The sequence below is a fragment of the Curtobacterium subtropicum genome (genome assembly GCF_030362975.1).
In the GTDB taxonomy this organism is placed as follows: domain Bacteria; phylum Actinomycetota; class Actinomycetes; order Actinomycetales; family Microbacteriaceae; genus Curtobacterium; species Curtobacterium subtropicum.
In genome coordinates this window covers 1-57671 of sequence record NZ_JAUCMM010000011.1, presented here as the reverse complement: position 1 = coordinate 57671, position 57671 = coordinate 1, and the positions used below count along the sequence as shown (strand labels likewise).

The following is a 57671-nucleotide window of genomic DNA, read 5'->3' as shown; positions in this document are numbered from 1 at the left end:
GCCGAGCTGGAGGGCCTCCGCGCCGCCGGACGGTTCGTCGCCGACGTGCTCGACGAGCTGCTCGAGACCGTCGACGTGGGCGTGAACCTGCTCGACCTCGACCGCGTCGCCGCGAGGATGATCGCCGACCGCGGCGCGGTGAGCTGCTACGTCGACTACCACCCCTCGTTCGGCAACTCGCCCTTCGGCAAGAACCTGTGCACGTCGGTCAACGACGCCGCCCTGCACGGCCTGCCCCACGACCGCGTGCTCGTCGACGGCGACCTCGTGAGCCTCGACTTCGCCGCGAGCGTCGACGGCTGGGTTGCGGACTCCGCCGTCACCGTGCAGGTGGGCACCGCCCGGGACGAGGACCAGCGGCTCGTCGAGACGGTCGAGCGCGCACTGGTCGCCGGCATCGAGCAGTTCCGGCCGGGCGGCAAGCTCGGCGACGTCTCGTACGCCATCGGCCGGGTCGCGAAGGACGCCGGCTTCACCGTCAACACGCAGTTCGGTGGACACGGTGTCGGACGCACCATGCACGGCGAGCCGCACGTCCCGAACGACGGCCGCCCGGGGCGCGGGCTGAAGCTCCGGCCCGGCCTGGTCGTCGCGATCGAGCCGTGGCTCATGCAGGGCACCGACGAACTTGTGCAGGACGAGGACGGCTGGACCTTGAAGAGCGTCGACGGATCACGCGCCGCGCACGTCGAGCACACGGTCGCGGTCACCGAGGACGGTCCCGAGGTCCTCACCCTGCGCCGCGCCCAGCGCGCCGACGCGACCGCCTGACGGACGGGAGGCGCGGCGCACCCCCGCCCCGCGCCTCCCGTCCGCGCACATCCGCGAAAGCGACAGATCGCCTCGAACGGTCAACGGCAGCCTGTCGCTTTCGCGGTACGGACCGACAGCCGGACAGCCGGCAGCGGACAGCCAGCAGCCGGACAGCCGGACAGCCAGCAGCGGGCAGGCGCTACGCGTCGGGCAACAGGTCCGGACGGACCCGGCGGGTCCGCTCCACCTGCTGCTCGTGCCGCCAGGTGGCGACACGGGCGTGGTGTCCGCTGAGCAGCACGTCCGGTACCTCGAGATCCCGCCAGACGGCGGGCTTCGTGTACGAGGGGTACTCGAGCAGGCCGTCCTCGTGCGACTCCTCGACCAGGGACTCGGGGTTGCCGACGACGCCGGGGACGAGTCGACCGACCGCCTCGATCATCGCCATCGCCGCGACCTCGCCGCCGTTGAGCACGTAGTCACCGAGGGACAGCTCGACCACGGAGCAGCGCGAGGCCGCCCAGGCGAACACCCGGGCGTCGATGCCCTCGTACCGCCCACAGGCGAAGACGAGGTGGTCGTGCTCGGCGGCCAGCGAGCGGGCGATCGACTGGCGGAACGGGGTCCCGGCCGGAGTCGGCACGACGAGCGTCGACGACCCGTCCTCGCGCAGGATCGACGACAGTGCCTGCGCCCACGGCTCGGGCTTCATCACCATGCCGGCACCACCGCCGTACGGGGTGTCGTCGACCGTGCGGTGCCGGTCCGTCGTCCAGTGCCGCAGGTCGTGCACGTGCACGTCGAGCAGCCCGTCGATGCGGGCCTTGCCGAGCAGCGAGACGTCGAGGACGGAGAAGAACTCCGGGAAGATCGTGACGATGTCGATCCGCACGGTCAGCCTTCCGGGTCGGTCGGCGTGACGGTCTCGGGCCGCGAGGTGTCCTCGGGGTCCTCGAACAGCCCCATCGGGGGCGTCACCGTGACCGTGCCGCCCGCGATGTCGACCGTCGGCACGATCGCCGAGACGAACGGCACCAGCACCTCGCCGCGCGAGGGGGTGTCGATCGCGAGCAGGTCCTGTGCGGGCAGGTGGTCCACACGGGCGACCGTCCCGACCTCGACGCCGTCGCGGAGCACGCGGAGGCCGACGAGCTGGTGGTCGTACCAGGCGTCGTCCTCGCCGGTCTCGGCATCGGCGTCCTGCTCCACCCAGAGGATCGCCCGCGCGAGTGACTCAGCAGCGGTGCGGTCCGACACGCCCTCGAAGAAGGCGACCGGGTGGCCGTTGTACCAGCGGAGCTCGTCGATGGTCAGCGTCCTGCCCGACCAGGGCGAGTCCGAGGGGACCTGGAGCGTGAACTCCGCCCCCGGCGTGAACCGACGATCCGGGTCGTCTGTGTAGAGCTCGAGCTTGATGCCGCCCTTGAGCCCGTGCGCCTTCGTGATGCGACCCACCCGCAGCTGGGTCGTCTCCCTAGGAATCGGTGTCGACCACGTCGACCCGCACCCGCTTGCCGTCGGCGAGAGCCGAGACGAGGGTGCGGAGCGCCTTTGCGGTCCGTCCGGCGCGACCGATCACGCGACCGAGGTCCTCGGGGTGCACACGCACCTCGAGGACCTCGCCACGCGCAGAGGTGGAACTGGCGACGCGGACGTCGTCCGGGTGATCGACGATCCCCTTGACGAGGTGCGTCAGCGCAGAGTCGAGCAAGGAATCAGGCCTCGGTCGTCTCGGCGGCGTCGTCGGCCGACTCGGCCGGAGCAGCGGCGGGGGCCGTCTTCTCCGACTTCGGCTTCAGCACGGCCTTCTTGGCGGTGTCCGCGACGAAGGCCTGCTTCGGCTCGGCGACCTTGACGGTGGACTCGGTGTTGCCCTCGCCCTTGAACTTGCCCCAGTCGCCGGTCAGCTTGAGGAGCGCCGCGACCTGCTCGGTCGGCTGCGCGCCGACGCCGAGCCAGTACTGGGCACGGTCCGAGTTGATCTCGATGACCGAGGGCTCCTCGGTGGGGTGGTACTTGCCGATCTCCTCGATCACGCGACCGTCGCGCTTGGTGCGCGAGTCGGCGACGACGACACGGTAGTACGGCGCACGGATCTTACCGAGACGCTTGAGACGGATCTTGACAGCCACAATTGCTCCTGTTGCGTGTTGTTGTGGTTGAACCGGAACCGCGGGCGTGGGGGCACGCGCGGTGGAAGCTCGAAGGGAGTCGCGACCTGCTGGATAGAGGGTCGAGCAGACGCGATTCGACCGTTCATTCTTGCAGGTTTCGGCCCGAGAAGCGAGTCGGGACGCGCCGACGCCGTGCCGGGATCAGGGGGCGAGCACCCGGACGGCGTCGATCGCCTCGCTCGTGGCCCGGACCGCGTCCACGCTCCGGGCGTCGCGGGCACCACCGACGACGGCGTGCGGCACCCCGGCGGCGGCCAGACCAGCGGCGAGTCCCGCCTGCGCGACGGCGGCCGCGTCGTCCGCGCCCGCGTCGACCGCGCCCGCGTCGACCTCCGGCGAGCGCTCCTGCCCGGCGCACACGACGACGTGGTCGGCCGGCACCGCGGTGTCCCGACCGTCCTCGTCCCGGATCCACAGCGTGCCCGGCTCGATGCGCAGGTACTCCTGCACGCCGCCGATCATCCGCACGCCGGCGTCACGGAGCCGTCCGACGGCCACCCAGCGCGACGTGATGCCGATGCCCTGCCCGAACTTCCCGGACCGTCGGAGCACCGTCACGTCGCTCCCGGGCCGGAGCGTCCGTCCGGCCGCGGGCTGCCGCTGCGGGAGGTCCCCGACCAGGTCGTCGGCCACGGTGACGCCCCAGCGGGCGGCGAACTCCGCAGCTCGGACGGACTCGTCGGGCGACTCGACCAGGAACGCCGCGGTGTCGACGCCGATGCCGCCGCCGCCGATCACCGCCACGGTCCCCGGCGGGACCCCGTCGCGCAGGGCGTCCTCGTAGGTCACCACGTGCGGCAGCTCGGCGCCCGGCACGGCGATCCGGCGCGGGACCACACCGGGTGCGAGCACCACGGCGTCGCTGTCCAGCAGGTCCGCCGTGGTGGCCGCGCGCCCGAGGTGCACGGTGACCCCTCGGTCCTCGAGTTCGGCGCGGGCAGCCTGGACCGTCGCGGCGTAGTCCTCCTTGCCCGGGACGACCGCGGCCAGCGCGAACTGCCCGCCGAGCGTCTCCGAGGCCTCCCAGAGCGTCACGACGTGTCCCCGCCGTGCGGCGTCCACGGCGGCGGCGAGCCCCGCGGGACCACCGCCGACGACGTCGACGCGCTTCGGGTCGGTCGTGGGGCGCAGCGGCAGGGCGAGTTCCCGCCCGGCCCGCGGGTTCACGAGGCACGACACCGGCTGGCCGACGATCGACCGGTCGAGACACGCCTGGTTGCAGCCGATGCAGGTGTTCACGAGGTCGAAGCGGCCGTCGAGCGACCGGCGGACGATGTCCGGGTCGGCGAGGAACGGACGGGCGAGCGCCACGGCGTCGACCCGTCGGTCGCGGAGCACCGACTCCCCGTCGCGCAGGTCGGTCATCCGGTTCGAGGCGATCACCTGCACCTCGGGGTGTGCCGATGCCCGCACCACGGCCGCCACACGCTCGGCGTACCCGAGCCAGGCCCCGTGCGGCACCGAGGCCTGCACGGTCGGCGTGCGGGACTCGTGCCAGCCGATGCCGACCGACACCGCGTCGAGGCCGAGCGGCAGCAGGTCGTGCACGAGCGCGTCGACCTCGTCGTCGGTGGTCGAGCCGGGCATCAGGTCGGCGCCGGACAGCCGGATCGTCACCGCGAGGTCGGGGACGGCGGCACGGACGGCTCGGACGACCTCGACCGCGAAGCGACGGCGTCGGACCGCGTCCCCGCCCCACTCGTCGTCGCGGAGGTTCGTCAGCGGCGACTGGAACTGGTTGACCAGGTACCCCTCGGACGCCATGATCTCCACGCCGTCGAAGCCGATCGCCGCAGCGGACCGGGCGGCCGCGGCGAAGTCGTCGATCGTGCGGCGCACCTCGGCGTCGGTGAGCGCGACGGGCTGGACCCCGCGCGCAGCGGCCCACGGCAGCGCGCTCGGCGCCACGACCCGCTGCGGTCGGCCGTTCCGGTCGACCATGCCGTTCGCCAGTGCGTAGCGGCCCGCGTGGAAGAGCTGGGCGAGCACCGCACCGCCCTCGTCGTGCACCGCGTCGACGGCGACCCGGAACCGCTCGTCCGCTCCCCCGACGCCGAACACCGCGAAGTCCGGACCGCCGCGGGCCTCGTCGCTGACGGCGATCCCCCCGGTGACGATGCAGCCGACGCCACCCGCCGCGCGCTCGCGGTAGAACGCCGCCATGGCTGCTCCACCGTCGTCGAGCACCTCGAGCCCGGTGTGCATCGACCCCATGACGACCCGGTTCCGCAACCGGAGCGGCCCGAGGGTCCACGGCGACGAGAGGACGGCGAGGTCGGTGACGGCAACGCTGCTCATGACGACCACTCTGCCGGACGACGTGCCCGGGACGGAGTTCCTTGTACCGACCCTCCAACCCGACGGGCAGGATGGCCCCATGGACATCCGCTTCACCGAGTCCCGCCCGTCGACGATCGGCGTCGAGTGGGAGCTCCCGCTGGTCGACCGCGGCACCGGCGACCTCGCGCCCCGCGCCCCCGCCGTGATCGCCGCCGTGCAGGAGCGGCTCGGCGACCACGACCGGGTGACCGAGGAGCTCCTGACGAACACCGTCGAGGTGGTCACGGGCGTGCACGAGACCGTGGGTGGGGCGACGAGCGAGCTCGCGGGCATCATCGGCGAGGTGATCGACGCCGCCGAACCGCTCGACGCGCAGGTGATGTGCTCCGGCACCCACCCGTTCGCGCTGTGGGACCAGCAGGAGATCACCGCGGACAGCGAGCACTACAACACGCTCATCGACCGCACGCGGTGGTGGGGCCGGCAGATGCTCATCTGGGGCGTCCACGTGCACGTCGGCATCGACGACCGCGACAAGGCGGTGCCGATCATGAACGCGATGCTCGCCTACGTGCCGCACCTGCAGGCGTTCACCGCGTCGAGCCCGTTCTGGGGCGGGACCGACACCGGGTACGCGTCGAACCGCGCGCTGATGTTCCAGCAGCTCCCCACCGGCGGGCTGCCACCGGGCATCGACGATTGGCGCGGCTTCGAGACCGTCGTCGACGACCTGACGAAGACCGGCGTGATCGACGGGTTCAAGGACCTGCGCTGGGACATCCGCCCCTCGCCGGGGTGGGGCACGCTCGAGAACCGCGTGTCCGACGGGGTCTCGACGCTGCACGAGGTCGGCGCGGTCACCGCGTTCGTCCAGTGCCTCGTCACGGCGCTGTCCGACCGACTCGACCGCGGCGAGGACCTGCCGTCGATGCAGCCGTGGTTCATCCGCGAGAACAAGTGGCGTGCTGCCCGCTACGGCATGGAGGCGGAGATCATCACGAACGCCGCCGGCGACGAGCGCCTGGTCACCGACGAGGTGCACGACCTGGTCGGACGGCTCGATCCGATCGCGGAGCGTCTCGGGTGCCAGCAGGAGCTGCACCACCTCGACACGATGATCGCCGAGGGCGCCTCGTACCAGCGGCAGCTGCGCGTGGCGCAGGAGAACGGCGGGGACCTCCGCGCGGTGGTCCGCCACCTGGTCACCGAGCTGCGCGAGTCGCTCTAGACGCGACCCACGAACGGACAGGAGGCCCGTGGCGGGATCGCCACGGGCCTCCTGTCCGTCGTCCGGTCGCGACTAGCGACCCAGGAACTTCTGCAGGCTGGCCAGCTCTTCCTCGGTCGGCGCCTTGCCGCCCTTGCCGCCGCCGAAGCCGAAGCCCGAGCCGGTCGGCGCCTGCTGCTGCGGCTGCGCCGCCGCACCCGACGCGAGCGCCGCGCGCTTGGCGGGGTTGCCGACCTTCTTCTTCTTCGCGCCGCCCTGCTGCTGCTTCTTCTTGCCGCCGTGCATGCCGGGGATCGGCCCCATGCCGGGCATCTGCGGGACGCCACCGCGCGCGACGGTCTTCATCATCTTCGCGGCCTGCTCGAAGCGGTTCACGAGCGCGTTGACCTCGGTCACCGTGGTGCCGGAACCCTTCGCGATGCGGAGCCGACGGGAGCCGTTGAGGAGCTTCGGCAGCTCGCGCTCCTGCTTCGTCATCGACTGGATGATCGCCTCGGTCCGGACGATCTCGCTCTCGTCGAAGTTGTCGAGCGCCTCGCGCATGCCCTTCGCGCCGGGGAGCATGCCGAGCATGCCCTTGATGGAGCCTGCCTTGCGCAGCTGCTGCATCTGCGCGAGGAAGTCGTTCAGCGTGAAGGAGTCGGTCGCGATCTTCTCGGCGACCTTGCGGGCCTCGTCCTCGTCGAACGCGGACTGCGCCTGCTCGATGAGCGACAGGATGTCGCCGAGGTCGAGGATGCGGCTCGCCATCCGGTCCGGGTGGAACGGCTCGAAGTCGTCGAGCCCCTCGCCCGTGGACGCGAACATGATCGGGCGACCGGTGACGCTGGCGACCGACAGGGCCGCACCACCGCGGGCGTCGCCGTCGAGCTTCGACAGCACGACGCCGGTGAAGTCGACGCCCTCCTGGAAGGCACGCGCGGTCGCGACGGCGTCCTGACCGATCATCGCGTCGATGACGAAGAGGACCTCGTCCGGGTCGACGGCCTTGCGGATGTTCGCCGCCTGCTTCATGAGCTCGGCGTCGACACCGAGTCGACCGGCGGTGTCCACGATGACGGTGTCGTACTGCTGGTCGACGGCGGCCTTGATGGCGTTCTTCGCGACCTTGACCGGGTCGCCGACGCCGTTGCCGGGCTCGGGGGCGAACACGTGCACGCCGGCCTGCTCGCCCACGACCTGGAGCTGCTGCACGGCGTTCGGACGCTGGAGGTCCGCCGCGACGAGCATCGGGGTGTGGCCGTCCTTCTTGAGCCACTTGCCGAGCTTGCCCGCCAGCGTGGTCTTGCCGGCGCCCTGGAGGCCGGCGAGCATGATCACCGTCGGCGGCCGCTTCGCGAACTCGAGCCGGCGCTGCTGCCCGCCGAGGATGCCGACGAGTTCCTCGTTGACGATCTGGACGACCTGCTGCGCGGGGTTGAGCGCCTTGTTGACCTCGTCCGAGAGCGCGCGTTCCCGCACGGAGGCGGTGAAGGCCTTGACGACCTCGAGCGCGACGTCCGCGTCGAGCAGGGCCCGGCGGATCTCGCGGACGGTGCCGTCGACGTCGGACGGGGACAGACGACCCTTGCTCCGCAGGTTGCGGAAGGTCTCGGTCAGCCGATCGGAGAGTGAGCCGAATTGTGCCATGGTCCGACGATTCTACAGGCCCGCCTCCGACCACCCCGGACCGCCGATGGACAGGTTGTTGGACTGCGTCCAGGAACCGGGGTAGCGTGCTCGACGTGCCCCAGCTCGAGATCATCCGCTGGCCCGGCCTCCTCGACTACGAGGAGGGCCTCACCGTCCAGCGGGCCTACCACGCCGACGTCGTCGCCGGTCGCTCCCCCGGCGTCGTCGTGCTCTGCGAGCACCCGGGCGTCTACACGGCCGGGCGACGGACCGAGTCCACGGACCTGCCGACCGACGGCTCTCCGGTGGTCGAGGTCGACCGGGGCGGGCGGATCACCTGGCACGGCCCGGGACAGCTCGTGGCCTACCCGATCGTCCGGCTCGCCGACCCGCTCGACGTCGTCGCGTGGGTCCGCGACCTCGAGCAGGTCGTCCTCGACGCCGCAGCGTCGGTGGGGGTCACCGCCGAGCGGGTCGCCGGGCGCAGCGGCGTCTGGGTGCCCCGACCGGGCGGTGGCCCGCACGACAAGGTCGGTGCGATCGGCCTGCACGTCGCCGAGCACGTCTCGAGCCACGGCATCGCGGTCAACTGCGACAACGACCTCGCCCCCTACGGCGCGATCGTGCCCTGCGGCATCGCCGACGCGGGCGTCACCACCCTGAGCCGCGCAGCAGGAAGGCCCGTCACCGTCGACGAGGTCGCCGCCCTCGTCGGGCCGCGCATCCAACAGGCCGTCGACGGGATGCACGCCGGTCGTCGGATCAGCGCCACCAGCACCACGCGACAGGAGGTCGCCGCATGACCCTCGCCCCCGAAGGCCGCCGCATGCTCCGCGTCGAGGCCCGCAACGCCGCGACACCCATCGAGACGAAGCCCGCCTGGATCAAGACCCGCGCGACGCAGGGCCCGGAGTTCCGGGACCTCTCCGCACTGGTCCGGGACAAGCAGCTGCACACCGTCTGCCAGGAGGCCGGCTGCCCGAACATCTTCGAGTGCTGGGAGGACCGCGAGGCGACCTTCCTGATCGGCGGCTCGCAGTGCACCCGCCGCTGCGACTTCTGCCAGATCGACACCGGCAAGCCCAGTCCGCTCGACCGGGGCGAACCCCGGCGCGTGGCGGACTCCGTCGTGTCGATGGGCCTCAAGTACGCGACCGTGACCGGGGTGGCGCGCGACGACCTCGACGACGGTGGCGCCTGGCTCTACGCGGAGACCATCCGGCAGATCCACGAGCACTCCCCCGGTACCGGTGTCGAGATCCTCGTGCCGGACTTCAACGGCCGCCCCGACCAGCTCGGGCAGGTGTTCGACGCCCGCCCGGAGGTCTTCGCGCACAACGTCGAGACGGTGCCGCGCATCTTCAAGCGCATCCGCCCTGCCTTCCGCTTCGAGCGTTCCCTCGACGTCATCACCCAGGGCCGTGACGCGGGACTCGTGACGAAGTCGAACCTCATCCTCGGGATGGGCGAGGAACGCCACGAGGTCATCGATGCGCTCGAGCAGCTGCACGAGGCCGGCACCGACATCATCACGCTGACGCAGTACCTCCGGCCGTCGCCGCGGCACCTGCCCGTCGCGCGCTGGGTGCAGCCGGAGGAGTTCGTCGACCTGCGCGAGATCGCCGAGGACATCGGCTTCTCCGGCGTGCTCGCCGGACCGCTCGTCCGGTCGTCCTACCGGGCCGGCCGGCTGTGGGCGCGTGCGACGGTCGCACGCGGGGGGACGGTCCCTCCGCACCTCGCCCACCTGCTCGAGGCGGCGCCGGGTCGCCAGGCCGTCTGAGGCGCGAGCGGGGCGCGGGACGCGGGACGCGGGACGCGGGACAAGCCGAGACTCGGCTCCGCAGACAGTTTCGCGACGATCCGACGGCAGAACTGTCCGCCCAGCCGAGACTCGGGTCGCGACCACAGAACGGACGGGAGGCGCGGTGCCAGCTGGCACCGCGCCTCCCGTCCGTCCGTCAGCGGGTCGCGTCGCGGCTACGCGCGACCGCGGATGCTCCGGAGGAGCCAGCCGATGACCGCCAGCAGGATGAGCACGATGCCCACCCAGAGCAGGAACTTCAGCGCACCGACGAAGATGCCGCTGAAGAGCAGGACGAGGCCGACGATGATCGCGATGATCAGCAGTGCGGGCATGAGGGTCTCCAATCCCTGGAACGAGACCGAGCGGATGCCCGGACCGACGAGGACGCTACTCGCCCGGCGGTCGTCGCGTTCGCTCCTTGCGACGGTCAGCCGACGAGGTTCTGGACGAAGACGTGCGGCGTGAAGCCGGTGAGGTCGTTGATGCCCTCACCCTGACCGATGAGCTTGATCGGGATGCCGGTCTTCTCCTGCACGCTGAGCACGAACCCGGCCTTCGCCGATCCGTCGAGCTTCGTGATGACGAGTCCCGTGACCCCGGCACCCTCGATGAAGGCCTGCGCCTGGGCCAGGCCGTTCTGCCCGGTGGTGGCGTCCAGCACGAGCAGGACCTCGGCGATCTCGGTCTGCTTCTCGACGACGCGCTTGATCTTGCCGAGCTCGTCCATCAGCCCGGCCTTGGTGTGCAGGCGGCCTGCGGTGTCGATCACGACGATCTCGGTGCCGTCGCGCATGGCCTTCTCGACCGTCTGGTACGCCACCGACGCGGGGTCCTGACCGGGCTGCGCGGGCCGCACGACCTCGACCCCTGCGCGCTGCGCCCAGGTGGCGACCTGCTCGACCGCTGCCGCACGGAAGGTGTCCGCCGCGCCCACGACCACGGTGCGGTCGTAGGTCTTGAGGAACTTCGCGAACTTGCCGATCGTCGTGGTCTTGCCGACGCCGTTCACGCCGACGACGAGCACGACCGCCGGGCGGTTGCTGAGCTTCAGCGTGGTGTCGAGCTTCGACAGGCGTTCCTCGAGCACCTCGCGGAGCATGCGCTGCAGGTCGGCGGGGTCCGTCGTGCCGTACCGGTCGACCCGGGCGTGCAGGTCCTCGATGACCTCGTCCGCGATGTCCGGGCCGAAATCCGCACCGATCAACGCGGTCTCGAGGTCGTCCCACGTGGTCTCGTCGATGGTCTTCCGCTGGAACAGGCCGCGGAGACGGGAGGACAGTGACCAGGAACTCGCCATGCTCCCAGCTTAGGGCGCACCGAGTGGGAGCCGTGCCCGGTATCCTCGGTTCCTGAAGGGGAGTACTCCCGCGCGGCGCACCCGTCAGTACGGTCTGGGACGATCCAGACCCGGGACGCCGGTCGTGTCCGACCACCAGGTCGACACGGCGGAGGAGACCTTCAGGCATCGGCGTACCCGCTCGGCGGGACGCCCCGAACCTGAAGGAAACAGATGGACGTCCCTCTCTACGTCTGGCTCATCACCATCGCCGGCATCCTCGCGCTGCTGGTGTTCGACTTCTACTCGCACGTGCGCACGCCGCACGTCCCGCACATCAAGGAGTCCGCTTTCTGGTCGGCGTTCTACGTCGGGCTCGCGATCCTGTTCGGTGTCGGCATCCTGGTCTTCGGCGGCGGGCAGGCCGGCGGTGAGTACTTCGCCGGGTGGTTGACCGAGAAGGCCCTGTCCGTCGACAACCTCTTCGTCTTCCTCATCATCATGTCGAGCTTCGCGGTGCCGAAGGAGTTCCAGCAGAAGGTCCTGCTGGTCGGCGTCGCGATCGCCCTCGTCGCCCGAGGCGTGTTCATCGCACTCGGCGTCACGATCATCGAGAACTTCTCGTGGGTCTTCTACCTGTTCGGCGCACTGCTGTTCTGGCTCGCCTGGTCGCAGGCCAAGGGCGGCGGCCACGACGAGACCGAGGGCGACTCGAAGCTGATCCGCGCCCTGCGCCGGGTCATCCCGACGACCGACGACTACCACGGCGACAAGCTCACGGCCCGTGTCGACGGCAAGCGCCTGTTCACCCCGATGCTGCTCGTCATGGTCGCGATCGGTCTGACGGACGTGCTGTTCGCCCTCGACTCGATCCCCGCGATCTTCGGTCTGACCCAGGACGCCTTCATCGTGTTCACCGCGAACGCGTTCTCACTCCTCGGTCTGCGCCAGCTGTACTTCCTCATCGCTGGCCTGCTCGAGCGCCTCATCTACCTCGGTCAGGGCCTGGCGGTCATCCTCGCCTTCATCGGCGTGAAGCTCGTCTTCCACGCGATGCACGTCAACGAGGTGCCCTTCATCAACAACGGTGAGCCGATCCTCTGGGCCCCCGAGATCCCGATCTGGTTCTCGCTGAGCTTCATCGCGCTGACGATCGCCGTGGCCACCGCCGCGTCGCTCATCGTGTCGAAGAAGCGCCAGGAGCGCGGCCTGACCCCGACGGGACAGCCGAAGGAGGCCGTGGAGGCCGACGCGAAGTAGTCGCCACCACCTGACGGACGGGAGGCGCGGTGCCAGCTGGCACCGTGCCTCCCGTCCGTCCGCGGCGGACCCCGGTGCTCGAGACTCGCGCTGAGCGACGGTCCTCGGGCTCAGGAGCGCGAGAACCGTCGCTGAGGCCGAGACTCGGACCGCGCGAGCCGGCCGGACCGCGCGAGCCGGCCGAGCCGGGCGCTACGCGACAGCATCCGCGGGCTCGCGCCGCTGCACGCGCTGGCCGACCACGGCGGAGACGCCGTCCTGGCGCATCGAGACGCCGTACAGCGCATCGGCGATCTCCATCGTGCGCTTCTGGTGCGTGATCACGATGAGCTGCGACGACTCCCGCAGCCGCTCGAACACGGTCAGCAGCCGCCCGAGGTTGGCGTCGTCGAGCGCCGCCTCGACCTCGTCCATGATGTAGAACGGCGACGGCCGGGCGGTGAAGATCGCCACGAGCAGCGCCACCGCCGCCAGGGACCGCTCGCCGCCGGACAGCAGCGTCAGCCGATCGATCTTCTTGCCCGCGGGCTTCACCTGGACGTCGAGCCCGGTCGTGAGCAGGTCGTCCGGGTTCGTCAGCGTGATCGACCCCGTCCCGCCCGGGAACAGGATCGGGAAGATCACGTCGAACGCGGCCTTCGTGTCCTCGAACGCCGCCTCGAAGATCGTCTGCATCTTCGTGTCGAGCTCCTCGATGATGGTCAGGAGGTCGGTGCGGGTCTTCTGCAGGTCGTCGAGCTGCTCGGCGAGGAACGCGTGCCGCTGCTCGAGCGCCTGGAACTCCTCGAGCGCGAGAGGGTTGACCTTGCCGAGCCGACCGAGGTCCCGCTCCGCCGCCGCGAGCCGCTGCTCCTGCTCGGCGCGGACGTACGGCACCGTCTCGACGTCGGCCGGGTCGACCTCGTCGGTGGCGTCCAGCTCGGGCAGCGCCGGGCCACCGGGCAGGGTCGACTCGGCGTCGACGAGCTCCGGCACCTCGCCGTCAGCGGCGGCGGAGTCGACGTCGACGTCGACGACGGCGTCGGCTGCGCCGGCCGACACGGCGCCGGTGCCGTCCGGGCCCACGACCGCCGCCTCCCCCGACGCCGCAGCCCGGGCCCGCTCGGCCTCGCGGTGCCGCCGGGCGAGCACCCGCGGATCCACCAGGACGTCGACCGGCACCGGGACGTCGGGCCCGTACTCCGCGACGAGCACGGCCTCGTTCAGCCCGAGGTCGCTCTGCGCCCGGTCGAGCACGCCGGACACGTGCAGCTTCTTCTCGTAGATCTCCATCTCGAGCGAGTGCACGCCGTCGGTGACGGTCTGCAACCGCTCGCGGAGCTCGCGTTCCTCGTTCCGGACGACCTGGAGCTCGGTGTTGCGCTTCGTGCGCTCGGCCTCCTCCGTCGCGAGCCGCACCCGCGCCTCGGCGAGCGAGCGGTCGACCGCCCCGAGCACGCCCGGCAGGTCCGCGAGGACGCCCTCCGCCACCGCGATCTGCCCGCGACGGATCACCGCGAGCCGTGCTGCCTCCTCCGCAGCCGCACGCTCGGCCTCGAGCTGCCGCTGCAGCCCCGCCGCACGGTTCCACTCCGACCGGGCGCGCTCCCGCACGGTCTCGACCTGGATGCGCTGCTCGATCTCCGCGGCGCGTGCCGCCTCGACGGCGTCCTGCAACGCGGGACGCCCGGACGCGTCGACGACGGGTCGGGGTCGTTCCTCGAACACCCGCAGGGTCTCCTCGGCCTCCGCCAGCGCACCGTCGGCGGCCTCGACCGCGCCGTCCGTCTCTGCCAGCGCGGCACGCAGGCGCGCCACCTCGGCCGCGGCGTTGTCAGCGCCGGCGCGCACCGCCGCGCTCGATCGGTCGTACTCGGCGACCGCCGCGGTGTGCGCGCGCAGGGTGCGGTCGGCGTCCTCCGCCACGCGGCGCGCCTCCTCGACGTCCTGACGGGCGGCCTGGAGGCCCGTGGCTGCGTCCGCCGCGTCGGCCGCCACCGCATCGCGGCGGCCCTGTGCATCGTCCCGCTCCGCCACGAGCTCGATGCGGGACACCGTGCGCGCGCCACCACCGGTCACCCGGACGGTGCGGACGAGGTCACCCGACCGCGTCACGACCGTGGCGTGCGGGGCGGCGGCGAGCACGGCCTCCAGGTCGACGTCGTCCGTCACCGCGACCAGCGTCGTGCGGAGCACCGCGGTGATCGCGGGCGGCCCCTGCACCACGTCGAGTGCCGGTCGCACGCCCGCCGGCAGCGAACCGGGGAGCCCCGGCCCGTCGAGCTCGGCGTCCGCGACGACGACGTCGACGCGGCCGAGGTCGGCCTCGCGCGCGTGCGCGACCGTGGCGAGGGCCGTGTCGCGGTCGGCGGCGAGCACCGCGTCCGCCAGCCCGTCGAGCGCGGTCGCGACGGACGCCTCGAAGCCGGCCTCGACGGTCAGGGCGTCGGCGAGCCGGCCGAGCACACCGGCACGCCGGGCGTCGATGACGGCCTGCGACCCGTCGCGGACGTCGATCGACATGCCGAGTGCCGCCACCCGGGCGTCGAGGGCGTCCCGTTCGCGCTCGAGGGTGTGGAGCCGGTCGCGCAGGGCGTCACGCGCGGTCTGCGCTGCTTCGAGCCGCTGGCGCGCGGCGTCGTGCGCGGCGGCGAGGGCGTCCGCGTCCACACCGTCGGAGGGGTCGTCGCCGATCTCGCGCAGGGCCGCGGTCGCACGGGCAGCGCGCTCCTCGGCCTCGGCGAGCGAGCGGGTCCGACGGTCACGGTCCGCGGCGACGGCGGTGCGACGCGACCGCTGCGCGTCGACGGCGTTCCGGAGGCGCTGGGCGTCGAGGTCGTGCTGCGACACGCGTGCGGCCTGCGCGGCGATCTGCTCGTCGAGTGCGTCCAGGCGACCCCGGGCCTGTTCGACCGCGGCCGCCGCCGCCCCGGAGCCCGCGGCCATCTCGGCGGCACGGGCCTCGAGCCGTTCGGCCTCGGCGCGCACGCCCTGCACGCGCTCCGAGGTGATGGTCGGTCCCTGCTGCGGTGCGTCGGCCTGCTGGGCGAGGAACATCAGGCGCTGGTTCGCCAGGCTCGACAGCCCGCGGAGTCGCTCCTGCACGCTCTCCAACCGGTGCACCACGGTCCGGGCGCGGTCGACGGCGTCGCCGACCATGCTCTGCTCGACCTGCTGCTGCCGGACACGGGTCTGGTCGAGCCGTTCCTGCAGGACGATGCGCTCGGACTTCCGACCGGCCTCGACCTCCTGGTGCTCGTGGAGCTCGCGGCGCAGGCGGACGACGTCGTCGGCGAGGATCCGGGCCTTCGCGTCGCGCGCCACCGCGGCGACGGACTGCGCCTTGCGCGCGACCTCGGCCTGTCGCCCGAGGGGCTTCAGCTGCCGACGGATCTCCCCGGCCAGGTCGGAGAGCCGCGTCAGGTTCGTCTGCATGGCGTCGAGCTTCCGGAGGGTCTTCTCCTTGCGGCGCCGGTGCTTGAGGATGCCGGCGGCCTCCTCGATGAACCCGCGGCGGTCCTCCGGGGTGGCGTGCAGCACCTTGTCGAGCTGGCCCTGGCCGACGATGACGTGCATCTCGCGGCCGAGGCCGGTGTCGCTCAGGAGCTCCTGCACGTCGAGCAGGCGACAGTTCTCGCCGTTGATGGCGTACTCGCTGCCGCCGTTGCGGAACAGCGTGCGGGAGATCGTCACCTCGGAGTACTCGATCGGCAGCAGGCCGTCGGTGTTGTCGATCGTCAGGAGCACCTGCGCGCGGCCGAGCGGCCCGCGCGTCGAGGTGCCGGCGAAGATGACGTCCTCCATCTTGCCGCCGCGGAGGGTCTTCGCGCCCTGCTCTCCCATCACCCAGGCGAGGGCGTCCACCACGTTCGACTTGCCGGAGCCGTTCGGACCGACGATGCAGGTGACCCCGGGCTCGAACGCGAAGGTCGTCGGTTGCGCGAAGGACTTGAACCCCTTGATGGTGAGGCTCTTCAAGTACATGCGGGTCTCCGGGTGCTCGGTTGCGCGCCAGGCTAACGCGTGCGGCGGCGCGGAGCGGGTTGGCACACGGGGCACCGGTGGCTGGACCGGTTCATGAACGCCTCACGCACGATCGTGGTGCCGCAGCGCGGGCAGGGCTTCCCCTGCTGCCCGTACACCGCGAGGCGCTGCGAGAAGTACCCGGACTGCCCGTTCACGTTGACGTACTGCGCGTCGAAGCTCGTGCCGCCGTCCTCGAGAGCACGGCCGAGGACGCTCCGGACCTCGGCCAGGAGCCGGTGCAGGTCGGCCCGGGGCAGGCGCTCGGCGGGGCGGTCGAAGTGCAGCTTCGCTGCCCACAGCGACTCGTCCGCGTAGATGTTGCCGATGCCGCTCACGACACCCTGGTCGAGCAGGACGCGCTTGATGCCGCTCGAGCGCTTCCGGGCCATCGCGACGAAGCGGTCGTCGTCGAAGGCCGGGTCGAGCGGGTCCCGCGCGATGTGCGACACCTGCGTCGGGATGCTCCGCCGCCACGGAGCGTCCGGGTCACGGGCGTCGACCGCTCCGGCGGACCCGGCCGGGGCGCCGTCCACAGTCGGCACCATGGCGTCGACGGCCATCGATCCGAACGTCCGCTGGTCGACGAACTCGAGCTCGACCGGCGCCTCCGGACGGCCGTCGCGGTCGGTCCCGGTCGGCTGCACGTCGATCAGGATGCGGCGGTGCTTCGCAGCCGGGCGACCGCGGCCCAGCAGGACCTGGCCGGACATCCCCAGGTGCGTGACGAGGGCCTCAGGGCGGTCGCCCTCGTGCTCGGGGACCAGGGGGAACCACATGAACTTGCCCCGCCGCACGGCAGCGGCGATCGTCCTGCCGGTCAGCCGCTCGGCGAAGTCCTCCGTCGGGCCGTCATGGCGGGTGAGTGCGCGGTCGTCGACGACGTCGACGTGCAGCACGCGGGCACCGCTGACGGCGGGTTCGAGGCCGGCGCGGACGACCTCGACCTCGGGGAGTTCGGGCACGCGGTCAGGCCGCCCGGCCGGAGAGCCGCGTCCACGCATCGAGCGCGGCGGCCATCTCGGCGGCCTTCTTGCTCGTCCCGGATCCCGTCGAGACGTCCTCGCCCTGCAGCACGACCGTCGCGTGGAAGGTCTTGTCGTGGTCGGGGCCCTCTTCCGTCACCCGGTAGGCCGGGTTGCCGAGGGACAGGCTGGCCGCGAGCTCCTGCAGGCTCGTCTTCGGGTCCATCGCGGCGCCGAAGCGGTCCGGGTCCACGAGCAGCGGCTCGACCAGGCGCAGCACCAGGTCCGTCGCGGCGTCGGGGCCGGCGGACAGGTAGGTCGCACCGATGACGGCCTCGACCGTGTCGGCCAGGATCGACGCCTTGTCGCGACCGCCGGTCTGCTCCTCGCCCTTGCCGAGGCGCAGGTAGGAGCCGAGCCCGATCATGCGGGCGATCTCGGCCAGGGCGACCGTCGAGACGAGGCTGGCGCGCCGCTTGGCGAGCTCGCCCTCGTCGAGGTCGGGGAAGGACCGGAAGAGCTTCACGGTCACGGCCTGGCCGAGGATGGAGTCCCCGAGGAACTCGAGGCGCTCGTTGTGCTTGATGCCCCCGTGCTCGTACGCGTACGAGCGGTGCGTGAGGGCGAGCTGCAGGAGCTCGGCGTCGATCTCGACGTCGAGGATGCCCTGCAGACGAACGACGTCCGGCCCCACGGGGCGGGACCCCGTGGCGCCGGACGTCGTGGTCATCGGTCGAGTCCGATCAGACGTCGGCGACCTTGCGGCCCTTGTACTCCATGTACAGGGCGGTGCCGGCCGAGTCCTCGACGACCTTCGCGCGGTGCGGGAGGCTGTAGGTGACCTTGCCGTTCTCGATCGTCTTCACGAGCTGGACCGGCGCGGCCTTCCACTGCGAACGACGGGCGTGCGTGTTGGCACGGGACTGCTTGCGCTTGGGAACGGCCATGGTGGTTCTCTTTCGGTTGGTCGGTGGTCGGTGTCGAGGTGCGTCAGGCCGTGCGGCCGTCGCCCTCGGGGCTCTGGTGGGAGGTGCTGTCGTCGGTGCCGACACGCTCGGCGTCGGTCCCGGCGCCCTGGAAGCCGCTCAGCGCGGCCCAACGCGGGTCCAGGACCTCGCGCGGGGTGACCTCGCCGAGGTCGGCCAGCCGCTCACCCGTGACGGGGTCGAGGCCGGGGCAGTCCGGTCGGCAGACCGGCTGGAACGGCAGCGACAGCACCACCGCATCTCGAACGACCGGTTCACAATCCACGTGGTCATCGTGAACGAAGAAGTCGAAATCCTCCGAGACATCGTACGCGAAGAGCTCGGCGAAATCGACCTCGACTGGTTCGCTGATGTCGATGAGGCAGCGCGAGCACTCGCCCGTGGCCTCGGCGGAGGCGTGTCCGGAGACCAGGACGCCCTCGTGCAGGCCCTCGAGCTTGACGTCGAGGTGCAGCGTGGTGCCCTCGCGCACGGCGATGACGCCGGCACCCATCGCGTCCGGCACCTCGATGTCGAGCGAGTGCTCGCGCATCTCGCCCGGCCGGTGCGCGAGGTCACGCACGCGCAGGGCGTAGGGGCTGTTCACGGGGGAAGACACGATCGACGAGTCTACCGCGATCTGGTGCGCACGTCGAGGAGGCCCGGAGCGCGGCGTGTCAGCGCCCGAGGTGCTCGGCCAGCGCGTCCGCGACGACCCTCGGCACGTACGGCGTGACGTCGCCGCCGAGCGTCGCGACCTGGCGGATGAGCGAGCTCGACACGTGCGCCCGCGACGCCTCGGGCAGCAGGAAGACCGTCTCGACGTCGGCCAGGTGCCGGTTCATGATCGCCATGGGCGTCTCGTACGCGACGTCCTCGCCGGAACGCACCCCCTTGACGAGCACGCCGGCCCCGACCTGTCGGCAGTAGTCGACGAGCAGCCCGGAGGTCCACTCCCCGACCCGCACCGTGTCCGGGACGCCGGTCTCGACGAGGGACTGCTCGATGAGCCGCACCCGATCGGCGGCCGCGAACATCGCCGGCTGCTTGTCCGGGTTGTGCACGACGAGCACGTGGACCTCGTCGAACAGCCGCGCGGCGCGTCCGATGACGTCGAGGTGCCCGAGGGTCACGGGGTCGAAGGATCCGGGGACGACGGCGATCTGGGCCATGTCCGTCACGCTACCGGCCGTGGGGGTCAGTTCTTCCCGAGGAACGCGGCGTCGGACTCGTCGAGCCGCCGCGCCAGGGCCTCACGCAGGGCGGGGTGGTCCCGTAGCTCGGGGTCGGGCTCGAGCACGCGCTCCGCCTCGCCCCGGGCGTCGACGATCAGGTCCGCGTGCTCGACGACCCGGAGCAGGTTCAGCGACGACCGGCCGCCGGACTGCCGTTCGCCGAGCACGTCGCCCTCGCGCCGGAGCTCCAGGTCGACGCGGGCGAGCTCGAAGCCGTCGTCGGACGCGGCCACCGCGTCGACGCGCTCGCGTGCGGTGGTCTCGGTCTCGGCCGTGGTCACGAGGAGGCACACGCCGGCGTACTGGCCGCGACCGATGCGTCCGCGGAGCTGGTGGAGCTGGGAGACGCCGAAGCGGTCGGCGTCGAGCACCGCCATCATCGACGCGTTCGGCACGTCGACGCCGACCTCGATGACGGTCGTCGCCACGAGCACGTCGACGGCGCCGGCCGCGAAGGACGTCATCACGCGGTCCTTCTCGTCCGCGGTCATCCGCCCGTGCAGCACCTCGATGCGTCGGCCCTGCAGGACCGGCATGGCGCGCATCCGCTCGGCCGTCGCGAGGACGGTGGCCGGCGCGCGCTTCGGCGCGTCGTCGTCGGCGACGGCGGGTCCGGGGCCGGCGTCGTCCTCGGTGTGGGCGTCGTCGATGGCCGGGCACACCACGAATGCCTGGCGCCCGTCGGCGAGCTCCTCGGCCATCCGGGTCCAGATCCGCCCCTCCCACCCGGGGTGCTCGGCCAGCCCGACGGCGAAGGTCTCGACCCCGGCTCGGCCGGACGGCAGCCCGGTGATGGTGGAGACGTCGAGGTCACCGAACACCGTCATCGCGACCGTGCGCGGGATCGGTGTCGCGGTGAGGACGAGCACGTGCGGCGGGGTCGCGCCCTTGGTCCGCAGGGCCTCGCGCTGTTCGACGCCGAACCGGTGCTGCTCGTCGACGACGACCAGGCCGAGCTCGGCGAAGTCGACCCGGTCGCCGAGGAGCGCGTGCGTCCCGACGACGAGCCGCGAGCTGCCGGACGCCGCTGCGAGCAGGGCCCGGCGGCGTTCGTCGGTCGACTGCGACCCGGTGAGGATGATCGGTCGGAGCTCCGCGGCGAGGTCGGGGCCGAGGAACTTCACGATCGAGCGGAGGTGCTGGGCGGCGAGCACCTCGGTCGGGGCGATGAGGGCCGACTGCCCGCCGGACTCGGCGACCGTCAGCATCGCCCGGATCGCCACCAGCGTCTTGCCGGAGCCGACCTCGCCCTGCACCAGCCGGTGCATCGGCCAGTCCCCCGCCAGGTCGTGCGCGATCTCGGCACCGACGGCCTGCTGGTCGTCGGTCAGGGTGAACGGCAGCGAGGCGTCGAAGCGCTCGAGGATCCCGCCTGCGCTGGCGGTCCGCGAGGTCGCTGCGGTCGACCGGGCGGCGATGCGTCGCTGCACCAGGGCGGTCTGCAGCACGAACGCCTCGCGGTAGCGCAGGGCGTCCTGCGCCCGCTTGAAGTCGGCGACCTTCTCGGGACGGTGCAGCAGCTCGAGCGCGCGGCGGAACGGCACCAGACCGAGCCGCGTCCGTGCGGGTGCCGGGATCGGGTCGGGCAGGTCGGGCAGGGTGTCGAGGACGACCGCGATCGCCTTCGCGATCTGCCACGAGGTCAGCGACGCCGTCGCCGGGTAGATCGGGATCGGCTGCCGCGACCAGCGGATGGCCTCCTCGTCCTCGGGGTCGGTGGTCGCGCGCGGGTCGTCGCGGTCGAACAGCTCGTAGTCCGGGTGGGCGAGCTGCCTGGCGCCGCGGTAGTCGCTGACCTTGCCGGCGAAGATCCCGCGGGCCCCGGGGACGAGGTCCTTCGTCCGCCACCCCTGGTTGAAGAACGTCAGCGTGAGCAGGCCCTTCCCGTCGCCGATCTTCGCCTCGAGGATCGAGCCACGGCGCGCGCGCATGGTCCGCTCGCGCACGTCGATCACCTCGGCCACGATCGTCACCGACTCACCGATCGCGAGCGAGTCGAGCGCCGTCAGCGCCCCGCGCTCCGCGTACCGCCGGGGCGCGTGCTCGAGGAACTCCCCCACGGTGCGGTGTCCGAACGCCTTCTCGATCGCCGTCGCGGTCCGGCCGCCGAGGACACCGCTCAGCTTCGCGTCGAGGGGCGCGGGACCGAGGTCGGGCCGCACCGTCGGTGCCGCGGTGTCGGGGGTGTCGGAGGTGACCACGCGACCACGGTACCGGGCGGGTCCGACGTGCTGCGCGCCTCCCGGCCGACCTGTGGAGACCCGCGCACGCCGCTACGGTGGCAGCATGACGCGCATCATCGCCGGCGCCGCCGGGTCCACGACGCTCCGGGTGCCGAAGTCCGGCACGCGGCCGACGAGCGACCGCGTGCGCGAGGCCCTGTTCTCGTCGCTCGGCGCGCGCGGGCTCGTGGAGGGCACCTCGGTCGCGGACCTCTACGCGGGGACCGGCGCGCTCGGGCTCGAGGCGGCGTCGCGCGGCGCCGCGGAGGTCGTCCTCGTCGACCGGGCGTCCGCCGCCGCGCAGGCGTGCCGCGCGAACGCGAAGGCCGTGCAGCAGCGGGTGCCGGGCGTGCGCGTCGACGTGCAGCCGCAACCGGCGCTCGGGTACCTGCGCAGCACGGTCCGGACGTTCGACCTGGTGTTCATCGACCCGCCGTACGACGTGGCCGAGCAGGAGCTCGCCGACGTGCTCGAGGCGCTCGTGCCGCGGCTCACGCCGGCCGCGGTGGTCGTCGTCGAGCGGAGCAAGCGGTCGCCGGAGCCGACCTGGCCGGCCGGGCTCGAGCCGTTCAGCAAGCGCAGCTACGGCGAGACCGTGGCGTGGGAGGCCGTCGCCCCGGCCTGACGCGGGCGCGCGTGCCGGTGGACCGGCAGCGCGGCTGGGCAGCTCGAGCGACACGACCGCTGTCGCACGACGTCGGTATCGTCGTCGCCTCCGGAACGAGGGCGCCTGGACGCGTGTCGGCGACACATCCGCTGTCGTACGACAACGGATGTGTCGCGGACGGCGGACGGCGGACGACTGACAACGACGAGCGGCCGGGAGGCTCGGCGCAGCCCTGGCGGTCAGCCCGCGGCGCCGTCCCAGTCGGCGTACGGGTCCCACCCGGTCGTCGGGACCGGCTCACCACCGCGGACCAGGTCGGCGTCCCCGCGGCCGACGACCGCGCCGAGACGCCGGAAGCCACCGGGCAGCGCCACGTCCGGCGGGAAGGTCGCGAGCAGGCCGTGGTCCTCGCCGCCGTGCAGCGCGAGGTCGTCGAGCCGGGGCTCCGGGTCGAGGTCGAGCGTCACCCCGCTGGCTCGGGCCAGTCGTCCGGCGTCGATCGCCAGGCCGTCGGACAGGTCGAGCATCGCGGTCGCCCCCGCCGTCGCCGCGTGCACCCCGTCGGCGATCGGCGGGACCGGGCGTCGCTGCCGGTCGACGTCCGAGTCGGCGTCCGCGCCACTCGCGACCACCGCTGCGCGCGAGGGCTCCCCGTCCGCGTCGACCCCGTCGCGGAACAGCCGGGCGAGTCCCCGGGCGGCGCGGCCGAGCTCTCCCGAGACCGCGAGGACGTCCCCGACCCGCGCTCCCGAACGCAGCACCGGCGCCCGTCCGCCGAGGTCGCCGAACGCCGTCACCGAGACCGTGAAGGTCGCCGAGGTCGACAGGTCCCCGCCGACCACGCCGCACCCCGGCGCGAGCGCGTCCATCGCCGCCCGCACCCCGTCGGCGAAGGACTCGAGCACCGCGACCGGGGTGTCCTGCGGCGCGGCCAGGGCGATCACGAGCCCGCTCGGCTCCGCGCCCATCGCTGCGACGTCGGACAGGTTCGTCGCGGCGGCCTTCCACCCGACGTCCTCCGGGGACGACCACGCCCACCGGAAGTCCGGCCCGTGCACCATCATGTCCGTCGTGACGACGAAGCGGCCGTCCGGCGCCGCGACCACGGCGCAGTCGTCACCCGGGCCGAGCACCGGAGCACCCGCGGGCAGCCGGCGGACGATGCGGGCGAGGACGGCCAGCTCCCCCACCTGTCCCACGGTCGGTCCGGTCCAGGGGTCGTCCATCTCGTCCACGTCCGCAACGGTAGCCTGGACCGCGATGGACACCCTGCGCCGACCCCTCCGCTGGACCGCGATCGCGGGCGTCGCCGTGGCACTCGTGGCCGGGCTGACCGGGTGCACGAACGCCGTGTCGATGGCCCCCGCACCGTCGGCGGACACCGCTGCGTGCGCCGCCGTGCAGGTCCGCCTGCCCACGACCGTCGGGAACGACCTGCCGTTGCGGGAGACGAACGCGCAGTCCACCGCGGCGTGGGGCGACCCGGCCGCGGCGCTCTACCACTGCGGTGTCGCGGTGCCCACGGTGTCCGACCTGCCGTGCTTCAGCCAGGGCGGTGTCGACTGGATCCGCGACGACCGCGGCGCCCAGGTCGTCTACACGACGTTCGGCCGGTCCCCCGCGGTGCAGGTCGTCATCGACTCGAAGAGGACGACGAACCAGGTCGTGCAGGACCTGTCGGACGTCGTGTCGATCCTGCCGAAGGACGGGCACCGCTGCCTCGACCCCTCGGACGTGCAGGGCTGACGGCCACGCCCGTGACGCCGGCCGGTGCGAGCCTCAGCGGACGGCGACGCGTCCCAGCTCGATGAGCTCGGTGACGAGCTCGCCGTAGGAGACCCCGGACGCCGCCCAGCAGCGTGGGTACATCGACAGCGGGGTGAACCCCGGCATGGTGTTGACCTCGTTCACGACGAAGCCGTCGTCGGTCAGGAAGCAGTCGACACGCGCCAGACCGGCGCCGCCGATCGCCTCGAAGGCACGGGCGCCGATCGAGCGGATGGCGGCGGTCTCGTCGTCGGTCAGGGGTGCGGGGCAGAGGAGCGCCTCGTCACCGCCGAGGTACTTCGAGGCGAAGTCGTAGAAGCCGTCCTCGGCGACGACGATCTCGCCGGGCAGGCTCGTGCGCGGGACGCCGTCGCGGCCCTCGAGGACCGCCACCTCGACCTCGCGGCCGACCACGCGCGGCTCGACGATCACCTTCGCGTCGTGCTCGAAGGCCAGGTCCATCGCGGCGGCGAGCTGCGTCGGGTCGTCGACCCGCGAGACGCCCATGCTCGACCCGGCGCGGGCGGGCTTCACGAAGAGCGGCCAGCCGTGCACCGCGACGGACTCCGCGACGGCGTCGGGGTCGGCGCTCCACTGCCGACGCAGGACGGTCGTCCAGGGTGCGACCCGCAGCCCGGCGTGCTCGAGCACGGCCTTCGCGGTGTGCTTGTCCATCGCCAGCGCACTCGCCAGGACGCCGTCGCCGACGTAGGGCAGCCCGGCGACCTCGAGGAGCCCCTGGACCGTGCCGTCCTCGCCGAACGGGCCGTGCAGGATCGGGAACACCACGTCGACCGCGATCGTCGTGACCGAGCCGTCGGGGTGCGAGACGACGAGCTCGTTCGTCGCGGGCGACGTCGGGAGCGCCACGCGGGTGCCGTTGTCCGGCACGACGGGCAGCGCACCGTCACGGAGCGCCCACTGCGCGGGGTCGTCGGACTGCAGGGTGAACGCACCCTCCTTCGTGATGCCGATCGGCACCACCGCGTACGCCGACCGGTCGACGACGTCCATGATGCCGCCGGCCGTCACGCAGCTGATCTCGTGCTCGCTGGACCGGCCGCCGAACAGCACGGCGACGGTCGTGGGGGCAGGAGCGATCGTGGGCATGGGAGTCCCCTCGGAGGTCGGGAGCGGACCGGTCACTCGCCCTGGGGCTCGTCGGTCTCGGTGAGGTGCGGCGCGATGTTGCGCGGGTCGAGCCTACCGGCGAGGACCTCACCCACCTGCCCGACGATGGGCATGTCGACGCCGTTCGCCGCCGCCAGTTCGAGGATCGGCGCGACAGACGCCAGGCCCTCCGCGGTCTGGTCCATCTGCCGGACGACCTCGTCGAAGCGGTAGCCCTGGCCGAGCAGCCGACCCGCGGTGTTGTTCCGCGACAGCGGCGACTGGCAGGTCGCGATCAGGTCGCCGAGTCCGGCGAGCCCGGACAGCGTCGACGGCTGCGCACCGAGCGACACCGCGAAGTCGGTCATCTCGGCGAGTCCGCGGGTGATGATCGACGCCTTGGTGTTCTCGCCGTAGCCGACACCGTCGACGATGCCGATCGCCACCGCGATGAGGTTCTTCAGCACGCCGCCGAACTCCGTGCCGATGACGTCGGTGTTCGTGAACGAGCGGAAGTACGGGTTCGTGGCGACCGCGGCCACGGCGGTCGCGGTGTCGAGCGACGTCGACGACACGACCGCGGCCGTCGGCTGCCGACGCGCGATCTCGAGGGCGAGGTTCGGCCCGCTCGCCACGGCGATCCGGTCGCGGTCGATGCCGAGTCCCTCGTGCAGGACCTCGCTCATCCGCAGGCCGGTCGCCTTCTCGACGCCCTTCATCAGGCTGACGACGGGGACGCCCTCGGGCAGCAACGGCGCGATCGCGGACAGGTTCGAGCGGAGCGACTGCGACGGCACCGACACGTACACCTGCTCGGCACCGTCGAGCACCGCGGACAACGAGGTCGACGCGGTGAGCGTCCGCGGCAGGTTGATGCCGGGCAGGTAGTCGGAGTTGCGCTTCGTCTCGGTGATCTCGCGCGCGACCTCGGGCCGACGGGCCCACACCACCGTGTCGGCGCCGCCCTCGGCGAGCACCTTCGCGAACGTGGTCCCCCAGCTGCCCGCACCGATCACCGCGACGCGCGGCTTGTCGGTGGACTGCATGACCACGCGGATCGCTGCGGTGTCGACGGCGCCGGGAGCGGCGACGGCGGGGTCCGGGTGGTCGTCGTGCGGGCGCAGGCCCGGGCGGTCGTCACGCAAACTTCCCGGTCTCCTTCTGGTTGTGGGCGGAGGGGTCCCAACGGGTCGCCGGGGCCCGCTCACCGCGGAGCTCCTCGAGCAGCTCGGTGATGCGCTGCATGAGCAGGTCGGTCGCCTCGAGCAGGGTCTTCTGGTCGAGCGGCTTCCCGCGGAACGCCGACAGGTCGATCGGGTCGCCGACGATCACGTCGACGCGCGACGGCGGGAACAGCCGGAGCTTCTTCGAGTACCGCGCCATGATCCGCTGCGTGCCCCAGTGCGCCATCGGGATGAGCGGCACGTCGTTCTCGAGCGCGATCCGCACCGCGCCGGTCTTGCCGCGCATCGGCCAGAGGTCGGGGTCGCGGGTCAGCGTGCCCTCGGGGTAGACGATGATCGCCCCGCCCTGCTCGATGACGGACTTCCCGCCGCCGAGCGGATCGTTCAGGCGCGTCCGCCCGGAGCGCTCGACCGGGATCTGTCCCATCCCGGCCATCAGCCTGCCGACGACCGGGACCCGGAAGATCGACGCCTTCGCGAGGAACCGCGGTGCGCGACGGGACAGCCAGACGGCCGTGCCGACCACGAGCGGGTCGATGTTCGTGAAGTGGTTCGGCGCGAGCACGAAGGCGCCGCCCTCGGGCAGGCGCTGCGGCCCGTGCCAGTGGTACCGGGCGGTGAACCGGAACACCGGGATCACCACGGACGCGGTGATGCGGAAGGCCGTGTTCAGCTCGCCGCGCCGCCACCGGCGCCCCGGGTTCGGGAGGCCCGTGGTGACGTCCGAGGCGGAGGTGCGCCGTGCCTCCAGGCCGTCGCCCGCGCCGCGTGCCGGGACGCCGTCATCCGAACCGTGCAGCGGGACGCCGTCGCCGTCCACCGGGCGGTCACCGCCCGTCGTGCCGTCCACGCGCCTAGCCCGCGAAGTCGAAGTCGGCGCCGAGCTTGCGCAGCTTCGGGATGAAGTGCTCGTAGCCACGGCTGATGATGCCGACGTTCGTGATGTGCGACTCACCCTCGGCGGTCAGGGCCGCGATGAGGTGGCTGAAGCCGCCGCGCAGGTCCGGGACACGGACGTTCGCGGCGTGCAGCGTCGTCGGGCCGGTGATGACGGCGGCCTGCTCGAACGGGCGGCGGGCGACACGGCGGTCGTGGCCGGGCAGCCCCTCCTTGTGCACGACGATGTCGGCACCCATCTCGTTCAGCGCGTCCGTGAAGCCGAAGCGGTTCTCGTAGACCGTCTCGTGCACGACGCTCGTGCCCTCGGCCTGGGTCAGCGCGACGACGAGCGGCTGCTGCCAGTCCGTCATGAAGCCGGGGTGGACGTCGGTCTCGACGACGACCGGGCGCAGGGTCTCGCGCTCGCGGTAGAAGCGGATGCCGTCCTCCTGCACGTCGAACCCGCCGCCGACCTTGCGGAAGACGTTGAGGAACGTCATGAGGTCCTGCTGGTCCGCGCCCTCGACAAAGATGTCGCCGTTCGTGGCGAGCGCGGCGGAGGCCCAGCTCGCAGCCTCGTTGCGGTCGTTGATCGCTCGGTGCGTGTACCCGCGGAGCGACTCCACGCCCTCGATGAAGATCGTGCGGCTCGGCTCGACCGTGACGATCGCACCCATCTTCTGCAGGATCGCGATGAGGTCCATGATCTCGGGCTCGATCGCGGCGTTGCGGAGCTCGGTGACCCCCTCGGCCAGGACCGACGAGAGCAGGACCTGCTCGGTCGCGCCGACGCTCGGGTACGGCAGCTCGATCTCCGCGCCCTTCAGGCCGTTCGGCGCCGTCAGGTGGATGCCGTTCAGCTGCTTGTCGACCACGGCCCCCATCGCGCGCAGGGCGTCGAGGTGGAAGTCGATCGGACGGTCGCCGATGCGGCACCCGCCGAGGTCGGGGATGAACGCCTCGCCGAGCTTGTGCAGCAGCGGACCGCAGAACAGGATCGGGATGCGGCTCGACCCGGCGTGGGCGTCGATCTCGGCGAAGTGCGCCGACTCGACGTTCGACGGGTCGAGGATGAGCTCGCCTCGTGCAGGGTCCGTGATCCGCACGCCGTGCACCTCGAGCAGGCCGCGGACGACCTTCACGTCGGAGATGTCCGGGACGTCCTTGAGGATCGACGGGGTGTCGCCGAGCAGCGAGGCGACCATCGCCTTGGTCGCGAGGTTCTTCGCGCCACGGACCTCGATGCGTCCCACGAGCGGCTTGCCGCCCCGGATGACGATCTCGTCCGACTTGAGGCCGACGCGGGCCCCTGCTGCTGCTGCGTCCTGTACGAGGGAGTTCACTACTTCACCGGCAATGTCTTCGGCCGCCATCGGGAGCGGCGGGATTCGAACTCCGTGATCGAGGACTCGTCACGGAGGGTGAGCCCGATGTCGTCGAGCCCTTCCATCAACCGCCAACGAGTGTAGGCGTCGATCTCGAAGGGAACGTCCACCGCGCCGAGCGACACGCGCTGGGTGACCAGGTCGACGGTCGCCTGCACCCCCGGATCCCGCTCGATCTCGGCCCAGAGCGCCTCGACCTCCGGTTCGGTCACGATCGCGGTGACCAGGCCCTGCTTGCCCGCGTTGCCCTTGAAGATGTCCGCGAAACGACTCGAGACGACCACGCGGAACCCGAAGTCGCGGAGCGCCCAGACGGCGTGCTCACGGCTCGACCCGGTCCCGAAGTCCGGGCCGGCGACGAGCACCTGCGCGCCCTGGTACTCGGGCTGGTTGAGCACGAAGTCGGGGTCCTGGCGCCACCCGGCGAACAGGGCGTCCTCGAAGCCGGTCTTCGTGACGCGCTTGAGGTAGACCGCGGGGATGATCTGGTCGGTGTCCACGTTCGACCGCCTGAGCGGCGCGGCGATCCCGGTGACGGTGGTGATCTTGTCCATCAGATGGTCCCCTCGGTGGTCGCGGTCGCGGTCGTGGTCGTGGTGTCGGTCACGGACGCCAGCGCGTCGTCGGTCTCCAGGTCCCACGGGCTCGACAGCGTGCCCCGGACGGCGGTGGCGGCGGCCACGAGCGGGGACACCAGGTGCGTCCGTCCGCCCTTGCCCTGGCGGCCCTCGAAGTTGCGGTTCGAGGTGCTGGCGCAGCGCTCCCCCGGCGCGAGCTGGTCGGGGTTCATACCGAGGCACATCGAGCAGCCGGCGAACCGCCACTCGGCGCCGAAGTCCGTGAACACCTGGTCCAGCCCCTCGGCCTCGGCCTCGAGCCGCACCCGGGCGGACCCCGGCACGACCATGACCCGGACGCCGTCGGCCTTCTTGCGCCCCCGGATGATCGACGCGAAGGCGCGGAGGTCCTCGATCCGCGAGTTCGTGCACGAGCCCATGAACACCGCGTCGACGGCGATGTCCTTCATGGGCGTGCCGGCGGTCAGGTCCATGTACTCCAACGCGCGCTGCGCCGCCGCCTGGTCGTTCGGGTCGTCGTAGTCCGAGGGGTTCGGCACATCGTCGGACAGCGAGACGCCCTGGCCCGGGTTCGTGCCCCAGGTGACGAAGGGCTCGAGCTCGTCCGCGTCGATGAAGACCTCGGCGTCGAACACGGCGTCGTCGTCGGTCGCCAGCGTGTCCCAGTAGGCGACGGCCTCGTCCCAGTCCTGACCGGTCGGGGCGTGGTCGCGGCCCTGGACGTAGTCGTACGTCGTCTGGTCGGGGGCGACCATGCCGGCGCGGGCACCGGCCTCGATCGACATGTTGCAGATCGTCATCCGGCCCTCCATCGAGAGGGAGCGGATCGCCGACCCGCGGTACTCGAGCACGTAGCCCTGACCGCCGCCGGTACCGATCTTCGCGATCACGGCGAGGATGATGTCCTTCGCCGTGACGCCTGGTCGGAGGGTGCCCTCGACCGTGATCGCCATCGTCTTGAAGGGCTTGAGCGGCAGGGTCTGCGTGGCGAGGACGTGCTCGACCTCGGACGTGCCGATGCCGAACGCCATCGCGCCGAACGCGCCGTGGGTGCTCGTGTGGGAGTCGCCGCACACGACGGTGATCCCTGGCATGGTCAGACCGAGCTGCGGGCCGACCACGTGGACGATGCCCTGCTCCTTGTCGCCCAACGAGTGGAGGCGGACGCCGAACTCCGCACAGTTGCGACGGAGCGTCTCGATCTGGGTCCGGCTCGTCGGGTCGGCGATCGGGCGGTCGATCGCGAGCGTCGGGGTGTTGTGGTCCTCGGTCGCGATGGTGAGGTCGAGGCGGCGCACGGGTCGGCCGGCCTGGCGGAGGCCGTCGAACGCCTGCGGGCTCGTGACCTCGTGCACGAGGTGGAGGTCGATGTAGAGGAGGTCCGGGTTCCCGTCCTCGCCCTTGACCACGACGTGGTCGTCCCACACCTTCTCGGCGAGCGTCTTTCCCATCGGCCCGACCCTTCCTCATCGACGTTGCGGTACCGCTCTCGCGGCTCGGTCCGGCGAGTCTAGCAGGTTGGTATACCAACGCGCGTGCGCGGCGACCGGACGCCGGACGGGAGGCTCGTGGCTGGGCCGCCACGGGCCTCCCGTCCGACAGCCACTCACCCTCGCAGGACGGGACGCGTCTCGGCGACACTCGTCGCGGTGGGAGGATGGCAGGGACATGACGACGCCTGCGCACTCGACCCGGACCACCAACCTCGAGGGCGCAGCCCGCGCCGCGATCGCCGGCGGCGCTCCGCTCGCGCTGCTCATCGCCCTGGGGATGCCGGGCTACGCGGCCTTCGCGATGTTCGCCGGGTTCACCGCGATCTTCGGCGCGACCGAGCCGTACCGACAGCGGATGGTGACGACCGGTGTCGCGGGCGTCCTGCAGGCGTCGTGCATGTTCGCCGGCCTCGCGGTGTCGCTGTCCGGAGCGCCGCTGTGGCTGCAGGGCGTCGGGCTCGTGGTCGTCCTGGTGGTCGCGGTCTGCACGCTCAGCACGCTGCAGACGATCCCGGCGCAGCCGATCTTCCCCGTCTTCGCGTTCTGCGTCTCGGCGCTCGTGCCCGTCCGGCCCGCCGACCTGCCCCTCGTCGCGACGATCATCGTCGGGTCGGTGGTGTGGGCCTGGCTCGTCGCGATGTCCGGCGCGCTGATCCGACTCGTCCTGCACCCGCGGGCGCCCCACGTCTTCCGCCCGATCGCGCCGCGGAAGCACCGCTCGTTCGCGATCCTGCGCAGCGCGGCGCTGTGGGAGACGGTCGGCCTCAACGTGGTCGGTGCCCTGGTCGCCGGAGCAGTCGCCGAGACCGTCCCCTGGCTCGGACACCCGTACTGGGCGGTCATCGCACTGGTCTCCACGCTGCCGGCGATCCGACAGCGGCACACCGTGGTCCGCGCGGTGCAGCGGTTCGTCGGCACGATCGGTGGCACGGTGATCGCCGTCGGCATCCTGCTGCTCGAGCCCTCGGTGTGGTGGATCGTGGTGATCGCCGTGGTCGGCCAGTTCTTCGCGGAGATCTTCGTCGCGCGGCACTACGCCGTGACGCTGCTGTTCCTCACGCCGCTCGCGCTCGCGGTGTCGTGGCTGAGCGTCCCCGAGGCCCCGGAGCTCCTGGCGGTGGACCGCATCGCGCAGACGCTGCTCGGCGCGCTCGTCAGCGTGGCGCTGCTCGTCGTCGGCCGGGCGATCGAGCGGCGGCGCGGCCGTGCGCTCGGCGCGACGAGCGCGATCCGCACCGTCTGACGGCCGGGAGGCGCGTGGCGGACCCGCACCGCGCCTCCCGTCCGCCCGTTCGCTCGTCCGACGCCGCGCGCCTCTGCGGAACCTGGTTCCGGACTCAGAACCGGGGAGCAGCGCGGTGCTGTGTCCGGAACCTGGTTCCGCACTCGGGACGTCAGTCGCGCGGCGTGACGTTCCAGGAGTCGATCACCGGCCGGCCGTGCTCGTAGCCGAGCGAGCTCACGGTCGCGGTGCCGAGCTTCAGCACGGCGCCGTCCTGCGGTGCGAGACGGATCCACGCGGCACCCAGGGCGCGGAGCACGTGTCCGTGCGCGACCACGATCGCGTCGTCGCCCTCGGCGAGCACCGGCCGGACGCGGTTCAGGACTCGCTCGACGCGGACACGGACCTCGGCGGCGTTCTCCCCCGGGGTGTCGCCTGCCGGCACGCCGTCGGTCCAGAGGTCCCACGGCCCGTGCCGCTCGACCTTGATCTGCGGGGTGGTCAGACCCTCGTACGCGCCGTAGTCCCACTCGTACAGGTCCTCGTCGAGCTCCGGGTCGACGCCCACGAGCTCGGCGGTGTCGCGGGCACGCTGCAGCGGGCTCGAGAGCGCGAGCCCGAACGTCCGGTCGGCGAGGTACCGGCCGGCGCGCTTCGCCTGCTCGATCCCGTTCTCGGTGAGCGGGATGTCCGTGCGGCCGGTGTGCTGACCGCTCTTCGACCACTCCGTCTCTCCGTGACGGACGAGGACGAGTTCGCCGGGGCGTTCCGAGGTCATGTGTTCCTTCCGATGAGCAGGCCGAGCGCGGCTGCGCCGACCGAGACGACGAGCATCCCGAGGCCGTTCAGGACGGCGGTCCGGGTCTTGCCGGATCGGAGGAGCTGCACGGTCTCGACGCTCGCCGTCGAGAACGTCGTGTACCCGCCCATCATGCCCGTCCCGAGCACAGCGACCATCGGCAACGGCAGCGCGCCGGACTCGCTGGCGCCGGTGAGGAGCCCGAGGACGAGCGACCCGGAGACGTTGATGACGAGCGTGCCGAGCGGGAAGCCCGCGAGGGCGGTGCCGCGGGCCCGGCCCTTCACGAGTCCGTCGAGCCAGAACCGCAGCGCCGCACCGACGCCGCCGCCGAGCGAGACCAGCAGCAGGTCGAGGGGGCTCACCGGGCGGCTCCGGTCCGGGGATCGCGGGCACCCCGGGAGCGTCGAACCCCGGCGATCCACGCACCCGCTGCAGCGGCGACGAGCCCGAGCACGACCGAGAGCAGCGCGTACCCGCTGCCCGCGCCCCACCGTCCGACGTCGAGCAACCGTGCGGTGTCGTCGGCGAGGGTCGAGTACGTCGTGAAGCCGCCGAGGACCCCCGTGCCGACGAACAGTCGGAGCGCGCGGCGCCGACCGGTGTCCGGACCCGCGTGCGCCAACGTCTCGAGGAGCATCCCCAGGCAGAACGCCCCGACGACGTTGACGGCGAGGATGGTCCAGCTGATCCCGTCGACGGACGGCAGGGCCGCGGCGAGCGCCGCTCGGAGTCCCGTGCCGATCGCCCCGCCGAGCGCGACCAGCCCGAGGTACCGCCAGCGGAGGTGCGGGGGTGGGGCGGAGTCGGTCGTCACCCGGCCAGCCTGGCACGGCCGGGCCCGTCGGAGCGTGCTCGCCACCCGCGGACCCGGTCCGTGGGTGCTCGGGTGAGCGGACCCTCAGCGTGCGATCGGGTTCGGCATGCGCCCGGCCCGGATGAGCGAGTCGCTCTGCGCCGACAGGTCGACCATCTGCAGGGTGTTCCGCAGCTGCAGCCGGTTGAGGCACGAGTGCGCGAAGTCCGGCGCCCGGAGGTCGATCGCTCGCGCCCGTCCCGCAGCCGCACCGTCCACGCAGGAGCCGACGAGCCGCCAGAACACGCGGCTCGACAGGACCCCGTCGTCGTCGAGGATCGCCGCGAGGTACCGGAGCACTCCGTCGAACACGTCGGTGAAGACGCCGAGCGCTGCCTCGTCGTCGTCGACCGGGTGCACGATCCGCTCGATGCCCGCGGGCACGGGGACGTCGCCGACGACCACGACCTCCTCCCCGATGTCCTTCATGAACACGCGGGACACGGCGCCGTCGCGCAGCACGAGCACGAGGTTCTCGCCGTGCGGCATGAACAGCAGCTGGTGCTCGGTCAGGCAGTGCACGACGGGACGGAGGTAGGCGTCGAGGTGCCGCTCGACCCACGACGCGGCGTCGAGCCCCGACTCCGCGACGAGCGCCGCCGCGACCGACCGCCCCCGGGCGTCCCGGTGCAGCAGCGCGGCCATCGTGACCGGCCGCTCACCAGGCTGCAGCCGCGGCACCGGACTCTCCCGCCAGAGCGCCGCGAGCATCTTCCGCTGCGGTGCGCCCTGCTGCGCGGGCACCGGCCCGATCCGGTGCCAGACGTCCCCGGTGTACCCGATCGCGGCGTGCTCGCGGAGCACCCCGAAGCCGGCGTCGGCGAGCACCGGGTCGGCCTCGACGAGTCCGGCGACCCAGTCGTTCACCGCCGGGGCCGTGCGCATGTACGCGGGGGACATCCCGCGCAGGAACCCCATGTTCTGCACGGCGAGCGCCGTCTTCACGTACGAGCGCTCCGGGCGGGATCGGTTGAACGCCGTGCGGATCGACTGCTGGGGCTGGTGGTCGTCCTGCCCCTCGCCCAGGTCGACGAGGTCCTGCCGCCCGAGGTCCGGTGCGAACGTCACCGCGATCCGGTGCTGCCACTGCCACGGGTGCACCGGGAACCACGTGTACTCGGCGGGGTCGAGGCCGCGGTGGTCGAGCACCTCGTGGAAGCGCGTGACGGTCGCTGCGTCGAGCTCGGCGTCCCAGTGCTGCGCCTCGGTCCGGTCCGCGGCGAGCGCCAGGTGGGTGTGCTCCCGGCGGGCGGCGAGCCACCGGTACCGGAAGCGCCCGCCGCTCTCGGGGGCGTACGCGTGGTACTCGTCGAGCCCGAACCCGATCCGCCCGTTCCCGGCGACGAACGCGGGGTGCCCCTCGGTCATCGCTGCCTCGGTGTCCTGGAACCCCGTGACGACGTCGCCGTCGGTCCGTCCGCGAGCGAGCTGCGCGGCGGAGGGTCCACCCCGACGGTGCTTCGCCGCAGCACTGGCGAGCGTCGAGGCGATCTCCTCCAGGTACGTCCCGAGCAGGGCGTCCGGGATCCCGAGCTGCTCGTGCAGCGCGAGCACGAGGTCCTGCGCGTCGAGCGGCGCCGGGACACCGGCACGGGTGCGGGTGAGCGAGGCCTCGTCGACCACCCAGTGCTCGAGCGTGTGGACCCGTGCACGGAAGCGGTAGGTCGAGTCCCCCGCGTCGAGCACCCACCCGGTGCCGTCGGGTCGCGGGGCGATCAACCGCTCGTGGGTGAACTCGGCGATCGCCTTCGCGACGAGGTGGCGCTCGGCCGGCTCGAGGTGTCCCGGCCGCAGGTGCGCGGCGGGCCCGTCGTCGTCGGGCACCCCGATCCGCTCGGTGTCGAGGACCGAGAGCAGCGCCCGCTTGCCGTCGACGTCGACCTCGCGCAGCACCCGGAACCCGACCTCGGCGTTCTTCCGCTGCACGGCCGTGTTCCGGACGTCGGGTTCGACGACGACCCGCCGTGCACCGAGGGCGTCGCGGCAGTGCTCGACCACGGCCCGCATGACGGCGCTCGTCAGTCCGTGCACGCGGCCGCCTGCTGACGACCCGGCCGCCGGCGGCGGGGCGACGAGCAGGTGCATGCCGACGTCCCCGGGTCCGGCGTCCCAGACGTCGACGAGCAACACCGCCGCGGGGTCGTACGTCTCGGCGTACGCGATCGGCTCGCCGCCCCGGCGGAGCAGCCAGCCCGCCTGCGCGGGGTCGTCCTGCACGGAGCGCAGGTACGACCGGACGCCGTCGACGTCGTGGTCGGGCATCCCCCACCACGAGGACGCCGGGTGTGCGAGCCACGACTGCACGACGGCGGCGTCGCGGTCCGGGTCGGCGGGGTGGACGGACGGGAGGCCCGTGGTCGCGTCCGCCGACACGGCGACCGTCCCCGGGGCGCTCACGACCGGGCCCCGACGGTCGCGGTCCGGCGTTCTCCCGGGTCGGCGCCTCCGGGCGCGGCGACCGCCGCGGCGCTCGCCGCAGCGTCCGCGTCGGCACCGGCTGCGAGGTCCGGAGCCGGCCGTCCACCGGGCAGGCCGAACTCCTGGAAGGCGATCCGTTCCTCCAGGCCGTACACGGAGCGCCCCGTGACGGACCGGATGATCGACGCGTTCCGCCACGCGCCCATCCCGAGGTCGGGCGCGGTCAGGCCGTGCGTGTGCTCCTCGGCGTTCTGCACCCAGATCCGGCCGCCGATCGTGTCCACGTGCAGGTCGCGGGCGACGGCGAAGCGGCCGCGGTCGTCGCGCGCCACGAGGTGCTCGACGGGCGCGAGGAAGTCCGGGGTCCGGGGCCGGTACCCGGTGGCGAGCACGACCCGGGCGACCTCGTGCGTCGCCTCGGTGCCGAGCTGCGCGTGGCGGAGCGTCAGGCGGAACCGGTCCCGGTCGGGCAGCCACTCGGCGGCGACGACGCTCGTGTCGGTCCGCAGCGTCGTCGGGACCGGCCCCCGGGCGCTGATCCGGTACAGGGCGTCGTAGACCTCGTCGACCAGGTCGGCGCTGATGCCCTTGTAGAGCCCGCGCTGTTCGCGGCCCAGGCGGTCGCGGACGTCGGTAGGCAGGGCGTGGAAGTGGTCGGTGTACTCCGGGCTCGTCATCTCGAGCGTGAGCTTGGTGTCCTCCATCGGGAAGAACCGTGGCGAGCGGGTGATCCAGTCGATGCGGTACCCGCCGTCGCGGATGCCCTCGAGCAGGTCGCGGTAGACCTCGGCGGCGGACTGACCGCTGCCGATGACGGCGATCGAGTCGGCACGCCGCAGCGTGTCGCGTGCCGGCAGGTAGCCGGCGGAGTGCACCACCGGTCCGTCGAGGTCCTGGAGCGCCTCGGGGACGGCCGGTTCGGTGCCGATGCCGAGCACGACGTGTCGGGCGACGTACCGCTCGGGCCCGTCCGGGGTCTCCGCGCGGACGGTGAAGAGGTCGGTGTCCTCGTCGTGCTCGACGGCGACGACCCGGCGGCCCCAGCGCAGGGTGCCGAGCCGGGCGGCGGCCCACCGGCAGTACGCGTCGTACTCGGAGCGCAGGGGGTGGAAGTCCTCGCGGATGTAGAAGGGGTAGAGGCGTCCGGTCTCCTTGAGCCACGCGAGGAACGAGAACGGCGACGTCGGGTCTGCCATGGTCACGAGGTCGGCGAGGAACGGTACCTGGATGGTGGCGTCGTCGAGCATCATGCCGTGGTGCCAGGCGAAGCCATCGGCCTGGTCGAGGAACACGGCGTCGAGGTCGTCGAGCGGGTCGGTCAGGCAGGCGAGCCCGAGGTTGAACGGGCCGGTGCCGATGCCGACCAGGTCGTGGACGCGGTCGGCCCCGGTGCTGGTGCTGGCGCTGGTGCTGGTGCTGGTGCTGGTGCTCATCGGGTCGCTCCCGTCGTGGTGCCGGCGTGGCCGTGGACGCCGTCGGCGTGCAGGCGCGCCGCGGTGCGGACCACGTGGTCGAGCGACGCGACGACCTGCTCCGTGCTCGTGGCCGGGTTCAGCAGGGTGAGCTTGTTGCACGGACGGCGATCGATCACCGTCTTCGCAACGAGCACCCGCCCCTCGGCGAGCAGTGCGGCCCGGAGCGGAGCGACGAGCGCGTCGGCCTCGGCGTCGGTCACCCCGTCCGGCTGCCAGCGGAACAGCACCGTGCTCAGCTGCGTCGGCGCGACGAGCACCAGGTCCGGGTGCGCCGCGACGTGCTCGTGCACGCGCTCGGCGACGTCGAGCACCACGTCGAAGGCCCGTCCGATCGCGTCGGCACCACTCGCCCGGAGCGTCGCCCAGAGCTTCAGGGCGTCGAACCGCCGGGTGGTCTGCAGGGACTTGTCGACCTGGTTCGGTTCGTCGGCGTCCTCGGGGTTGAGGTAGTCCGCGTGCCACGACGCCCGGCGCAGGTCCTCGGGGTCGCGGACGAGCAGGGCGCTCGAGGACACCGGCTGGAAGAACGACTTGTGGAAGTCGGCCGTGACGCTCCGCGCCCGCTCGATGCCCGCGAGCAGGTGTCGGCGTGTCGGGGAGACGAGCAGCCCGCACCCGTACGCGGCGTCCACGTGCAGCCAGACGTCCTCGAGGTCGCACACGTCGGCGATCGGCACGAGCGGGTCGATGCAGCCCCGGTCGGTCGTGCCCGCGGTCGCGACCACGGCCATCGGGGACCGCCCCTCGCGTCGGGCGTCGGCGATCGCGTGCGCGAGGGCGTCCGGTCGCATCCGGCCGGCGGCGTCGGCGGCGACGTCGACGACGGCGCGCTCGGGCAGGCCGAGCAGCATCGCCGACTTCCGGACGGAGAAGTGGCTCGACGCGGTGGCGAACACGACCAGGTCGTCGAGCGCCGGAGCACGGCGGGCGGACCCACGCCGCGCGGTCGTCGCGGCCTGACGTGCCAGCAGGAGCGCGTGGAGGTTCGACTGCGTCCCGCCCGAGGTGAAGACGCCGTCCCCGGCCGCGAACCCGATCGTCCCGGTGGCCCAGGACACCACACGGCGTTCGATCTCGGTGCCGATGCGCGACTGGTCCCACGTGTCGACCGAGGGGTTCACGGCCGCGAGGACCGCCTCGGCGGCGACCGCGGGCACCGCGACCGGGCAGTTGAGGTGGGCGAGGGAGCCGGGGGCGTGGAACCAGACGGCCTCTGCGGCGAAGAGCTCGTCGACCTCGACGACGGCGGCCTCGGCCGACCCGAGGGGTCGCGCGAGGTCGATCGCCGCGACCCGGTCGCGCAGCACGGACGCCGGGGTGTCGGTGGTCGGCCGCTCGACCGCTCCGAGCCGGTCCGCGGTGCGGTCGACCGCTCCGTGGACGACGTTCCGGTACCGCCCGGCGGTGGCTGAGGTCAGGATCTCGAGCAGTGGTGTTTCGCTGTTCACGTTAGGTGAGGCTAACCTAAGCAATGTCCGGAGCGGAACCCCGAACGGGGGAAGACCGGTCGTTCCACCCCGATCCGCCCACCGCCGCCGGTACGCTCGAGCGGTGGACGTCAACACCGCGGCGGCGAGCGCGACCGTCGCCGTGATCGGCGCCGGCCAGGCCGGTCTCTCCGCCGCCCACCACCTGCGCCGCCGGGGCTTCCGGGCGCTGCGGGGGCCCGAGGACGCGTCCGGCGAGCGCTCCGTGGTCGTCCTCGACGCGAACCCACGGCCGGGAGGCGCGTGGCAGCACCGGTGGGCGTCGCTGCGGATGGCGACGGTGAACGGCATCCACGACCTACCGGGCATGCCGCTCCCACCCGTCGACCCCACCGAGGCGGCCCGCTCCGCGGTCCCCCGGTACTTCGCCGCCTACGAGGCACACGAGGACCTCCCGGTGCTGCGCCCCGTGCGGGTCGGGTCGGTGACACGCCTCGACGACCGTCCCGACGGCCTGCTCGCGGTGGCGACGGACCGCGGCCGGTGGCACGTCCGGGCGGTCGTCAACGCCACCGGGACGTGGAACACGCCGCTCGTACCGGACGTCCCCGGTGCCGCGTCGTTCCTCGGCGAGCAGCTCCACAGCCGTGGGTACGTCGACGCCGAGCACTTCCGCGGGCGTCGCGTCGCCGTGGTCGGGGGCGGGATCTCGGCGGTGCAACTCCTCGACGAGATCAGCCTCGTCACGTCGACCGTCTGGTACACCCGCCGCGAGCCGGTGTTCCTGCCGGGCGACTTCGTGCACGAGGTCGACGGCGTCGACGTCGAGCGCCGGGTCACCGACGACGTCCGGGCCGGACGGCTGCCCGCGAGCATCGTGTCCTACACGGGCCTGATCTGGACCGACTCGCTCCGTGCCGCCGCCCGACGCGGTGTGCTCGAGCGACGGCCGATGTTCACGCAGGTCCGTGCGCACGGTGTCGTCGAGGCCGACGGCTCCGACACCTCGGTCGACGTCCTGCTCTGGGCCACCGGGTACCGCGCGGACCTCGACCACCTGGGGCCGATGCAGCTGCGCGGTCCGCTCGGCGGCGTCCCGGTCGTGGGGACCCGGGTGGCCGACGAGCCACGTGTGCACCTCGTCGGGTACGGCCCGTCGCAGTCGACGGTCGGCGCGAACCGGGCGGGACGGGCCGCAGCCCGCGAACTGGACCGGTGGCTCGACGAGCACCCCGGCTGACCACTGACCACTGACCACTGGCCGCTGCGCCGCCCCGGTCGGCAGGCTCAGGCAGCCGGGACGGGCGGCAGCTCCCGGTCGGTCTCCGCGACACGTGTGGCCTTCGCCGCGAGGCCCTGCAGCGGCCCCTCGAGCAGCACCTTGTCGGCGACGTGACGGAGCGCGAGGCCGAACCGCGTGCGGGGGTAGGCGAACCGGACGATCCCGCGAGGGATGCCCTGCACGTCGTCGACGAGCGGCCGCATCCAGTCGTCGAACGCCGCGAGCGCCCGGTCGAGCGCGTCGCGGTCCGAGGAACGGCCCGTCACCGACGCCGCGAGGACGTACCCGCTCGTCAACGCGAGCGACGCGCCGCCCCCGCCCATGGGCGTGACGCACCACGCTGCGTCCCCGACGACGGCGACCCGGCCTCGGTGCCAGACGGGCATCCGGACCTGGGTGAGCCGGTCGACGTAGACGTCGTCCGACGTCGCGAAGCCGTCGAGCACCCGGCGCGACTGCCACCCGGCGTCGGCGAAGCGTTCCTCGAGCCGCTCCTGCACCCGCCCGCGATCGGCGCCCGTCACCCCGTCGTCGTCACCGGCCCAGGCAAGGATCGCGCGGGTGGTGTCGTACGGGTCGGGACGGAGGTGCACCTGCCGTCCACCGACCGCGTTGTACCAGCGCCACCGGCGGTCGTCGGAGTCCGTGCGCGGGATCGTGCCGAAGGCCATCGTGACCCCCAGGTCCCGCTCGTCGACGTCGCCCGGGTGGTCGAACACGAGCGCCCGGGTCGTCGAGCGGACCCCCTCGGCGACCACGAGCAGGTCCGCCCGGAGGACCCGACCGCGGTCGGTCGTGACGGTGACGCGATCCGGCACGGTGTCGTCGACGTCGGTGATCCGCTCCCCGAACACGGAGGTCACGCCGTCGGGCAGCGCGTCGAAGACCGTCCGGGCCAGGTCGCCGCGGAGCACCTCGAGCTCGGCGGTCGCACCGTCCGGGCCCTCCGGCAACGTCGCGGTGACCCGACCGTCGGCGTCGACGAGGACGGTACCGGTCTCGGTGGTGTTCGCGGCACGGACGGCCTCCGTCAGCCCCATGCGCTCGAGCACCTGCTTCGCGACACCGCGGACGTCGACGTTCTGGCCGCCGTCGCGGAAGGCCGGGGCGCGTTCGACGACGGTGACCTCCCAACCGGTGTGCCGCAGCCACCAGGCCGCGGACAGACCTGCGATGCTCGCTCCCGAGATCACTGCGTGTGGTGCGGACATGTCTGCTCCTCGTGTGCGGCGGCCGGCGACCGTGACGCCTGCTCGTGCTTTACAGTGAAGCGACTTGACTGTGGAGGAACCTGGATGCCGGACGTCGACCCGCTCGAGACCGTGTGGACCGAGGACGAGGTGGCCGTGATGCACCGACTCCGCGACTGGGCGGTCGCGTTCGACGAGCTGAACCGGCACCTCGGTACGTGGGTGGCCCTGTCCCCCACCGACGCGAACGCCCTCGGGCAGGTGCTGTGGGCCGAACGGGCGGGGACGCCACTGTCCCCCGCACAGCTCGCACGGCAGATCGGCATGACGTCCGGGGCGACGTCGGTGCTCGTCGACCGGCTGGAGACCGCGGGCCACGTCACGCGGCACCGGGAGAGCACCGACCGTCGCCGTGTCACCCTCCGGACGACCGAGACCGCGCGGGCGGCGAACGAGGCGTTCCTCGGGTTCGCCGGACGCGAGGTCGCCGGTGCCCTGCGTGCGTCCGACGCCGACGAGGTCCGTTCGGCGCTGGCGTTCCTCGACCGGATGACGACCGCGGCGACCGCCGCCAACGGCCGGCTCTCGGGACACGAGCGCGGCGGGCGGGCCTGACGCGACCGAGCGCCGGACGACACGGGCACCCCGAACGCCAGCGACCCGGGACCGAGCGGCCCGGGACCGAGCAGCCCGGGACCGGCAGCCCGGAACGACGGAACCCCCTCCGGGCCGGAGCTCGGAGGGGGTTCCTCGGTGTGGTGACCCCAGCGGGATTCGAACCCGCGTTACCGCCGTGAGAGGGCGACGTACTAGGCCGCTATACGATGGGGCCGCACGTCCCGCTCGGGAGCGGGACACACGCGTTGTCGGACTCGGAGGACAGCCACCTGTGGTGACCCCAGCGGGATTCGAACCCGCGTTACCGCCGTGAGAGGGCGACGTACTAGGCCGCTATACGATGGGGCCGTTCCGACAACCCGATAAGTATGGCACAACGCGCGCACGCTGCCAAAACGAGGCGTGTCGCCCGGGTGTGCCGCGCCTCCAGGCCGACCCTGCGGGGCTCAGATCGTGAGCGACTCGCCGGGCCGGAGCACGACGAGTTCCCCGTCCCCGAGCGCCTCGCGTTGGCGGTCCGTGTGCATGGCGAAGCCGATCTCGGACAGCGTCGCCTCGTGCACCGGGTAGGCGCGCCGGGGCCCGATCCCGGCGATCCAGTCCATCATCTCCTCGACCTTGAGCCACGGCGCCCCGACCGGGGCCGCGAGGACCTCGACGGGGACGCCGGGCACCGTGTAGGCGTCGCCGGGGTGGAACAGCCGACCGTCCACCAGGACACCGGTGTTGTCGACGACGGGCACCGAGGAGTGGATACGCTGGTGCCGGACCCCGTGGAGGTCGAGCGAGAAGGGGCCGAGCTCGCGGTGGTCGCCGTCCCCGACCACCTCGACCGCAATGCCCGCGTCGGCCAGTGCCGCGCGCACCCCCGCCGGTCCGAGGACCACCGCGTCCGGGTTCCGGGCGAGGATCCCGTGCAGCTGCTCCGGGGTGCCGTGGTCCGGGTGCTCGTGCGTGACCACGACGGCCACGACCCCGGTCACGTCGACCGGGCGCGTGAAGCCGCCGGGGTCGATCACGAGCCGTGCTCCGTCCTTCGTGACGACCTGGCACGCGTGCTCGAGCTTGGTGACCTCCATGCCGGTGACCCTACGCGTGCGCCTGCGGTGTTCCGCACGGCTCCCGCCACCGTGCGTCCGACGGGTGGCCGGGCCGTGGCGCTGCCCGTAGCGTCCGGTGGCATGGCCATCCCACCCGCCGCCGTCGTGCCCGGTCCGCGGCGCGTCCTGCACGTCGACCTGGACGCCGCCCTGCCGGCACTCGTCGCCGACGCGACCGGCTCGGACGCACTCGTCGTCGGTCACCGTGACGGGTACCCGGTCTGCACGGCTGCACTGACGCTGACGGACAACCCGTCGGACGCCGCGAGGGTCCTGGCCGCACTCGCTGCCGCGTCGCAGGGGTCCGCCGCAGCCGCGCCGGCGCCCGTCGACGACCACGACCTGCCGTCCGTGTCCGTGGTCGTGTCCACGGTGGTCGACCGCGTCGAGGACCTCGGCCGACTGCTCGACGTGCTCGAGCACCTCGACTACCCGGAGCACGAGGTCCTGGTGGTCGACAACCGCGTGCGGGTGCCCGCCGACGACGCGCTGCCCGCCCTCCTCGCGGGGCGGGCGGTCCGGCTCGTCGAGGAACGGCGACCGGGACTGTCCGCCGGGCGGAACGCCGGGATCGCGGCGGCCCGCGGCGAGGTCGTGGCGTTCACCGACGACGACGTCCGGGTCGACCCGCGCTGGCTCCGGGCCCTCGGCGAGCGCTTCGTCCGGGAGCCCGGGCTGGACGCGGTCAGCGGCGTGATCCTGCCGACCGAGCTCGAGACGCCCGCGCAGGTCTGGTACGAGGCCTACTACGGCGGGTTCAGCGGTGAGCGCTCGTTCGAGCCGGTGACGGTCGTCCCCGACGACGTGCCCGGGGCGATGCGGTTCGCCCGGGCCGCCGCGGTGTCCCCGGACGGCACGGTCCGTCGACGATTCCCGGTGTACGGCATCGGCGCGTACGGCGCCGGCGCGAACATGGCGTTCCGGCGGACGCTGCTCGAGGCGGTCGGCGGCTTCGACCCGACGCTCGGCGCCGGTTCCCCCGCTCGCGGCGGTGAGGACCTGGCGATGTTCGTCGAGACCCTCTGGCGCGGCGGACGCATCGGCTTCGAGCCCCGCGCGGTCGTGCACCACCGGCACCGCCGGACCGTCGCCGAGCTGCACGCGCAGCTGCACGGCAACGGGGTCGGGTTCGCGGCCCTGCTCTGCGCCCTGGTGGCCGGGGACCGACGGCACCTCGCCGTCCTCGCTCGGCTGGTGCCGCTCGCAGCGACGGCGAAGACCCGGGCCGCGGCGGACGCGCTGTTCCGTGGGCGGGGCGCCGACCACCGGCAGGCGGCGACAGCGGCGGTCCCGGCTGTGCCGGACACGCGGGTGCCGAGCACGCCGGTGCCGCGGTCGCTGGCGCTGCACGAGCTCCGGGGCTTCCCCGCCGGCCCGTCGGCGTGGCTCCGGAGCCGTCGACGCTGGCGTCGGGTGGCGGCGCGACGCTCCGTCAGCGGATGATCCGGGGCGTCCGACCGCACGCGCCCGTAGGATCGAACTCGTCCCGACGGCGGCGCGTCGGGCGCGAGGAGGACGCATGCTGCTGGGCACCGACACCACCCGCCGTGGGGTCCGTCCGACCGGCCGCACGGGGGCGCCGGCCCCCGTGGCCACCGTGTCGCTGCTGCCCGTCGTCGCGTCGAGCGCGACCGACACCGCCACGTGCGCGTGCGGCCACCAGCAGGACGCGCACGAGCACTACCGCCCCGGCTCGGACTGTGCACTCTGCGACTGTCCGCGCTTCCGGCGCCGGCGCTGACGGTCCGCGCCCCCGGCCCGAGCGCTGACGGCCCGCGCTCGCGGCGCCGGCGCTGACGGAGCGACACCGAGGGGCTCGTGCGGGAAACCGCCGCATCCCCGCAGGCACCCCGGGGCTCCTTGTCCGGCGATCCGGGCCGGAGTTAGCGTCGCTGCCATGCCCACCCCCACCGCGGCACTCGCCTGCGTCGTCCTCGCCCACGAGGACCCGACACAGGTCCGCCGACTCGTCGCGGCACTCGACCCCTTCCCCGTGTTCCTGCACTGCGACGCCCGGACCCCCGACCGCGTGCACGCTGCGATGACCGAAGCCCTGCCGTCCCGTGTCCGCCTGCTCGACCGGCTGCGCACCGGGTGGGCGCGGTGGGAGAACGCCGAGGCGGAGATCGCCGGCTACCGGGCCGCCCTGGCCGAGACGGACGCGAGCCACATCGCGGTCCTGACGGGCAGCGACTACCCGCTCGCCACCGCGGACGAGATCCGTGCGGTGCTCGCGGCCCACCCCGGGCGCTCCTTCCTCGTCACGCACCCGCTGCCGCACCCGGACTGGCGGGGCGGAGGGTGGTCGCGGTTCCGCTACCGGCACTGGGCCTGGCGCAAGCACATGCTCCGGCTGCCGGTCCCGCGACGGCTGCCGCGGGACGTCGTCCTGACCGGTGGTTCGCAGATGAAGGTGGTCAGTCGGGAACACGTTCGCGCCGTCCTCGACGTCGTCGACCGCCGTCCGGACCTCGTGCACTTCTGGCGTCGCGCCTGGATCGCGGACGAGTCGTTCGTCCCGTCGGTCCTCGGATCCCCCGCGCTGGTGCCGGGCTTCGCCGAGGAGCACCTCGAGCACTCGCTCTGGTGGATCGGGTGGGACGGCACGCGGATGAAGAGCCCGCCGTGGCTCGGCACCCCGGACGCCGGGCGGCTGCTCGAGCGCTGGACCGCGCCGTCCGAGCACCCGCCCTACCTGTTCGCCCGGAAGTTCTCGACGACCCGCAGCAGCGACCTGCTCGACCTCGTCGACGCGGCGGTCGGCCGGCGCGGACAGCGACCGGTCGGGGCCACCGCCCCGTGAGCGCTCCGTCCGACGCCCGGGACGCGACGCGGACGACGGCACGGCGCTCGGGACGGCACGTCGACGACGCTGCGCGCGACACCGACACCGGCAGCACCGCCGTCCGGAGGGGCGCCTCGACGCTCTTCGGCCGCGGCATGCTCTACGTCGTCGTCTGGTCGATGCAGCTCGTCGTCAGCTCCCTCGTCTCCCCCGTCCTCGCGCACCTGCTGCCGCCCGCCGAGTTCGGCGTGCTCGCGTCCGCGATCGCGCTCCACCAGGCCCTCAGCGTGCTCGCCGTCGCCGGCCTCGACCAGGCGGCCGTGCTGCAGCGCGCCGAGGACGGTGACGACCGGAGGGCCCGCGGTCTCGTCTCGGTCGGCGCGGTCCTCGCGACCCTGGTCACGCTCGCCGCGCTCGGCTCGATCCCGGCGTGGGGTGACGCCGCCGGCTTCGTCGGAGCGCACCCGCTGCTGCTGGTCGCCGTGCTCTGGACCCTGCCGGCCGCGGTCGTGCAGACAGCACTGGCGCTGCTCGTGGCGCAGGACCGGATCCGTGTCTTCGCGGTGACGAGCCTGCTGTCCTCGGTCGGCGGGTCGATCATCGGCCTCGGCCTGCTCCTCCTCGTGCACGCCGACGCGACCACCTACGCCTGGGGCGGTGTCGTCGCCCAGGGCGTCGCGATGGTCATCGGCGTCGTCGCCGTCCGTCCGAGGATCCGCGGGCTGGTCGACCGTGCGACCACGGCCCGGGCGTTCCGTCTCGGCGTGCCGATCGCGCTGGGCAACCTGTCGTACTTCGTCCTGAACGCCGGGGACCGCATCATCGTGCAGCGTCTCCTCGGTCCCGACGAGGTGGCCCGCTACCAGATCGCCTACGTCGTCGGCTCGGCCGTCGTCCTGCTCCTGACCTTCACGAACAGCGCCTGGGCGCCGCACTTCGCCGCGCTCCGTGACGCCGCCGAGCGCCGACGCCTCGCGATGCACGCCCGTGACGAGCTCTACCTGCTCCTCGCGCCGGTGCTCCTCGCCGTGACGCTCGTGTCGCCGATCGCCCTCCCCGTGCTCGCGCCCGCGTCGTACCGCGTCGACGAGCTCTCCGTCGTGGTGTTCGTCGTCGCCCTGACCGCCTTCCCGGTGGTCGCGAGCGGCGCCACCGGACGGTTGCTCGTCGTCGAGCGCCGGGGCGTCGCCGTCGGCGTGATCGCGGCCACCGCCGCCGTGGTGAACATCGGCGCGAACCTGCTGCTCGTCCCGCCGCTCGGCATCACCGGCGCCGCACTGTCGACGGTGCTGTCGTACGCGCTGCTCGCCGTGCTCCAGCGGGCAGCGCTGCCCGACCGGCGCGACTGGCGGGGTCCCGGTCGCCGGGTCCCCCTCGTCGTGGTGCCCGCCGTGCTCCTGGCCGCGGCGTCCCTGCTCGCGCCGCAGGACGCCGTCTGGGACGTCGTGCGCGTCGTCGGGGTGCTCGCCTGCGTGCCGTGGTTCCTGCAGCGGCTCCGGGCGGCCCGCGGCGGCTCGCGCTGACCAGCGGCCGCACGCTCGCGGTGACCCGCGACAGCCGGCACTCGCAGGCGCGCGGTGGCTCGCGCTGACCGGCAGCCGCACGCTCGCGGTCACCCAGCACCGACCGGCGCGGCAGGCGCGCGGCGGCTCGCGCTGACCGGCGGCCGCACGCTCGCCGTCACCAGCACCGATCGGCGTGGCAGGCGCGCGGCGGCCGGCACCGACCGATGCCCCGACCGCGCAGACGAGCGCCCGCCGCACGGCGCACGGAACGGCCCCGGCACCCGCTCGGGTACCGGGGCCTCCGCACGCCGGGACGGACCGCGGTCAGACCACCACACGCTCCCGGGCAGGGGCCGGCGCAGCCGTCCGGACCACGACGGTCCCGAGCGTCCGGCCGACCGCGTACCCGGTGACCGTCGCCGCGACGCTCGTCACGATGGCCAGCGCACGCGTGCCACCACCGCGGCCGAGGGCACCGAGCTCGCGCAGCAGTGCCCCCGGGAGCACCCGGGTCAGGTAGGTGCCCTCGCTCGAGAGCGAGTCCCGCGCACCGACCCGCCGGCTCAGGACGGCCTTCGAGATGCCCTCGTAGTAGCTGCGACGCCGGACGTAGCGCATCGACACCCGGTCGGGCGACACCCGGTGCGACACGGTCGAGCGTGGTTCATAGCGGATGCGGGACTCCGGACGCATCTGCGCGATCCGGATGCAGAGCTCCGTCTCCTCGCAGCCGAGCGGCTGGTTGCCGACCCGGCCGATGCCGGACCGGAATCCGCCCGCGGCGAGCAGCACGTCCCGTCGGAAGGCCATGCTCGACCCGATCACGTTCCGCACGTCGCCGGCCTCCGTCGGCAGCCCGGTGTAGCTGCAGCCGACGATCCAGAGGAGCTCGTCGGGGAACGGTCCGGCGCCGGTGGCGTCCGGCCACGACGGGATCGCCCGGCCCCCGACGCCGACGACGTCGGGCAGGTCGAGCGCCTCGACGAGGTGCATCAGCCAGTCCGGGTCGGCGGCGGCATCGTCGTCCAGGAACGCGACGACGTCCGACTCGGCGAGCGCCACGCCGGTGTTCCGTGCGCCGGACAGTCCACGGTCCTCGGTGTTCGGGACGACGCGCAGCTCGGGCCACCGCGCCGCGGCGCGCAGCAGCAGCTCCGGCTCGTGGTCGATCACGACGACGACCTCGGTCGCCTCGGGCTGCCGCTTCGCGGACTCGACGGCGGCCTGCAGGTCGCCCCAGCGCTGCTGCGTGTACGCGCAGATGACGACCGCGACCGTGGGGAGCGTCACGCCGCTTCCTCGTCGAGGACGGCCACGGGACCCGCGCCGACACGACCGGCGACCAGCGCGAGTCGGGCGCGGTCCGCGACCTCCCGGGCGCGACGACGCTCGTGCAGGATCGACGTGAGCACGCGGATGCCGTCGCTCACGGCGTTGAGGTTGCTCACGCCGTGCACGCGGAGCTTCTCGTGGCTCGGCACCTCGGTGATCGCGAACCCGGCGGCGGACCAGCGGCAGGTCAGGATCGTCTCGATCTCGAACCCGTCACCCCAGCGCATCGAGCCGTCGTCGGGCTGCGGCAGCGTCGAGGGCAGCAGCCCCACCGTCGGGAGCGTGTCCGCCCAGAACGCGTTGTAGCCGTAGCAGAGGTCCGTGTACGCGGCGCCGAGCAGCAGGTTCGAGATCAGGTTGAGCCCCTTGTTGCCGAGGCTCCGGACGACGGTGATGTCGTCACTGCCGCCGCCGGGCGCGTAGCGGGAGCCCTTGGCGACGTCGGCGCCGGCGACGAGGGCGTCGACGAACCGCGGGATCTCCGCGGCGTCCGCGGAGCAGTCCGCGTCGAACATGACGACGACGTCGCCGGTGACCGCCTCGAAGCCGCACGCGAGGGCGTTGCCCTTGCCCTTGCGGGTCTGCTGCACGACCCGGATCGACGGCAGCACGCGTCGCGCGGTGGCGACGGTGTCGTCGACGGAGTTCCCGTCGACGAGGATCACCTCGTGCACGGGCGGCAGCATCGGCAGGACGATCTCGAGGTTGCGCGCCTCGTTCCGCGCGGGGATGACGACCGAGACGCGGGGTTCGCGCGGGCGGGCGGTGGTGCTCATGGTGCTCCTGTCGGGTTCAGGCTGCGGTGTGGTCCCGCGGGTCCGGCGCTGGGTGGGCGCCGGCGGGACGGGTGGGGGTGGGGATGAGGTGCTCCGCGGGCGGAGCCGGGGCTGCCTCGCCGTGGGGACGGGGGTACGCCGTACCCGGGCGATCCAACCTTCGTCCTGCGCCGGGTCGCCGGTCAACGCGGCAGTGGGCGCGTTGCGGGGCGCCGACGCCCCGTACGGGTTCCCGCAAGCGTGCACGGATCCGTGCGGGGACCACGGACGGCCGGGAGGCGCGGGACGGGACCCCTACCGCGCCTCCCGTCCGGCGCGCGGCCGGGCCGCAGCGTCCGGATCGGACGCACACGACGCCTCCCGTCCGGCGCGTGGCCGGGCCGCAGCGGCCGGATCGGACGCACACCGTGCCTCCCATCCGGCGCATGGCCGGGCCGCGGCTTCCGGGTCGTGCGTGGCCCGTGCGTCGCGTCGTGCCCCGCTCGGGTCAGGACGGCCGGCGGCGGGCGGCCGTGCGGGCACGGACGGCCCACCAGGACCGGGCGTACCGGCCGACGCCGCGCAGCACGGCGCGGAGCTCGACGCCCCTGACGGCGGCCACCTCGCGGTCGAAGACCGCGTCACCCGCAGCGGGGACGGCGACCGGTCGGGCTGCGCCGTCGGTCCCGACCTCCGCCGGCCCGGTGGGGCCCGCGAGCAGGTGCCGGAGTGCTCCGGGCGCTCGCAGGAGCGCCATCCCGAGCGTGCGCGGTCGCAGCGCGGTCTTCGTGAGCCAGGCGCCGAGCCCGGTGCCGTAACCGACCGCCTGGGTGCGGAGGGCCGCGACGTCGGCGCGGTGCCGGTGCCAGACGAGTGCGGAGGGTTCCACCGCGAGCGCGGCCCCGGAGAGCACGACGCGGGCGAAGAGGTCGATGTCCTCGCCGCCGCCGGTCAGGGTGCCGACGCCGAGCGCCTCGTCGAAGCCACCGAGTGCCAGCAGCGCGTCGCGGCGGACGGCGAAGTTCGCGCCGGTGCCGTAGTCGCCCACCGAGAACGGGAAGAGCGGCCGGTCCGCCGGCGGCGCGGCGAGCCGGAACACCCGCGGCGTCAGGTTCCGCGACCAGGTCACCCGTTCGTCGAACCAGCGCTGCGCCGGGGTGCGGAGCTCGCCGCTGGCGACGAGACCGCTGACGCACACGACGTCCTCGCCGCGGGCGAAGCCGGACGCGACGGCGCGGAGCCACCCGGGGTCGACCACGACGTCGTCGTCGGTGAACGCGACCACCTCCCCGCGGGCGGCCCGGACACCGGCGTTGCGGGCGCTCGACAGCCCGGGCGTGGGCTCGAGCACGTAGCGGACGCGGGGGTCGGTGCCCGGTGCGGTGACGAGTCGACGCGTCGCGTCGTCGGACGGGGCGTTGTCGACCACGACGACCTCGAGGTCGGGGTGGTCGAGCGCGAGGACCGACCGCAGCGCGTCGACGAGCTGGTCTGCGCGGTCGCGGGTGCAGAGCACGACCGACGTGCGCGGCAGCCGGGCCGGGACGGGCGGGTGCGCGGCGGCGGGCAGCGCGGCGACGGCCGTGCGCAGCGCACCGGCGTCGACCGCACCGTCGGTCACGGGCAGGTCGACGAAGCCGCGCGGCGCCGTGCCGTCGCGGACGAGGAGGCGCGCGGTGCGGTGCCCGTCCGCAGCGAGGAGCGGGACGGCGAGGTCGCCCTCGGGGACCTCGCGCACGTCGACCGCGCCGACCCACACGGCCCCGTGCCACGTCGGCGGCTCGGAGCTGGCCATCGGGCGCTCGAGCACGAGGTGGGACGACGGCGATCGCGGCGGAGTGGGGGTCACGCAGACCACCGTCCCCGGCACCGCGGGAGCGCGTCAACGCGGCCGCCGGGAGCGTGCGGTTCCCCTCGCCCGGACGGCCGGGCCCTGCGCGATGCCGCAATGCCGCAGGGCACCCGCAGAACCCCGTCGGGCCCCTCGTCGGCCGTCCTCGGCGCTCGTTACCGTGCCTGGACAGCCGGTACCCGACCGAAGGAACACCCCATGTCCCGCACGACCCCGGTGGTCGCCCCGTGACCGCGACGACGCCCACCCGCGTGGTGCTCGGGCAGGCCGAGCGGGTGCGCCGCTCCCCCGTGCCGACGCTCGCCGCCGCGGTGCTCGCGTTCGCGGCGACGGCCGTCCTGCTCACCGGGACGACCGGTGCGGTGCAGTCCGCCGTGGTCCTGACGGCGCTCCTCGTGGTCCCCGGGACCGCCGTGGTCCGTCCGCTCCGGCTGACCGAGCCGATCGGTCGGGCGGCGCTCGTCGTCGTGACCAGTGCCGCCGTCGACACCGTCGTGGCCCTCGCCATGGTCTGGACCGGCCACTGGACGCCCGTCCCGGCGGCGGGGCTCGTCCTCGTCGTGAGCGGCTGGGCGTCGCTCGCGCACGGCATCACCACAGCGCGGTCGACCGACCGGGTGTCGCTGCGGCGCACCGTCGGTGCCGCCTGGGCAGCCCGTCGCGAGGGCACGGTGCTCCGGCTCGCCGTCGGCGGCGGCGCCCTCGTCGCGGGGGTCGCGACCTGGGCCGTCGGCACCGCACAGACCACCACCGGTGTGCTCGGCGAGTGGGGGCTGCTCACCGCCGTCACCCCGACGTGGTGGGTCGGCGCCGGCGCGGTGCTCGCGGTGACCGTCGTCGCCCTCGTCGACCGCCGCTTCCCCGCCGCACTCCGCGTCGCCGCAGCCGCGGTGCTCGTCGTGGTCGTCTACGGAACGGCGAACCTGACCGCCGCCGAGCCCCGTCCGCCGTGGGTCTTCAAGCACGTCGCGGTGACCGCGTACATCCAGCAGCACGGCGCCGTCGACCCGGCGATCGACATCTACAACCGCTGGCCGGGCTTCTTCGCGGTGAGCGCCTTCCTCGGGTCGGCGACGTCCACCGCCGACGCCCTGGCACCGGTGCGCTTCGTCGAGGTCGCGTTCGCCCTGGTCGACGCCGCGCTGGTCCTCGGCATCGCCAGGATCCTCGGGCTCCGGGGGCGCTGGGCGGTCACGGCCGCCGTGGTCTTCAGCGCCGCGAACTGGGTCGGGCAGGACTACTACTCGCCGCAGGCGTTCGCGTTCGCGCTCTTCCTCGCCGTCGTCCTCGTCGTGCTGACCGTGCTGCGCCGCTCCCCGAACGCGCTCGGGCGCGGGATCGTCGGTGTCGCGTCCCGGTTGCTCCGGGCACGGCGTGCGCCGATCGTGCCGACCGCAGGGGTCGTCGGTGCGGCGAGCCGGGGCGGCACCGCGACCGTCACCGCCGTCGTCCTGGTCGTACTGCTGCAGGCCGTCATCTCGGTCTCCCACCAGCTGACGCCCTACGTGCTCGTCGCCGCGTTCGTCCCCCTCGTCGCCGTCGGGGTGGTCCGTCCGTGGTGGACCGCGGTGCCCGTGACCGCTGCGCCGCTGCTCTTCCTCCTGCCGAACCTCGACTACGTGCAGGAGAAGTTCGGACTCGTCACCGGCTTCGACCCGCTGAGCAACGCGACGGCAGCGACGACCTCGATCGCGATCCCCTCGCTCGCGACCACCCTGCAGAGCCGCGGCGTGCTCGTCCTCACCGCCCTGGTCGCGATCGTCGCGCTGGTCGGCGTCGTGCGGATGGTCCGTGCCGGCCACGGCCACCGGGCGCTGCTCGTGCTGTGGCTCGCCGCGAGTCCCGCGGTGCTCGTGCTCGGCCAGAGCTACGGCGGCGAGGGACGGCTCCGCGTCGTGCTGTTCTCGGCGCCCTTCCTGGCGATCGCCGCCGTCCACGCCGTGCACGGTCGACGCGTCCGGCTCGTCGCCACCGCCGCGCTGGTCGTCGTCACGACGCTGCTGTTCCTGACCACCACGTTCCAGGCGGAGCAGTCGAACCGCACGCCTGCCGGCGAGGTCGCCGCGGCCCGCTGGCTCGACACACGCTTCACGGACGACGACACCCTGACCACGGTCGGCAGCTTCCCCGCGATCGTCGGTGCCGACTACCCGGCGTACCTGCAGCGCTGGGGCCAGGTGCAGTCGCTCGAGGACCTGACCGAGTGGTACCCGCGCGGCATCTCCCCGAGCGACCTCGACGAGTCGCTCGCGGACCGCGCGCACGGCGGTGACGCCTGGCTCGTGTTCTCCGACGCCGAGCGAGCCGAGGTCGTCGGGCGCGGCACCGCGACGGGTCCGGAGGTCGACGCCCTCGAACGCGCAGCGGCCCGGCAGGGGACGCTGCGCTACGACCGCGACGGTGTCCGGGTCTACGAGGTCGCCCGTGGGGCCTGAGCCCGGGCCGCTCCCGCCGCGCCCCTCGCGCCGCGACGTCCTGCGTCGAGGAGCCGTGGTCGCCGGACTCGTCGGCGCCGCCGCGCTCACCGGTACCGTCGCCGTCGTCCTGCCGACCTCGATCCGGCGGGCCGACCGGGCCACGGCCGCGGAGATGCCCTCGGGGGACGTCGAGTCTGACGGCGTCCGCTGGGTGCCGTACCTGGAGCAGGACTTCGACCGCGACGCCGCTCGCGGCCAACTGCTCCGCGTCTACCCGGAGATGGCCGAGTACCGCGGCTTCCGCGACACCTCCGGCAAGGGCGTCTACCACCCGGACGAGGTCGTCTCGGTGCACGACTCCGTCCTCGACCTCCACCTGCGTTCCGAGGGCGGCCAGCCCCTCGTGGCGACGGTCCTCCCCGCCGGCTACCGGTCGTACACGCACCAGCGCGTCTCGATCCGGTACCGGGCGGACGACGCTCCCGGCTACAAGTTCGTGATGATCCTGTGGCCGCTGTCAGGACGGTGGGACGACGGCGAGATCGACTGGCCGGAGGGTGACCTCGGCGGCGACGTCCGCCCGGTGTCGGCCGTGCCGGGCAGCTACGACGCGTCGACCCGGACGATGCGGTTCCTACCGGAGCACGCCCCGACCGTGCCCGGCGGGCAGGAGGACTGGCACGTCGCCACGGTCGAGTGGACCGCCGAGGCGGTGCGCTTCTGGTGGGACGGGGCGCTCGTGGCCACGACGACGGGCGCGGTGCCGACGGTCCCGATGCGGGTGACGCTGCAGGCCGAGACCGCGCTCGGCGACGAACACGTCCCGGCGGACTCGGACGGGCACGTGCTCGTCGACTGGGTCGTGGCGTACCGCCGGGCGGACTGACCTCGGATCTCGGGCTCCCGTGCAGCTCGGGCGTGTCCGGGCTCGTTCCCGGTCTGAGGACCGCTGGGGAGCCGTCGTCCGCCCGGGGAACGGGAAAAGCCCCCGGGGTGTCCCGGGGGCTTTTCCTTCGAGCTGGGGTACCTGGACTCGAACCAAGAACGACGGTACCAGAAACCGCTGTGTTGCCAATTACACCATACCCCAAGAAGCCTGCTGGCCTCTCGTTCCCCGTTGTCCGGGGCACGATCAACTACTGTACAGCATCCCGGAGGTCCTCGAGACCACCCACCAGGTCGCGGTGCACGGCGGCGGCCGTCGAGGCTCCGTGACCCGCCGCGACGACCAGCTGCTCGGGGCCCGGCGGCGTCACGTCGCCGACGGCGTACAGCCCCGGCACCCCGGTGCGGCCGAGACGGTCCACACGGACGAGTCCCTCGTCGTCACGCTCCACGGGCGCCTCGAGCCAGTCGAGGTCGGCGTGCCACAGCGGCCGCACGAACGCGCCCGTGTGCGGCCGTACGTCGCCGTCCGCCAGTCGGACACCGGACAGCCCGTCCCGACCGCCCTCGAGGTCCGCGACCGGCCGCTCGTCGACCGCGACGCCGGCCGCGGACAGGCGCGCCCGACCACGGTCGTCGAGCACCGCCGCGCCGTTCGTGTAGACCACGAGGTCGTCCGTCCACGAGCCGACGAGCAGCGCGCGGTCGACCACGTCGGCCGTCTCGCACAGGAACGCCAGGGGCTGCCCGGCGTGCTCGTACCCGTCGCACTCGACGCAGCTGTGCACGGACGTACCGTAGAACGCCCGCAGGGACGGCAGCGCCGGGAACTCCTCGCGGAGCCCGGTCGCGACCACCACGGCGCGCGCGCGGGCCCGCAGCTCGGCCCCACGGGAGGCGCCGTGCACGCTCCACCCGTCCCCGTCGCGCGCCACCCGGTCGACGACCGACTGCACCACGGTGGCCTCCGGGTACGACTCCACCTCGATCCGTCCGAGCTTCCGGAGTTCGAGCGGCGAGATCCCGTCCCGCGTGACGAAGCCGTGCGACCGCAGCGTGGCCGCGTTGCGCGGCCGGTTCGCGTCGACGAGCAGCACCGTGCGCCGAGCGCGGGCCAGGTTGAGCGCAGCGCTCAACCCGGCCGGCCCGGCACCGATCACCGCGACGTCCACGGACAGGACGTCGGCGGCGTCCGGCTCCACCGGGTTCGTCACCACGGCGGCGTCAGCGGTCCGCGAGCCGGCGGAGTCGGGCCAGCGTGGAGTCCTTGCCGAGGATCTCCATGGACTCGAAGAGCGGGGGGCTGATCCGTCGTCCGGACACCGCGACCCGCAGCGGCCCGAAGGCCACCCGCGGCTTCAGACCCATGCCGTCGATGAGCGCCTCGCGCAGCGCTGCCTCGATCGACGCGGTCGTCCAATCGTCGACACCCTCGAGCGCGGTCACGCCGGCTCGGAGCACGTCGCCGGCATCGTCCTTGAGCGTGGCGGCAGCATCGTCCTCGACCACGAGCTCGTCGTCCGCGGTGAACAGGAAGCCGAGCATGCCCGGAGCCTCCCCGAGGAGCTGCATGCGCTCCTGGACCAGCGGGGCCGCAGCGGTGAGCACCCGCTCCTGCTCGGCGGTCGGGGGCGTCGAGACGACACCCGACAGGTAGGGCAGCAGGCGCGCGCGGAAGTCGTCGGCGTCGAGCAGGCGGATGTGGTCGCCGTTGATCGCCTCGGCCTTCTTGTGGTCGAACCGCGCCGGGTTGGGGTTGACGTCGACGACGTCGAAGGCGGCGACCATCTCGTCCGACGAGAACACGTCGCGGTCCGGACCGATCGACCAGCCGAGCAGCGCCAGGTAGTTGAGGAGCCCCTCCGGCACCATGCCGGCGGCGCGGTGGTGGAACAGGTTCGACTCGGGGTCGCGCTTCGAGAGCTTCTTGTTGCCCTCCCCCATCACGTACGGCAGGTGGCCGAAGACCGGGACGGAGTCGGTGATGCCGACCTCGACGAGCGCCTCGTACAGGGCGATCTGCCGCGGGGTCGACGACAGCAGGTCCTCACCGCGGAGGACGTGCGTGATGCCCATCAGAGCGTCGTCCACGGGGTTCGTGAAGGTGTACAGCGGCTTGCCGTTCGGTCGGACGACCACGAAGTCCGGGAACGTGCCCTGCTTGAACGTGATCTCCCCGCGCACCAGGTCGTCGAAGCTCAGGTCGCGGTCGGGCACACGGAGCCGCAGCGCCGGCTGGCGACCCTCGTCGCGGAACGCCTGGCGCTCGGCAGCGGTCAGGTCGCGCTCGTGGTTGTCGTAGCCCTGCTTCGGGTCGCGACCGGCGGCCCGGTTGCGGGCCTCCATCTCCTCCGGGGTCACGTACGACTCGTAGACGTGGCCGGATGCGCGGAGCTTCGCGATGACGTCCTCGTACACGTCCGAGCGCTCGGACTGGCGGTACGGACCGTGGGGACCGCCCACCTCGACGCCCTCGTCCCAGTCGAGGCGGAGCCACCGGAGCGCGTCGAGGATCTGCTCGTAGGACTCCTCGCTGTCGCGGGCGGCGTCGGTGTCCTCGATGCGGAAGACGAGCTTGCCGCCGGTGTGGCGCGCGTACGCCCAGTTGAACAGGGCCGTCCGGATGAGCCCCACGTGCGGGGTCCCGGTCGGGCTCGGGCAGAAACGGACTCGGACGTCGGAGCCGGTGGCGGTGGTGAACGGTGCAGTCATGACGCGACGATCCTACCGGCGCTGCCGTTGCTCGGCCCCGGGGCGAACCGCGGCGGAACGCGTCCGTGCTCATGCCCCGGGAACGCAGGAAACCCCTGACCGGTCACGGTCAGGGGTTTCCTGCTGTTGCTGAACGTTGAGTCCGGCGGCGTCCTACTCTCCCACAAGGTCCCCCTTGCAGTACCATCGGCGCTGAGAGGCTTAGCTTCCGGGTTCGGAATGTGACCGGGCGTTTCCCTCTCGCTATGACCACCGGAACA

The 57671-nt window shown here is 73.0% G+C and carries 50 protein-coding genes, 3 tRNA genes and 1 rRNA gene (1 of these 54 running past the window's edge); 15 read left to right on the top strand and 39 right to left on the bottom strand.

Going from position 1 to position 57671, the window contains the following annotated elements:
- Positions 1-771 carry the 3' portion of a type I methionyl aminopeptidase gene (gene map / locus QUG98_RS14015; RefSeq protein ID WP_289471152.1) on the top strand. It extends 21 nt beyond the left edge of the window, so only the last 771 of its 792 coding nucleotides appear in the window; the start codon falls outside the window, past its left edge; it ends in the stop codon at positions 769-771.
- 181 nt (positions 772-952) lie between these two features.
- On the opposite strand, the gene trmD is transcribed toward map, so the two are convergent.
- From trmD to QUG98_RS13990, 5 genes are all read right to left on the bottom strand, one after another.
- Positions 953-1645: a tRNA (guanosine(37)-N1)-methyltransferase TrmD gene (gene trmD, locus QUG98_RS14010; protein ID WP_289471151.1), complete on the bottom strand. Its 693-nt coding sequence runs from the start codon at positions 1643-1645 to the stop codon at positions 953-955.
- A gap of 2 nt (positions 1646-1647) precedes the next feature.
- Positions 1648-2208 carry a ribosome maturation factor RimM gene (gene rimM / locus QUG98_RS14005; RefSeq protein WP_353067855.1) on the bottom strand — a complete coding sequence of 187 codons (561 nt, stop codon included), beginning with the start codon at positions 2206-2208 and terminating at the stop codon, positions 1648-1650.
- Positions 2209-2227: 19 nt separating this feature from the next.
- Positions 2228-2464, bottom strand: coding sequence for an RNA-binding protein (locus tag QUG98_RS14000; RefSeq protein ID WP_058730104.1), 237 nt, complete (start codon positions 2462-2464; stop codon positions 2228-2230).
- 4 nt (positions 2465-2468) lie between these two features.
- Positions 2469-2885 carry a 30S ribosomal protein S16 gene (rpsP, locus tag QUG98_RS13995; RefSeq protein WP_058730105.1) on the bottom strand — a complete coding sequence of 139 codons (417 nt, stop codon included), beginning with the start codon at positions 2883-2885 and terminating at the stop codon, positions 2469-2471.
- Between the two features lie 183 nt (positions 2886-3068).
- On the bottom strand, positions 3069-5225 hold the full coding sequence (locus tag QUG98_RS13990) for an oxidoreductase (protein WP_289471150.1): 2157 nt from the start codon (positions 5223-5225) through the stop codon (positions 3069-3071).
- 79 nt (positions 5226-5304) lie between these two features.
- Between QUG98_RS13990 and QUG98_RS13985 the strand changes: the two genes are divergently transcribed.
- Positions 5305-6435, top strand: a complete 1131-nt coding sequence (locus tag QUG98_RS13985) for a glutamate--cysteine ligase (RefSeq protein WP_289471149.1) — start codon at positions 5305-5307, stop codon at positions 6433-6435.
- Between the two features lie 72 nt (positions 6436-6507).
- Here the strand turns inward: QUG98_RS13985 and ffh are convergent, their stop codons facing one another.
- The gene (gene ffh / locus QUG98_RS13980; RefSeq protein ID WP_289471148.1) at positions 6508-8064 is read right to left on the bottom strand and encodes a signal recognition particle protein; all 1557 of its coding nucleotides are present in this window, start codon (positions 8062-8064) and stop codon (positions 6508-6510) included.
- Positions 8065-8159: 95 nt separating this feature from the next.
- Between ffh and lipB the strand changes: the two genes are divergently transcribed.
- Together lipB and lipA are read left to right on the top strand one after the other, a co-directional pair.
- Positions 8160-8849 carry a lipoyl(octanoyl) transferase LipB gene (gene lipB, locus QUG98_RS13975; RefSeq protein WP_434533450.1) on the top strand — a complete coding sequence of 230 codons (690 nt, stop codon included), beginning with the start codon at positions 8160-8162 and terminating at the stop codon, positions 8847-8849.
- A complete protein-coding gene (gene lipA, locus QUG98_RS13970; RefSeq protein ID WP_289471147.1) occupies positions 8846-9829 on the top strand; it encodes a lipoyl synthase in 984 nt (327 codons plus the stop codon). The genes lipB and lipA overlap by 4 nt, the downstream gene beginning before the upstream one ends.
- A gap of 197 nt (positions 9830-10026) precedes the next feature.
- Here lipA and QUG98_RS13965 read toward each other — a convergent pair whose 3' ends face one another.
- Both QUG98_RS13965 and ftsY read right to left on the bottom strand, forming a co-directional pair.
- Positions 10027-10185 carry a DUF4175 domain-containing protein gene (locus QUG98_RS13965; protein WP_137767577.1) on the bottom strand — a complete coding sequence of 53 codons (159 nt, stop codon included), beginning with the start codon at positions 10183-10185 and terminating at the stop codon, positions 10027-10029.
- Between the two features lie 95 nt (positions 10186-10280).
- Entirely contained in the window at positions 10281-11150 is an 870-nt protein-coding gene (gene ftsY / locus QUG98_RS13960) for a signal recognition particle-docking protein FtsY (protein ID WP_289471146.1), read from the bottom strand.
- A 213-nt stretch (positions 11151-11363) separates the two neighbouring features.
- Here ftsY and QUG98_RS13955 point away from each other — a divergent pair, with 213 nt between their 5' ends.
- Complete coding sequence (locus tag QUG98_RS13955) at positions 11364-12389, top strand: TerC family protein (RefSeq protein WP_289471145.1); 1026 nt, start codon at positions 11364-11366, stop codon at positions 12387-12389.
- Positions 12390-12581: 192 nt separating this feature from the next.
- On the opposite strand, the gene QUG98_RS13950 is transcribed toward QUG98_RS13955, so the two are convergent.
- From QUG98_RS13950 to QUG98_RS13920, 7 genes are all read right to left on the bottom strand, one after another.
- A complete protein-coding gene (locus tag QUG98_RS13950; RefSeq protein ID WP_289471144.1) occupies positions 12582-16352 on the bottom strand; it encodes an AAA family ATPase in 3771 nt (1256 codons plus the stop codon).
- Between the two features lie 32 nt (positions 16353-16384).
- Entirely contained in the window at positions 16385-17356 is a 972-nt protein-coding gene (gene mutM / locus QUG98_RS13945) for a bifunctional DNA-formamidopyrimidine glycosylase/DNA-(apurinic or apyrimidinic site) lyase (protein WP_289471143.1), read from the bottom strand.
- Positions 17357-17360: 4 nt separating this feature from the next.
- The gene (rnc, locus tag QUG98_RS13940; protein WP_289471142.1) at positions 17361-18086 is read right to left on the bottom strand and encodes a ribonuclease III; all 726 of its coding nucleotides are present in this window, start codon (positions 18084-18086) and stop codon (positions 17361-17363) included.
- A gap of 13 nt (positions 18087-18099) precedes the next feature.
- Entirely contained in the window at positions 18100-18303 is a 204-nt protein-coding gene (gene rpmF / locus QUG98_RS13935; protein WP_058728177.1) for a 50S ribosomal protein L32, read from the bottom strand.
- 43 nt (positions 18304-18346) lie between these two features.
- Positions 18347-18928 carry a YceD family protein gene (locus QUG98_RS13930; RefSeq protein ID WP_289471196.1) on the bottom strand — a complete coding sequence of 194 codons (582 nt, stop codon included), beginning with the start codon at positions 18926-18928 and terminating at the stop codon, positions 18347-18349.
- 70 nt (positions 18929-18998) lie between these two features.
- Positions 18999-19493, bottom strand: coding sequence for a pantetheine-phosphate adenylyltransferase (gene coaD / locus QUG98_RS13925; RefSeq protein ID WP_289471141.1), 495 nt, complete (start codon positions 19491-19493; stop codon positions 18999-19001).
- 26 nt (positions 19494-19519) lie between these two features.
- Complete coding sequence (locus tag QUG98_RS13920) at positions 19520-21718, bottom strand: ATP-dependent DNA helicase RecG (protein WP_289471195.1); 2199 nt, start codon at positions 21716-21718, stop codon at positions 19520-19522.
- A 124-nt stretch (positions 21719-21842) separates the two neighbouring features.
- On the opposite strand from QUG98_RS13920, the gene QUG98_RS13915 reads away from it, so the two are divergent.
- Positions 21843-22403 (top strand): RsmD family RNA methyltransferase, encoded by a 561-nt coding sequence (locus QUG98_RS13915; RefSeq protein ID WP_289471140.1) that lies wholly within the window; start codon positions 21843-21845, stop codon positions 22401-22403.
- Positions 22404-22624: 221 nt separating this feature from the next.
- Here QUG98_RS13915 and thiL read toward each other — a convergent pair whose 3' ends face one another.
- Complete coding sequence (gene thiL / locus QUG98_RS13910) at positions 22625-23611, bottom strand: thiamine-phosphate kinase (protein WP_289471194.1); 987 nt, start codon at positions 23609-23611, stop codon at positions 22625-22627.
- A 34-nt stretch (positions 23612-23645) separates the two neighbouring features.
- On the opposite strand from thiL, the gene QUG98_RS13905 reads away from it, so the two are divergent.
- Positions 23646-24131 (top strand): DUF3515 family protein, encoded by a 486-nt coding sequence (locus QUG98_RS13905; protein WP_289471139.1) that lies wholly within the window; start codon positions 23646-23648, stop codon positions 24129-24131.
- Between the two features lie 33 nt (positions 24132-24164).
- On the opposite strand, the gene QUG98_RS13900 is transcribed toward QUG98_RS13905, so the two are convergent.
- The 6 genes from QUG98_RS13900 to leuC form a co-directional block, all read right to left on the bottom strand.
- Positions 24165-25262 carry a D-alanine--D-alanine ligase family protein gene (locus QUG98_RS13900; protein ID WP_289471138.1) on the bottom strand — a complete coding sequence of 366 codons (1098 nt, stop codon included), beginning with the start codon at positions 25260-25262 and terminating at the stop codon, positions 24165-24167.
- 32 nt (positions 25263-25294) lie between these two features.
- On the bottom strand, positions 25295-26308 hold the full coding sequence (locus tag QUG98_RS13895; RefSeq protein ID WP_289471193.1) for an NAD(P)H-dependent glycerol-3-phosphate dehydrogenase: 1014 nt from the start codon (positions 26306-26308) through the stop codon (positions 25295-25297).
- Positions 26309-26399: 91 nt separating this feature from the next.
- Complete coding sequence (locus QUG98_RS13890) at positions 26400-27296, bottom strand: lysophospholipid acyltransferase family protein (RefSeq protein WP_353067853.1); 897 nt, start codon at positions 27294-27296, stop codon at positions 26400-26402.
- 4 nt (positions 27297-27300) lie between these two features.
- Positions 27301-28668 (bottom strand): UDP-N-acetylglucosamine 1-carboxyvinyltransferase, encoded by a 1368-nt coding sequence (murA, locus tag QUG98_RS13885; RefSeq protein ID WP_058728173.1) that lies wholly within the window; start codon positions 28666-28668, stop codon positions 27301-27303.
- Positions 28668-29264, bottom strand: coding sequence for a 3-isopropylmalate dehydratase small subunit (gene leuD / locus QUG98_RS13880; RefSeq protein WP_289471137.1), 597 nt, complete (start codon positions 29262-29264; stop codon positions 28668-28670). The genes murA and leuD overlap by 1 nt, the downstream gene beginning before the upstream one ends.
- On the bottom strand, positions 29264-30739 hold the full coding sequence (leuC, locus tag QUG98_RS13875; protein WP_289471136.1) for a 3-isopropylmalate dehydratase large subunit: 1476 nt from the start codon (positions 30737-30739) through the stop codon (positions 29264-29266). Before leuC ends, leuD begins: the two co-directional genes overlap by 1 nt.
- Positions 30740-30956: 217 nt before the next feature.
- On the opposite strand from leuC, the gene QUG98_RS13870 reads away from it, so the two are divergent.
- On the top strand, positions 30957-32024 hold the full coding sequence (locus tag QUG98_RS13870) for an FUSC family protein (protein WP_289471135.1): 1068 nt from the start codon (positions 30957-30959) through the stop codon (positions 32022-32024).
- 151 nt (positions 32025-32175) lie between these two features.
- On the opposite strand, the gene QUG98_RS13865 is transcribed toward QUG98_RS13870, so the two are convergent.
- The 6 genes from QUG98_RS13865 to QUG98_RS13840 form a co-directional block, all read right to left on the bottom strand.
- The gene (locus QUG98_RS13865) at positions 32176-32781 is read right to left on the bottom strand and encodes a histidine phosphatase family protein (RefSeq protein ID WP_289471134.1); all 606 of its coding nucleotides are present in this window, start codon (positions 32779-32781) and stop codon (positions 32176-32178) included.
- Positions 32778-33167, bottom strand: coding sequence for a fluoride efflux transporter CrcB (crcB, locus tag QUG98_RS13860; RefSeq protein ID WP_289471133.1), 390 nt, complete (start codon positions 33165-33167; stop codon positions 32778-32780). The genes QUG98_RS13865 and crcB overlap by 4 nt, the downstream gene beginning before the upstream one ends.
- A complete protein-coding gene (locus tag QUG98_RS13855) occupies positions 33164-33619 on the bottom strand; it encodes a fluoride efflux transporter FluC (protein ID WP_289471132.1) in 456 nt (151 codons plus the stop codon). The genes crcB and QUG98_RS13855 overlap by 4 nt, the downstream gene beginning before the upstream one ends.
- A gap of 84 nt (positions 33620-33703) precedes the next feature.
- Complete coding sequence (locus QUG98_RS13850; RefSeq protein WP_289471131.1) at positions 33704-36055, bottom strand: GNAT family N-acetyltransferase; 2352 nt, start codon at positions 36053-36055, stop codon at positions 33704-33706.
- Positions 36052-37509: a lysine N(6)-hydroxylase/L-ornithine N(5)-oxygenase family protein gene (locus tag QUG98_RS13845; RefSeq protein WP_289471130.1), complete on the bottom strand. Its 1458-nt coding sequence runs from the start codon at positions 37507-37509 to the stop codon at positions 36052-36054. Before QUG98_RS13845 ends, QUG98_RS13850 begins: the two co-directional genes overlap by 4 nt.
- Positions 37506-38999, bottom strand: coding sequence for a pyridoxal phosphate-dependent decarboxylase family protein (locus tag QUG98_RS13840; RefSeq protein ID WP_289471129.1), 1494 nt, complete (start codon positions 38997-38999; stop codon positions 37506-37508). The genes QUG98_RS13845 and QUG98_RS13840 overlap by 4 nt, the downstream gene beginning before the upstream one ends.
- A gap of 103 nt (positions 39000-39102) precedes the next feature.
- Here QUG98_RS13840 and QUG98_RS13835 point away from each other — a divergent pair, with 103 nt between their 5' ends.
- Complete coding sequence (locus QUG98_RS13835) at positions 39103-40218, top strand: NAD(P)-binding domain-containing protein (protein WP_289471128.1); 1116 nt, start codon at positions 39103-39105, stop codon at positions 40216-40218.
- A 47-nt stretch (positions 40219-40265) separates the two neighbouring features.
- Here QUG98_RS13835 and QUG98_RS13830 read toward each other — a convergent pair whose 3' ends face one another.
- Complete coding sequence (locus QUG98_RS13830) at positions 40266-41471, bottom strand: FAD-dependent monooxygenase (protein WP_289471127.1); 1206 nt, start codon at positions 41469-41471, stop codon at positions 40266-40268.
- Between the two features lie 84 nt (positions 41472-41555).
- On the opposite strand from QUG98_RS13830, the gene QUG98_RS13825 reads away from it, so the two are divergent.
- Positions 41556-42065, top strand: a complete 510-nt coding sequence (locus QUG98_RS13825; protein WP_289471126.1) for a MarR family winged helix-turn-helix transcriptional regulator — start codon at positions 41556-41558, stop codon at positions 42063-42065.
- Positions 42066-42206: 141 nt separating this feature from the next.
- On the opposite strand, the gene QUG98_RS13820 is transcribed toward QUG98_RS13825, so the two are convergent.
- The 3 genes from QUG98_RS13820 to QUG98_RS13810 all read right to left on the bottom strand — a co-directional run bounded on the left by QUG98_RS13820 (position 42207) and on the right by QUG98_RS13810 (position 43147).
- Positions 42207-42282, bottom strand: a tRNA-Glu gene (locus QUG98_RS13820).
- Between the two features lie 58 nt (positions 42283-42340).
- Positions 42341-42416, bottom strand: a tRNA-Glu gene (locus QUG98_RS13815).
- 98 nt (positions 42417-42514) lie between these two features.
- Positions 42515-43147, bottom strand: coding sequence for an MBL fold metallo-hydrolase (locus QUG98_RS13810; RefSeq protein ID WP_289471125.1), 633 nt, complete (start codon positions 43145-43147; stop codon positions 42515-42517).
- A 102-nt stretch (positions 43148-43249) separates the two neighbouring features.
- On the opposite strand from QUG98_RS13810, the gene QUG98_RS13805 reads away from it, so the two are divergent.
- The 3 genes from QUG98_RS13805 to QUG98_RS13795 all read left to right on the top strand — a co-directional run bounded on the left by QUG98_RS13805 (position 43250) and on the right by QUG98_RS13795 (position 47476).
- A complete protein-coding gene (locus tag QUG98_RS13805; RefSeq protein ID WP_289471124.1) occupies positions 43250-44611 on the top strand; it encodes a glycosyltransferase in 1362 nt (453 codons plus the stop codon).
- 454 nt (positions 44612-45065) lie between these two features.
- Complete coding sequence (locus QUG98_RS13800; protein ID WP_289471123.1) at positions 45066-45971, top strand: beta-1,6-N-acetylglucosaminyltransferase; 906 nt, start codon at positions 45066-45068, stop codon at positions 45969-45971.
- Complete coding sequence (locus QUG98_RS13795; protein WP_289471122.1) at positions 45968-47476, top strand: lipopolysaccharide biosynthesis protein; 1509 nt, start codon at positions 45968-45970, stop codon at positions 47474-47476. Before QUG98_RS13800 ends, QUG98_RS13795 begins: the two co-directional genes overlap by 4 nt.
- Before the next feature lie 306 nt (positions 47477-47782).
- Here the strand turns inward: QUG98_RS13795 and QUG98_RS13790 are convergent, their stop codons facing one another.
- From QUG98_RS13790 to QUG98_RS13780, 3 genes are all read right to left on the bottom strand, one after another.
- The gene (locus QUG98_RS13790) at positions 47783-48748 is read right to left on the bottom strand and encodes a glycosyltransferase family 2 protein (RefSeq protein WP_289471121.1); all 966 of its coding nucleotides are present in this window, start codon (positions 48746-48748) and stop codon (positions 47783-47785) included.
- Positions 48745-49566, bottom strand: coding sequence for a glycosyltransferase family 2 protein (locus QUG98_RS13785; protein WP_289471120.1), 822 nt, complete (start codon positions 49564-49566; stop codon positions 48745-48747). Before QUG98_RS13785 ends, QUG98_RS13790 begins: the two co-directional genes overlap by 4 nt.
- Positions 49567-50053: 487 nt before the next feature.
- Complete coding sequence (locus QUG98_RS13780) at positions 50054-51394, bottom strand: glycosyltransferase family 2 protein (RefSeq protein ID WP_289471119.1); 1341 nt, start codon at positions 51392-51394, stop codon at positions 50054-50056.
- 230 nt (positions 51395-51624) lie between these two features.
- On the opposite strand from QUG98_RS13780, the gene QUG98_RS13775 reads away from it, so the two are divergent.
- The gene (locus tag QUG98_RS13775; RefSeq protein WP_289471118.1) at positions 51625-53832 is read left to right on the top strand and encodes a hypothetical protein; all 2208 of its coding nucleotides are present in this window, start codon (positions 51625-51627) and stop codon (positions 53830-53832) included.
- Positions 53822-54700 carry a glycoside hydrolase family 16 protein gene (locus QUG98_RS13770; protein ID WP_289471117.1) on the top strand — a complete coding sequence of 293 codons (879 nt, stop codon included), beginning with the start codon at positions 53822-53824 and terminating at the stop codon, positions 54698-54700. The genes QUG98_RS13775 and QUG98_RS13770 overlap by 11 nt, the downstream gene beginning before the upstream one ends.
- 132 nt (positions 54701-54832) lie before the next feature.
- Here QUG98_RS13770 and QUG98_RS13765 read toward each other — a convergent pair.
- The 4 genes from QUG98_RS13765 to rrf form a co-directional block, all read right to left on the bottom strand.
- A tRNA-Gln gene (locus QUG98_RS13765) sits at positions 54833-54904 on the bottom strand.
- Positions 54905-54950: 46 nt separating this feature from the next.
- Positions 54951-55913, bottom strand: a complete 963-nt coding sequence (locus QUG98_RS13760) for an NAD(P)/FAD-dependent oxidoreductase (protein WP_289471116.1) — start codon at positions 55911-55913, stop codon at positions 54951-54953.
- A gap of 10 nt (positions 55914-55923) precedes the next feature.
- Complete coding sequence (gene gltX, locus QUG98_RS13755) at positions 55924-57411, bottom strand: glutamate--tRNA ligase (RefSeq protein ID WP_289471115.1); 1488 nt, start codon at positions 57409-57411, stop codon at positions 55924-55926.
- A 140-nt stretch (positions 57412-57551) separates the two neighbouring features.
- Positions 57552-57668 (bottom strand): 5S ribosomal RNA (gene rrf, locus QUG98_RS13750).
- Positions 57669-57671 lie beyond the last annotated feature (3 nt).

Coding starts and splice junctions, on each gene's coding strand:
- QUG98_RS13900 (WP_289471138.1), bottom strand. CDS start 25,262: ATGCCCACGATCGCTCCTGCCCCCACGACCGTCGCCGTGCTGTTCGGC.
- rpmF (WP_058728177.1), bottom strand. CDS start 18,303: ATGGCCGTTCCCAAGCGCAAGCAGTCCCGTGCCAACACGCACGCCCGT.
- QUG98_RS13865 (WP_289471134.1), bottom strand. CDS start 32,781: ATGACCTCGGAACGCCCCGGCGAACTCGTCCTCGTCCGTCACGGAGAG.
- QUG98_RS13965 (WP_137767577.1), bottom strand. CDS start 10,185: ATGCCCGCACTGCTGATCATCGCGATCATCGTCGGCCTCGTCCTGCTC.
- QUG98_RS13950 (WP_289471144.1), bottom strand. CDS start 16,352: ATGTACTTGAAGAGCCTCACCATCAAGGGGTTCAAGTCCTTCGCGCAA.
- QUG98_RS13805 (WP_289471124.1), top strand. CDS start 43,250: ATGGCCATCCCACCCGCCGCCGTCGTGCCCGGTCCGCGGCGCGTCCTG.
- QUG98_RS13800 (WP_289471123.1), top strand. CDS start 45,066: ATGCCCACCCCCACCGCGGCACTCGCCTGCGTCGTCCTCGCCCACGAG.
- coaD (WP_289471141.1), bottom strand. CDS start 19,493: ATGGCCCAGATCGCCGTCGTCCCCGGATCCTTCGACCCCGTGACCCTC.
- QUG98_RS13905 (WP_289471139.1), top strand. CDS start 23,646: ATGGACACCCTGCGCCGACCCCTCCGCTGGACCGCGATCGCGGGCGTC.
- QUG98_RS13870 (WP_289471135.1), top strand. CDS start 30,957: ATGACGACGCCTGCGCACTCGACCCGGACCACCAACCTCGAGGGCGCA.
- thiL (WP_289471194.1), bottom strand. CDS start 23,611: ATGGACGACCCCTGGACCGGACCGACCGTGGGACAGGTGGGGGAGCTG.
- QUG98_RS13990 (WP_289471150.1), bottom strand. CDS start 5,225: ATGAGCAGCGTTGCCGTCACCGACCTCGCCGTCCTCTCGTCGCCGTGG.
- ffh (WP_289471148.1), bottom strand. CDS start 8,064: ATGGCACAATTCGGCTCACTCTCCGATCGGCTGACCGAGACCTTCCGC.
- QUG98_RS13830 (WP_289471127.1), bottom strand. CDS start 41,471: ATGTCCGCACCACACGCAGTGATCTCGGGAGCGAGCATCGCAGGTCTG.
- QUG98_RS13785 (WP_289471120.1), bottom strand. CDS start 49,566: ATGAGCACCACCGCCCGCCCGCGCGAACCCCGCGTCTCGGTCGTCATC.
- lipA (WP_289471147.1), top strand. CDS start 8,846: ATGACCCTCGCCCCCGAAGGCCGCCGCATGCTCCGCGTCGAGGCCCGC.
- QUG98_RS13915 (WP_289471140.1), top strand. CDS start 21,843: ATGACGCGCATCATCGCCGGCGCCGCCGGGTCCACGACGCTCCGGGTG.
- QUG98_RS13810 (WP_289471125.1), bottom strand. CDS start 43,147: ATGGAGGTCACCAAGCTCGAGCACGCGTGCCAGGTCGTCACGAAGGAC.
- leuC (WP_289471136.1), bottom strand. CDS start 30,739: ATGGGAAAGACGCTCGCCGAGAAGGTGTGGGACGACCACGTCGTGGTC.
- QUG98_RS13825 (WP_289471126.1), top strand. CDS start 41,556: ATGCCGGACGTCGACCCGCTCGAGACCGTGTGGACCGAGGACGAGGTG.
- gltX (WP_289471115.1), bottom strand. CDS start 57,411: ATGACTGCACCGTTCACCACCGCCACCGGCTCCGACGTCCGAGTCCGT.
- ftsY (WP_289471146.1), bottom strand. CDS start 11,150: ATGGCGAGTTCCTGGTCACTGTCCTCCCGTCTCCGCGGCCTGTTCCAG.
- QUG98_RS13985 (WP_289471149.1), top strand. CDS start 5,305: ATGGACATCCGCTTCACCGAGTCCCGCCCGTCGACGATCGGCGTCGAG.
- QUG98_RS13895 (WP_289471193.1), bottom strand. CDS start 26,308: ATGCAGTCCACCGACAAGCCGCGCGTCGCGGTGATCGGTGCGGGCAGC.
- QUG98_RS13955 (WP_289471145.1), top strand. CDS start 11,364: ATGGACGTCCCTCTCTACGTCTGGCTCATCACCATCGCCGGCATCCTC.
- QUG98_RS13845 (WP_289471130.1), bottom strand. CDS start 37,509: ATGAGCACCAGCACCAGCACCAGCACCAGCGCCAGCACCAGCACCGGG.
- leuD (WP_289471137.1), bottom strand. CDS start 29,264: ATGGACAAGATCACCACCGTCACCGGGATCGCCGCGCCGCTCAGGCGG.
- rnc (WP_289471142.1), bottom strand. CDS start 18,086: ATGACCACGACGTCCGGCGCCACGGGGTCCCGCCCCGTGGGGCCGGAC.